At 62.6% G+C, this 53,164-nt stretch carries 63 protein-coding genes, 2 tRNA genes and 2 pseudogenes (1 of these 67 cut by a window edge); 33 read left to right on the top strand and 34 right to left on the bottom strand.

The annotated features are described in order from the left end of the window. Positions 1-310, bottom strand: partial view of a DsbA family protein gene (locus BLU35_RS23595; protein ID WP_093234703.1) — the 5' portion only. It extends 248 nt beyond the left edge of the window; only the first 310 of its 558 coding nucleotides appear in the window; it begins with the start codon at positions 308-310; the stop codon falls past the left edge of the window. Positions 311-692: 382 nt separating this feature from the next. Beyond that, on the bottom strand, positions 693-1,466 hold the full coding sequence (locus tag BLU35_RS23590) for an SDR family oxidoreductase (protein ID WP_057253927.1): 774 nt from the start codon (positions 1,464-1,466) through the stop codon (positions 693-695). A gap of 296 nt (positions 1,467-1,762) precedes the next feature. Between BLU35_RS23590 and BLU35_RS23585 the strand changes: the two genes are divergently transcribed. Beyond that, positions 1,763-2,665 (top strand): LysR family transcriptional regulator, encoded by a 903-nt coding sequence (locus BLU35_RS23585; RefSeq protein ID WP_093234766.1) that lies wholly within the window; start codon positions 1,763-1,765, stop codon positions 2,663-2,665. 103 nt (positions 2,666-2,768) lie between these two features. Here BLU35_RS23585 and BLU35_RS23580 read toward each other — a convergent pair whose 3' ends face one another. The 3 genes from BLU35_RS23580 to BLU35_RS23570 form a co-directional block, all read right to left on the bottom strand. Continuing rightward, positions 2,769-3,116, bottom strand: a complete 348-nt coding sequence (locus BLU35_RS23580; RefSeq protein ID WP_093234765.1) for a hypothetical protein — start codon at positions 3,114-3,116, stop codon at positions 2,769-2,771. 375 nt (positions 3,117-3,491) lie between these two features. Then, positions 3,492-3,635: a hypothetical protein gene (locus BLU35_RS35735; protein WP_093234702.1), complete on the bottom strand. Its 144-nt coding sequence runs from the start codon at positions 3,633-3,635 to the stop codon at positions 3,492-3,494. A 135-nt stretch (positions 3,636-3,770) separates the two neighbouring features. Next, positions 3,771-4,142, bottom strand: coding sequence for a DUF2750 domain-containing protein (locus BLU35_RS23570; RefSeq protein ID WP_093234701.1), 372 nt, complete (start codon positions 4,140-4,142; stop codon positions 3,771-3,773). Positions 4,143-4,430: 288 nt separating this feature from the next. Between BLU35_RS23570 and BLU35_RS23565 the strand changes: the two genes are divergently transcribed. Beyond that, entirely contained in the window at positions 4,431-5,186 is a 756-nt protein-coding gene (locus tag BLU35_RS23565; protein ID WP_093234700.1) for a hypothetical protein, read from the top strand. Positions 5,187-5,261: 75 nt separating this feature from the next. On the opposite strand, the gene BLU35_RS23560 is transcribed toward BLU35_RS23565, so the two are convergent. Beyond that, positions 5,262-5,966 (bottom strand): SDR family oxidoreductase, encoded by a 705-nt coding sequence (locus BLU35_RS23560; protein WP_093234699.1) that lies wholly within the window; start codon positions 5,964-5,966, stop codon positions 5,262-5,264. A 125-nt stretch (positions 5,967-6,091) separates the two neighbouring features. Here BLU35_RS23560 and gcvA point away from each other — a divergent pair, with 125 nt between their 5' ends. After that, positions 6,092-7,000: a transcriptional regulator GcvA gene (gcvA, locus tag BLU35_RS23555; RefSeq protein WP_093234698.1), complete on the top strand. Its 909-nt coding sequence runs from the start codon at positions 6,092-6,094 to the stop codon at positions 6,998-7,000. 23 nt (positions 7,001-7,023) lie between these two features. Here gcvA and BLU35_RS23550 read toward each other — a convergent pair whose 3' ends face one another. Both BLU35_RS23550 and BLU35_RS23545 read right to left on the bottom strand, forming a co-directional pair. After that, entirely contained in the window at positions 7,024-7,557 is a 534-nt protein-coding gene (locus BLU35_RS23550) for a putative immunity protein (RefSeq protein WP_093234764.1), read from the bottom strand. Positions 7,558-7,656: 99 nt separating this feature from the next. Beyond that, a complete protein-coding gene (locus BLU35_RS23545) occupies positions 7,657-8,310 on the bottom strand; it encodes a glutathione S-transferase family protein (protein ID WP_093234697.1) in 654 nt (217 codons plus the stop codon). A 387-nt stretch (positions 8,311-8,697) separates the two neighbouring features. Here BLU35_RS23545 and BLU35_RS35730 point away from each other — a divergent pair, with 387 nt between their 5' ends. The 4 genes and pseudogenes from BLU35_RS35730 (at position 8,698) to BLU35_RS23530 (ending at position 12,158) form a co-directional block, all read left to right on the top strand. Further along, on the top strand, positions 8,698-10,077 hold the full coding sequence (locus BLU35_RS35730) for a phenylacetate--CoA ligase family protein (protein ID WP_286161596.1): 1,380 nt from the start codon (positions 8,698-8,700) through the stop codon (positions 10,075-10,077). A gap of 36 nt (positions 10,078-10,113) precedes the next feature. Beyond that, positions 10,114-10,257 (top strand): annotated as a pseudogene (locus BLU35_RS36865) (DUF7674 family protein); the annotation flags it as partial. Positions 10,258-10,381: 124 nt separating this feature from the next. Continuing rightward, entirely contained in the window at positions 10,382-10,864 is a 483-nt protein-coding gene (greA, locus tag BLU35_RS23535; protein WP_093234696.1) for a transcription elongation factor GreA, read from the top strand. Between the two features lie 268 nt (positions 10,865-11,132). Further along, positions 11,133-12,158: a DUF3095 family protein gene (locus BLU35_RS23530; protein ID WP_093234695.1), complete on the top strand. Its 1,026-nt coding sequence runs from the start codon at positions 11,133-11,135 to the stop codon at positions 12,156-12,158. 325 nt (positions 12,159-12,483) lie between these two features. On the opposite strand, the gene BLU35_RS23520 is transcribed toward BLU35_RS23530, so the two are convergent. Next, the gene (locus tag BLU35_RS23520; protein ID WP_058323861.1) at positions 12,484-12,969 is read right to left on the bottom strand and encodes a MarR family winged helix-turn-helix transcriptional regulator; all 486 of its coding nucleotides are present in this window, start codon (positions 12,967-12,969) and stop codon (positions 12,484-12,486) included. 154 nt (positions 12,970-13,123) lie between these two features. Here BLU35_RS23520 and BLU35_RS23515 point away from each other — a divergent pair, with 154 nt between their 5' ends. Next, the gene (locus BLU35_RS23515; protein ID WP_057253948.1) at positions 13,124-13,519 is read left to right on the top strand and encodes an Ohr family peroxiredoxin; all 396 of its coding nucleotides are present in this window, start codon (positions 13,124-13,126) and stop codon (positions 13,517-13,519) included. 426 nt (positions 13,520-13,945) lie between these two features. Continuing rightward, a complete protein-coding gene (dapA, locus tag BLU35_RS23510) occupies positions 13,946-14,851 on the top strand; it encodes a 4-hydroxy-tetrahydrodipicolinate synthase (protein WP_093234694.1) in 906 nt (301 codons plus the stop codon). Between the two features lie 160 nt (positions 14,852-15,011). Here dapA and BLU35_RS23505 read toward each other — a convergent pair whose 3' ends face one another. Together BLU35_RS23505 and BLU35_RS23500 are read right to left on the bottom strand one after the other, a co-directional pair. After that, positions 15,012-15,224 (bottom strand): hypothetical protein, encoded by a 213-nt coding sequence (locus tag BLU35_RS23505; RefSeq protein ID WP_058323863.1) that lies wholly within the window; start codon positions 15,222-15,224, stop codon positions 15,012-15,014. 158 nt (positions 15,225-15,382) lie between these two features. Beyond that, the gene (locus BLU35_RS23500) at positions 15,383-16,834 is read right to left on the bottom strand and encodes a CYTH and CHAD domain-containing protein (RefSeq protein WP_093234693.1); all 1,452 of its coding nucleotides are present in this window, start codon (positions 16,832-16,834) and stop codon (positions 15,383-15,385) included. A 332-nt stretch (positions 16,835-17,166) separates the two neighbouring features. Here BLU35_RS23500 and BLU35_RS23495 point away from each other — a divergent pair, with 332 nt between their 5' ends. Both BLU35_RS23495 and BLU35_RS23490 read left to right on the top strand, forming a co-directional pair. Then, a complete protein-coding gene (locus tag BLU35_RS23495; RefSeq protein ID WP_093234692.1) occupies positions 17,167-18,273 on the top strand; it encodes an endonuclease/exonuclease/phosphatase family protein in 1,107 nt (368 codons plus the stop codon). 2 nt (positions 18,274-18,275) lie between these two features. After that, positions 18,276-19,001, top strand: coding sequence for an NUDIX hydrolase (locus BLU35_RS23490; RefSeq protein ID WP_093234691.1), 726 nt, complete (start codon positions 18,276-18,278; stop codon positions 18,999-19,001). A gap of 226 nt (positions 19,002-19,227) precedes the next feature. Here BLU35_RS23490 and BLU35_RS23485 read toward each other — a convergent pair whose 3' ends face one another. Next, positions 19,228-20,487 carry a calcium-binding protein gene (locus BLU35_RS23485; protein WP_093234690.1) on the bottom strand — a complete coding sequence of 420 codons (1,260 nt, stop codon included), beginning with the start codon at positions 20,485-20,487 and terminating at the stop codon, positions 19,228-19,230. A gap of 418 nt (positions 20,488-20,905) precedes the next feature. Here BLU35_RS23485 and BLU35_RS23480 point away from each other — a divergent pair, with 418 nt between their 5' ends. Continuing rightward, positions 20,906-21,757, top strand: coding sequence for an MBL fold metallo-hydrolase (locus tag BLU35_RS23480; protein WP_210185156.1), 852 nt, complete (start codon positions 20,906-20,908; stop codon positions 21,755-21,757). A gap of 290 nt (positions 21,758-22,047) precedes the next feature. Then, a complete protein-coding gene (locus BLU35_RS23475; RefSeq protein ID WP_093234689.1) occupies positions 22,048-22,965 on the top strand; it encodes a PhzF family phenazine biosynthesis protein in 918 nt (305 codons plus the stop codon). A gap of 55 nt (positions 22,966-23,020) precedes the next feature. Here the strand turns inward: BLU35_RS23475 and BLU35_RS23470 are convergent. Continuing rightward, positions 23,021-23,096 (bottom strand) — tRNA-Lys (locus tag BLU35_RS23470). A 366-nt stretch (positions 23,097-23,462) separates the two neighbouring features. Here BLU35_RS23470 and BLU35_RS23465 point away from each other — a divergent pair. After that, a tRNA-Lys gene (locus BLU35_RS23465) sits at positions 23,463-23,538 on the top strand. 333 nt (positions 23,539-23,871) lie between these two features. On the opposite strand, the gene BLU35_RS23460 is transcribed toward BLU35_RS23465, so the two are convergent. After that, entirely contained in the window at positions 23,872-24,303 is a 432-nt protein-coding gene (locus tag BLU35_RS23460; protein WP_093234762.1) for a GFA family protein, read from the bottom strand. Between the two features lie 700 nt (positions 24,304-25,003). On the opposite strand from BLU35_RS23460, the gene BLU35_RS23455 reads away from it, so the two are divergent. Continuing rightward, positions 25,004-25,264, top strand: a complete 261-nt coding sequence (locus tag BLU35_RS23455; protein WP_063891524.1) for a DUF1127 domain-containing protein — start codon at positions 25,004-25,006, stop codon at positions 25,262-25,264. Between the two features lie 370 nt (positions 25,265-25,634). Here BLU35_RS23455 and BLU35_RS35120 read toward each other — a convergent pair whose 3' ends face one another. From BLU35_RS35120 to BLU35_RS23440, 3 genes are all read right to left on the bottom strand, one after another. Continuing rightward, positions 25,635-25,856 (bottom strand): hypothetical protein, encoded by a 222-nt coding sequence (locus BLU35_RS35120; protein ID WP_057253966.1) that lies wholly within the window; start codon positions 25,854-25,856, stop codon positions 25,635-25,637. Positions 25,857-26,004: 148 nt separating this feature from the next. Further along, on the bottom strand, positions 26,005-26,274 hold the full coding sequence (locus BLU35_RS23445; RefSeq protein ID WP_093234687.1) for a hypothetical protein: 270 nt from the start codon (positions 26,272-26,274) through the stop codon (positions 26,005-26,007). A 250-nt stretch (positions 26,275-26,524) separates the two neighbouring features. Continuing rightward, positions 26,525-27,541 (bottom strand): glycosyltransferase family 2 protein, encoded by a 1,017-nt coding sequence (locus BLU35_RS23440; RefSeq protein ID WP_286161598.1) that lies wholly within the window; start codon positions 27,539-27,541, stop codon positions 26,525-26,527. Between the two features lie 216 nt (positions 27,542-27,757). Between BLU35_RS23440 and BLU35_RS23435 the strand changes: the two genes are divergently transcribed. From BLU35_RS23435 to BLU35_RS36245, 4 genes are all read left to right on the top strand, one after another. Continuing rightward, the gene (locus tag BLU35_RS23435; protein WP_093234685.1) at positions 27,758-28,465 is read left to right on the top strand and encodes an FkbM family methyltransferase; all 708 of its coding nucleotides are present in this window, start codon (positions 27,758-27,760) and stop codon (positions 28,463-28,465) included. Positions 28,466-28,595: 130 nt separating this feature from the next. After that, positions 28,596-28,961: a hypothetical protein gene (locus BLU35_RS23430; RefSeq protein ID WP_057253970.1), complete on the top strand. Its 366-nt coding sequence runs from the start codon at positions 28,596-28,598 to the stop codon at positions 28,959-28,961. Positions 28,962-29,281: 320 nt separating this feature from the next. Next, positions 29,282-29,698, top strand: coding sequence for a hypothetical protein (locus BLU35_RS23425; RefSeq protein WP_093234684.1), 417 nt, complete (start codon positions 29,282-29,284; stop codon positions 29,696-29,698). Positions 29,699-30,166: 468 nt separating this feature from the next. After that, the gene (locus BLU35_RS36245) at positions 30,167-30,274 is read left to right on the top strand and encodes an entericidin (protein WP_110881679.1); all 108 of its coding nucleotides are present in this window, start codon (positions 30,167-30,169) and stop codon (positions 30,272-30,274) included. A gap of 187 nt (positions 30,275-30,461) precedes the next feature. Here BLU35_RS36245 and BLU35_RS23415 read toward each other — a convergent pair whose 3' ends face one another. The 3 genes from BLU35_RS23415 to BLU35_RS23405 are packed head-to-tail and all read right to left on the bottom strand — an operon-like array spanning position 30,462 to position 31,590. Further along, entirely contained in the window at positions 30,462-30,866 is a 405-nt protein-coding gene (locus BLU35_RS23415) for a heme-copper oxidase family protein (protein ID WP_057253974.1), read from the bottom strand. A gap of 35 nt (positions 30,867-30,901) precedes the next feature. After that, on the bottom strand, positions 30,902-31,165 hold the full coding sequence (locus BLU35_RS23410) for a hypothetical protein (protein WP_110881668.1): 264 nt from the start codon (positions 31,163-31,165) through the stop codon (positions 30,902-30,904). After that, the gene (locus BLU35_RS23405; protein WP_093234682.1) at positions 31,162-31,590 is read right to left on the bottom strand and encodes a hypothetical protein; all 429 of its coding nucleotides are present in this window, start codon (positions 31,588-31,590) and stop codon (positions 31,162-31,164) included. The genes BLU35_RS23410 and BLU35_RS23405 overlap by 4 nt, the downstream gene beginning before the upstream one ends. A 247-nt stretch (positions 31,591-31,837) precedes the next feature. Between BLU35_RS23405 and BLU35_RS23400 the strand changes: the two genes are divergently transcribed. Then, the gene (locus BLU35_RS23400) at positions 31,838-32,086 is read left to right on the top strand and encodes a hypothetical protein (RefSeq protein WP_057253978.1); all 249 of its coding nucleotides are present in this window, start codon (positions 31,838-31,840) and stop codon (positions 32,084-32,086) included. A gap of 374 nt (positions 32,087-32,460) precedes the next feature. Here BLU35_RS23400 and BLU35_RS23395 read toward each other — a convergent pair whose 3' ends face one another. Further along, positions 32,461-33,108: a S24 family peptidase gene (locus BLU35_RS23395; protein WP_093234681.1), complete on the bottom strand. Its 648-nt coding sequence runs from the start codon at positions 33,106-33,108 to the stop codon at positions 32,461-32,463. Between the two features lie 1,116 nt (positions 33,109-34,224). On the opposite strand from BLU35_RS23395, the gene BLU35_RS23390 reads away from it, so the two are divergent. The 4 genes from BLU35_RS23390 (at position 34,225) to BLU35_RS23375 (ending at position 36,832) form a co-directional block, all read left to right on the top strand. Next, positions 34,225-35,001 carry a hypothetical protein gene (locus tag BLU35_RS23390; RefSeq protein ID WP_093234680.1) on the top strand — a complete coding sequence of 259 codons (777 nt, stop codon included), beginning with the start codon at positions 34,225-34,227 and terminating at the stop codon, positions 34,999-35,001. Next, positions 34,922-35,458: a hypothetical protein gene (locus tag BLU35_RS23385; RefSeq protein ID WP_143032972.1), complete on the top strand. Its 537-nt coding sequence runs from the start codon at positions 34,922-34,924 to the stop codon at positions 35,456-35,458. The genes BLU35_RS23390 and BLU35_RS23385 overlap by 80 nt, the downstream gene beginning before the upstream one ends. Beyond that, positions 35,448-36,125: a helix-turn-helix domain-containing protein gene (locus tag BLU35_RS36240; RefSeq protein WP_244495697.1), complete on the top strand. Its 678-nt coding sequence runs from the start codon at positions 35,448-35,450 to the stop codon at positions 36,123-36,125. The genes BLU35_RS23385 and BLU35_RS36240 overlap by 11 nt, the downstream gene beginning before the upstream one ends. Positions 36,126-36,229: 104 nt before the next feature. Further along, entirely contained in the window at positions 36,230-36,832 is a 603-nt protein-coding gene (locus BLU35_RS23375; protein ID WP_093234678.1) for a hypothetical protein, read from the top strand. A 159-nt stretch (positions 36,833-36,991) separates the two neighbouring features. Here BLU35_RS23375 and BLU35_RS23370 read toward each other — a convergent pair whose 3' ends face one another. Together BLU35_RS23370 and BLU35_RS23365 are read right to left on the bottom strand one after the other, a co-directional pair. Further along, positions 36,992-37,462 (bottom strand): nucleoside deaminase, encoded by a 471-nt coding sequence (locus BLU35_RS23370; RefSeq protein ID WP_093234677.1) that lies wholly within the window; start codon positions 37,460-37,462, stop codon positions 36,992-36,994. A gap of 235 nt (positions 37,463-37,697) precedes the next feature. Next, positions 37,698-38,162, bottom strand: a complete 465-nt coding sequence (locus tag BLU35_RS23365) for a cupin domain-containing protein (protein WP_093234760.1) — start codon at positions 38,160-38,162, stop codon at positions 37,698-37,700. A 342-nt stretch (positions 38,163-38,504) separates the two neighbouring features. Here BLU35_RS23365 and BLU35_RS23360 point away from each other — a divergent pair, with 342 nt between their 5' ends. After that, positions 38,505-39,311: a class I SAM-dependent methyltransferase gene (locus BLU35_RS23360; RefSeq protein WP_093234676.1), complete on the top strand. Its 807-nt coding sequence runs from the start codon at positions 38,505-38,507 to the stop codon at positions 39,309-39,311. A 108-nt stretch (positions 39,312-39,419) separates the two neighbouring features. Here BLU35_RS23360 and BLU35_RS23355 read toward each other — a convergent pair whose 3' ends face one another. The 3 genes from BLU35_RS23355 to BLU35_RS23345 form a co-directional block, all read right to left on the bottom strand. Continuing rightward, entirely contained in the window at positions 39,420-40,070 is a 651-nt protein-coding gene (locus BLU35_RS23355; RefSeq protein WP_057253992.1) for a glutathione S-transferase family protein, read from the bottom strand. A 91-nt stretch (positions 40,071-40,161) separates the two neighbouring features. Continuing rightward, positions 40,162-40,545 (bottom strand): nuclear transport factor 2 family protein, encoded by a 384-nt coding sequence (locus BLU35_RS23350; protein WP_093234759.1) that lies wholly within the window; start codon positions 40,543-40,545, stop codon positions 40,162-40,164. 250 nt (positions 40,546-40,795) lie between these two features. Next, positions 40,796-41,248 (bottom strand): Lrp/AsnC family transcriptional regulator, encoded by a 453-nt coding sequence (locus tag BLU35_RS23345; RefSeq protein WP_057253994.1) that lies wholly within the window; start codon positions 41,246-41,248, stop codon positions 40,796-40,798. Positions 41,249-41,369: 121 nt separating this feature from the next. Here BLU35_RS23345 and BLU35_RS23340 point away from each other — a divergent pair, with 121 nt between their 5' ends. Then, positions 41,370-41,987, top strand: a complete 618-nt coding sequence (locus BLU35_RS23340; protein WP_210185155.1) for a LysE family translocator — start codon at positions 41,370-41,372, stop codon at positions 41,985-41,987. 15 nt (positions 41,988-42,002) lie between these two features. On the opposite strand, the gene BLU35_RS23335 is transcribed toward BLU35_RS23340, so the two are convergent. Continuing rightward, positions 42,003-42,953 (bottom strand): alpha/beta hydrolase, encoded by a 951-nt coding sequence (locus tag BLU35_RS23335; RefSeq protein WP_093234758.1) that lies wholly within the window; start codon positions 42,951-42,953, stop codon positions 42,003-42,005. Positions 42,954-43,482: 529 nt separating this feature from the next. Here BLU35_RS23335 and BLU35_RS23330 point away from each other — a divergent pair. Both BLU35_RS23330 and BLU35_RS23325 read left to right on the top strand, forming a co-directional pair. Then, positions 43,483-43,905 carry a MarR family winged helix-turn-helix transcriptional regulator gene (locus BLU35_RS23330; protein WP_093234674.1) on the top strand — a complete coding sequence of 141 codons (423 nt, stop codon included), beginning with the start codon at positions 43,483-43,485 and terminating at the stop codon, positions 43,903-43,905. A 15-nt stretch (positions 43,906-43,920) separates the two neighbouring features. After that, entirely contained in the window at positions 43,921-44,910 is a 990-nt protein-coding gene (locus tag BLU35_RS23325; protein ID WP_353615044.1) for an SDR family NAD(P)-dependent oxidoreductase, read from the top strand. A gap of 584 nt (positions 44,911-45,494) precedes the next feature. On the opposite strand, the pseudogene BLU35_RS23320 reads toward BLU35_RS23325, so the two are convergent. Together BLU35_RS23320 and BLU35_RS35725 are read right to left on the bottom strand one after the other, a co-directional pair. Beyond that, a pseudogene (locus tag BLU35_RS23320) lies at positions 45,495-46,069 on the bottom strand (dienelactone hydrolase family protein). A 19-nt stretch (positions 46,070-46,088) separates the two neighbouring features. Continuing rightward, complete coding sequence (locus BLU35_RS35725; RefSeq protein WP_156414718.1) at positions 46,089-46,232, bottom strand: hypothetical protein; 144 nt, start codon at positions 46,230-46,232, stop codon at positions 46,089-46,091. 27 nt (positions 46,233-46,259) lie between these two features. On the opposite strand from BLU35_RS35725, the gene BLU35_RS23315 reads away from it, so the two are divergent. Together BLU35_RS23315 and BLU35_RS23310 are read left to right on the top strand one after the other, a co-directional pair. Beyond that, entirely contained in the window at positions 46,260-47,342 is a 1,083-nt protein-coding gene (locus tag BLU35_RS23315) for a D-alanine--D-alanine ligase family protein (RefSeq protein WP_093234672.1), read from the top strand. A gap of 117 nt (positions 47,343-47,459) precedes the next feature. Next, complete coding sequence (locus BLU35_RS23310; protein ID WP_093234671.1) at positions 47,460-48,005, top strand: BA14K family protein; 546 nt, start codon at positions 47,460-47,462, stop codon at positions 48,003-48,005. Between the two features lie 160 nt (positions 48,006-48,165). Here BLU35_RS23310 and BLU35_RS36235 read toward each other — a convergent pair whose 3' ends face one another. From BLU35_RS36235 to BLU35_RS35715, 4 genes are all read right to left on the bottom strand, one after another. Next, complete coding sequence (locus tag BLU35_RS36235) at positions 48,166-48,297, bottom strand: hypothetical protein (RefSeq protein WP_268753082.1); 132 nt, start codon at positions 48,295-48,297, stop codon at positions 48,166-48,168. A 352-nt stretch (positions 48,298-48,649) separates the two neighbouring features. Beyond that, positions 48,650-48,817, bottom strand: coding sequence for a hypothetical protein (locus BLU35_RS35720; protein ID WP_176907390.1), 168 nt, complete (start codon positions 48,815-48,817; stop codon positions 48,650-48,652). A gap of 502 nt (positions 48,818-49,319) precedes the next feature. After that, positions 49,320-49,688, bottom strand: a complete 369-nt coding sequence (locus tag BLU35_RS23305) for a tetratricopeptide repeat protein (RefSeq protein ID WP_058323293.1) — start codon at positions 49,686-49,688, stop codon at positions 49,320-49,322. Positions 49,689-49,871: 183 nt separating this feature from the next. Further along, positions 49,872-50,072, bottom strand: a complete 201-nt coding sequence (locus BLU35_RS35715) for a hypothetical protein (RefSeq protein WP_176907388.1) — start codon at positions 50,070-50,072, stop codon at positions 49,872-49,874. On the opposite strand from BLU35_RS35715, the gene BLU35_RS36230 reads away from it, so the two are divergent. Together BLU35_RS36230 and BLU35_RS23295 are read left to right on the top strand one after the other, a co-directional pair. Beyond that, positions 50,062-50,319 carry a hypothetical protein gene (locus BLU35_RS36230; RefSeq protein WP_286161595.1) on the top strand — a complete coding sequence of 86 codons (258 nt, stop codon included), beginning with the start codon at positions 50,062-50,064 and terminating at the stop codon, positions 50,317-50,319. The two genes, BLU35_RS35715 and BLU35_RS36230, sit on opposite strands and share 11 nt — an antisense overlap. Next, complete coding sequence (locus tag BLU35_RS23295; RefSeq protein ID WP_093234669.1) at positions 50,291-50,680, top strand: DUF1515 family protein; 390 nt, start codon at positions 50,291-50,293, stop codon at positions 50,678-50,680. The genes BLU35_RS36230 and BLU35_RS23295 overlap by 29 nt, the downstream gene beginning before the upstream one ends. Before the next feature lie 357 nt (positions 50,681-51,037). Here BLU35_RS23295 and BLU35_RS23290 read toward each other — a convergent pair whose 3' ends face one another. Next, positions 51,038-52,069: a GlxA family transcriptional regulator gene (locus BLU35_RS23290; protein ID WP_286161594.1), complete on the bottom strand. Its 1,032-nt coding sequence runs from the start codon at positions 52,067-52,069 to the stop codon at positions 51,038-51,040. 118 nt (positions 52,070-52,187) lie between these two features. On the opposite strand from BLU35_RS23290, the gene BLU35_RS23285 reads away from it, so the two are divergent. Further along, a partial coding sequence (locus BLU35_RS23285) for an alpha/beta fold hydrolase (protein WP_093234667.1) occupies positions 52,188-53,164 on the top strand: 977 nt, incomplete at its 3' end.

Raw genomic sequence — 53,164 nt, 5'->3', positions numbered from 1 at the left:
GATGGACGAATTCGAACTCTTCCCGATGCGCAGCGACTGCAGCGATGACTTTCTTCGCGGTATTCTTGCCGCCCTCAAGTGTCGAGGCCGCGATGATGCAGCGAACGATGACACCGGAATACATATGCCAGGGCTGCGACTGCAGGCGGATTTTAATAGTGACGTTGTCTTCGCCGGCCTGGTCGAGCAGGGCGTCGAGCTTGCTAAATGCCTTGGTGGAGTAAGGATCGGTCGGCTCCAGAAAGACCTCGAAGAGATGTGGACCGGTGCCCCAGGTGAGTGGATCGGCGTGCCAAGCTGAGTTGGTCATGGGACTTCCTCTCTTTTCAGGGTCGACGGGTTGGGATCGTTGAATTTTCAGAGTTTTCCAGTTTCGATTGTCGCTGAACCGTCCATGGGCAGAGCATGCATCACTCCTCGGGTTTAACCCGAGGACTAGCCCTCTCCCCACAGGCGGGGAGAGGGGACGGCGCCGCGTGTGCTGCACTCTCGTCTTCTTGCCTTGGCCGCGAATACAGCCACACGCGGACGTCCTGGTTCCCGCGGTATGCCGTGGCACGACGCCTCGCGGTGCGCCGAAGTAGAGCGCGGAGAGAGCCACGTGTCCCTTCTCCCCGTGATTACGGGGAGAAGGTGCCGGCAGGCGGATGAGGGGCGTTTCACTCACCGCGCGGATGAGGGGCGCTTCCCACTTACTTCGTCGTGTAACCGCCGTTGACCAGGATCGTCTGGCCGGTCATCCACCAGCCGTCGGAAACGAGGAAGCGGATATAGGGGACGATGTCCTCGATGTCGGTAAGGCCGGTCTTCGAAAAGCCCGAGAGGGCGGAAGCGGTCTTGTGGTAGGCGACGGCGTCGGCTCCCTCGGCCGGGTAGAAGAAGGGCGTATCCATCGGGCCGGGGCCGATGGCGGTAACCGAGATGCCGCGTGCGCCGAACTCCTTGGCGGCTGCGCGGGTGAAATGCTCGACCGGGGCCTTGGTGCCGGCGTAGGCGGCGTAGAAGGGCGTGAAGGCGCCAAGCAGCGAGGTGACGAGCGTGCAGACCTTGCCGTTGTCGTTGACATGTTTGCCCGCTTCGCGCAGGAAGAAGAAGGCGGACTTGGCGTTGACCGCGCTCATCTCGTCATATTCGGCCTCGGTGATCTCGACGAAGGGCTTCTTCAGCACCTTGCCGACGGTGTTGACGGCGATATCGATGCCGCCGAGCGCCGCCTTGGCATCGGCGAAGAGCTTTTCGACATTGGCCGCGCTGGTGAGATCGCCGGCATAGGCGTGGGCTGCAGCACCGGCTGCCTTGATTGCCGCCACGGTTTCTTCGGCTGCCGCCCTGGTGGCGGCGCTGTTGTAGTGGATCGCGACGCCGCGGGCGCCGTGTTCGGCGAGATCGCGCGCCAGCAGGCCGCCGAGGTTCTTTGCGCCGCCGGCGATGAGGACGGATTTTCCGTTGATGCTGTGGTCTGCCATGGGTTTCTCCTTTTATCGGCCGCCTGCTGCAGCCGGTTTGCGGCGAGCGGGAATGCCGGCGCGAGAGCGCGCAGGTCCCCCGGTCTGCTTTGGCGCTGACGGCCTGTCGCAAACACGTCGACCGTCCCGAACGCCGCACGCCGCGTTTCAAATAGCGCGGACCTTGCCGCCGCCAACGCGAGAGGTCAGCGATGCGACAGGCATCGCAGGGTTGAGAATACCGTCCGCGTCGCTGGTATAAAGCGCCAGTTCGTGACATGACTTGTCAGAATTGACGAACAAATGGCGTGGCCGGCATGGACAGGATCGAGCTCTTCCGCATCTTCACCCGCGTCGTCGAAAGCGCGAGTTTTACCCGCGCGGCCGACACATTGGGCCTGCCGCGCTCCTCCGTCTCGGCGGCGGTGCAGACGCTCGAAACCCGGCTCGGCACGCGGCTGCTGCACCGGACGACCCGAAAGGTGGCGCCGACGCAGGATGGTGCCGCCTTCTACGAGCGCTGCCTGCGGCTGATTTCCGATATGGACGAGGCGGAAAATCTTTTCCGCCGCAGCGCTTCCGGCCCGACCGGGCGGCTGAGGGTCGACCTGCCGAGCCGCATCGGCCGGCTGATCGTGGCACCGGCGCTGCCGGAATTCCTGGCGCGCTACCCCGGCATCGACATCGATCTCGGCATGACCGACCGGGCGGTGCACCTGATCGAGGAAAGCGTCGACTGTGCGCTGCGCGTCGGGCCGCTCGAAGATTCAAGCCTTATCGCCCGGCCGTTCGGCACGCTCCGGCTGATCAATGTCGCAAGCCCCGACTATCTCGAGCGGTATGGTATTCCGCTAATGCCCAGCGATCTCGCCGATCATTTCGCCGTCAACTATGCCTCGCCCTCAAGCGGCCGGGTGGAGGACTGGGAGTGGATCGAAGGCGGCGAGGCGCGCACGGTTGCGGTTCCCGGCCGCATCAGCGTCAACAGCGCCGAAGGCAGCATCGCCTGCTGCCTTGCCGGCCTCGGCCTCATCCAGATCCCGGCCTTCGACGTGGTCGACCATCTGAAAGAGGGGCGGCTGGTGGAGGTCATGCCAGGCCATTCAGCCGCCCCCATGCCGATGGCGCTGCTCTACCCGCACCGCCAGCACCTGTCGCGCCGATTGCAGGTGTTTGCCAATTGGCTGGAAGGGCTGATGCGGGAGGTGATTGCGGCGTGAGGGAGCGGATATGGATGCGGCCGTCAAGCGTGCCGCATCCTGTGGCTCAACTTCGCCTGCGCATTCTAGACCGCCATGCGTTCAGGTGAATGCATAAGGGACGCTAGCTGATCGTCTGATAACACCGCCGGCCGTTCCACGGCAGGAAGTCCGATCCGCCGGCGTTCCATTTGCCTTCGAACTCGGAGAAGTCCGGCGTGAAGGTCACGACCAGCTGGCCGTAGCCGTATTTGTCGCGCCACATGAAGGTACGGGTCAGATCGCTGCCGTCGCCGTCGTCACCGGTCTCGGCAAGCTCGCCGTGAACGGGCTGGTCCTGATCGGAGAAAATATATTTCCCAATGATCGTGCCGCTCGCATCGGTCTCGAAGTGCGTTTGCGCATCCGACAGGACGCCGGCGGAAGAGAGCTGGCCGCAATAGGTTCCCGAGGGGGCTCTCTCGCCGGCCATCGCGGCAAATGCGAACGAGGCCGCAAGCAGCAGTGCGGCTGCCCATGAAATGCTTGCTATCAGCGCGGCACCTTTGGTCTGTCGGGCAAGTTGCGATTTCTTCCTGCCGTGAGGCGGCAACGAGTCGCGACGGCTGTTGCCATGGGCGATGATTGCGGACGCAAAATCAAGAGCTCAGCAGTCCATTACCGGCGCGCTCCTCACGCCGTCGCCGAAGGGTGGCCTTTCTTGGCGACGGGGTAACGGGCGAACACGCAAGCGCCGAAGAGGCGGAGGCTCAGCTTGAAGGGTTCCCCGTGATACGCGCTCACTGCTGCGGGCGGGTTCAGCTTAGTGCTGCGGTCATCCCTCATCGTCCAGGCTCTTTGCCTGACCCTAGTTTTCCTGAACCGAAATGCCGTCCTGGCCGATTTTGATCTCGACGCCCGGCTTCGTCTCCTTCTGGTAGATGTAGAGGCCGAGGCCGACAACGGCGACAGCGAGCAAGGCGATGACGAGATAGAGGCCGTTTCGGTTCATGCAGAGCTCCTGGGTTCGATTTCGATGGGAAATAGGAGCTTCTGCAAGAAAGACAACAGGATAGCGGCGGAACTTACGCAGGGACGCCAGTCCAGCCGATCTTTGCGGCTGCGTCGAATTGCATGGCGTGGCACGTCACTGGTGTTGACGAACTATTGGCCTCAAGCTTTGCAACCGCCGGCGGACATCGGCAGGCGCGAAATCGAAACCGATTGCCGTGGCGCTGCTCCAATTTGTGCCGATCACCAAATTGTCCTTCTCAAGGCCCAGCAGCCAGCGATCGACAAAGACGTCCAGTGACAGTTGATGAGGCGTGAAGCTGCGATAGGTGGGCAAGCGGTCGATTATCAGCCGGGCTCTGGAGAGCGACGACCAGAACAGCATCGCTGTTTCATTCGACCGGTTCGTCGCGGTCGGGAAACCTGTTTCGTCACGAATCGTCCAGACGAAGCCGGCCTCCAGGACCTCTTCGAAGAAAGCATGTGTGTGGAGGGGCGCGACGCTCATCGCGCGACGTCAGCAGTGATCTCAGGTGTTGGCAACCCTGTGAGCGTCATGTGACGCTGCGGCAAGGCCGTCCGATGGCGTCCGGTCGTCTCAGCGTCCGGGCGCCGGTTTGCTTTAGAGAAAATGCAAGTTCCCGAATCGGCAGGGGTGACGTAACCTGCGGCCATTCGGTCGAGGTGTGGTCCGGTGCAACTGAGACTGGCGACGCCGCCGCGGACGCTGCAAGGGGGAATTGCGCGTGGGGCAGATAGGAGCCAATATTTGGGTGGCGATGCTTGTCCCGCCGCTATGCAGGGGCAGCAGGCGCTGGCCCAGGATGCGGACGACCTCGCAAAGAAGCTCTCGAACCCGGTCGCCGACCTGATCAGCGTACCGTTCCAGAGCAATTTCGATTTTCGCGCCGGCGCCGAGGAGGATGGCTTCTCCTATACGCTCAACGTCCAGCCGGTCATTCCCATCACGCTGAACGCGGACTGGAACCTGATCTCGCGCACGATCCTGCCGATCGCCTATCGCGACTACCTGCCGCCGCCCGACGGCGATACGTTCGGGCTCGGCGACATCACCCAGAGCCTTTTCCTGTCGCCGGCCAATCCCGGCCCTTCGGGCATCGTCTGGGGTGTCGGTCCGGCCTTTTTGATCCCGACCGCCACCGACGATTTCCTCGGCACCGGCAAGTTCGGCATCGGCCCGACGGCGGTCGTGCTGAAGCAGGAGGGACCGTGGGCCGTCGGGGCGCTGGGAAACCACATCTGGAGCGTTGCCGGCGAGGGTGACCGAGAGGATGTGAGCCAGACCTTCCTGCAACCCTTTCTGTCCTACGGCTTCGGCCATGGTGCGACCCTGACACTCAACACGGAGTCGACCTACGACTGGGAGGCCGATCAATGGACCGTGCCGATCAACCTCAGCGTTTCGCAGGTCTTCAAGGTGGGCGACCAGATGCTGAGCGCCCAGATCGGCGGGAAATATTATGCCGAGGCGCCGCAGGGCGCACCGAGTTGGGGCGTGCGCGCGACGCTGACCTTCCTGTTTCCGAAGTAAGTCGTTCGTGCAGACGCTATGTTTCAGCGGCGCCGCGGCTTTTGCCGCCGCGCCGCTCTCCGGCGTCTTCCGCCCTCACACCGAGCGCGTCAGGCCGCCATCCACTTTCAGGTTCTGGCCAGTGATGTAGCCCGCACCTTCAGAGGCGAGGAAGGCGACGGTTGCGGCAACTTCGGCGCTGGTGCCGTAGCGCTTCATCGGCACGGCGTCGCGGCGCTCTTCGGTCGCCGGCAGGCTGTCGATCCAGCCGGGCAGAACGTTGTTCATGCGCACATTGTCGCCCGCATAGGTGTCGGCGAAGATCTTGGTGTAGGAGGCAAGGCCGGCGCGGAAGACGGCCGAGGTCGGGAACATCGGCGAGGGCTCGAAGGCCCAGGCGGTGGAAATGTTGACGATCGCGCCGGACTTCTGCTTCTGCATGATGGGTGCGACGAGGCGGACCGGGCGGATGACGTTCATCAGGTAGACGTCGAGGCCGGTGTGCCACTCTTCGTCCGTGATCTCGAGGATCTGGGCGCGCGGGCCGTGGCCGGCGCTGTTGACCAGCACGTCGATGCGGCCCCACTTTTCCACGGTCAGATCGACCAGGCGCTTGAGGTCGTCATTCGACTGGTTGGAGCCGGTAACGCCGATGCCGCCGAGTTCAGCGGCCAAGGCCTCGCCCTTGCCGGACGAGGAAAGGATCGCGACCTTGAAGCCATCGGCGGCAAGACGCTTCGCGCTCTCGGCGCCCATGCCGCTGCCGCCGGCGGTGATAACGGCTACTTTTTCTACTGCCATGTGTCCATTCTCCTCGTCGCATTCAGGATGACGCCGGATTTTGCGGCTCTCGCGATTGAAATACCATCTCCGTCATGCGACGACGAGAAAGTTTCGCTTTCAAATGGCAGTAGAAAAACTATCGGATGAGTGACGCACCGGGACGACTCCCTTCGCTGAATGGGCTGAAAGTGTTCGAGGTGGCGGCACGCCATCTGAACTTTCGGCTGGCGGCCGAGGAGCTTGGCGTCACGCAAGGGGCGGTCGCCCAGCAGATCCGCGGGCTGGAAGCCGAGCTCGGGGTGAAACTTTTCGAGCGGCTGCCGCGCATGCTGGCGCTGACCGGCGAGGGGCGGGCCTATATCGCCGATGTCAGGCGCGCCCTCGACATCATCGCCCGGGCGACGGATGAGCTGAAGCCGCAGCCGGTGCGGCTGACGATCAGCACCACGCCATCCTTCGCCTCGAAATGGCTGATCCCGCGGCTGCCGGATTTCACCGCGCGCCATCCGGACCTCGACCTGCATATTCTCGCGACCGATCGCATGTCGAATTTCCAGGCCGATGGCGTGGACCTGGCGGTGCGCTACGGGCGGCCGCCCTTCGGGCCGGGGCTGGCGGTGGAACTGCTGTTCGAGCAGGAGATCGTCGCCGTCTGCAGTCCGATGCTGATGGCCGGCCGCGCGGTGCCTGAGACTGCGGATGAGCTTGCCGGCTATACGCTGCTGCACGACGCGCATAATTTCTGGCCGGAGTTCATCGAACGCCATTTCGGCGGAAGCCGGCAAGCGTCGTTCAAGGGCATCAGCTTCAACCAGACCTCGCACGCGATCGAGGCGGCGATCGCCGGCCAGGGCATCGTGCTCGCCAATGGCGATTTCGTGGCGCAGGATATAGCCGAAGGACGCCTTATCCGAATTTTCGAGGGATCGATGTCCGGGCCTTCGGATTTCTATCTCGTCTGGCCGCGCTATCGCAAATCGCCGGCGCTTCAGACGGTGATCGCCTGGATCAGCGAGGAGGCGGGCAAGGCACGGGAGCGCGCCCTGGCGTGATCTGCGCTTGGCCGCGGGCGCCGTCAGAGGCGCAGAGCGGTATCGAGCCGGTAGAGCAGGGCGTGAAACGCGCCCTTGCTGGGCTTGCGCCCCGGCATCTTGCCGACGATGCGCCGGATCTCTTCCGATGCGGCGGCGATCGCCCAGCGCAGTTCGGTTTCCCTGGTACCGGCTTCATCGTCCGCACCGAGCGAGAGCGCCTGGACGGCATAGGCGGCGGGGCCGAGGATATGATTGATCTGATGCGGCGTTTCGATCGGGTGGGTGTAGGGCGCACCGGCTGCGGCAATGGCTGCGCGGGCGGCAGCCTTGGCGGCGGGATCGTCGACCGCGCGCGCCGCTGCTTGAGCGCCCCACGCGGCCTTGCGCAGATGCGCGGTGCGCGGGCCCCCTTGCGCAAAGGCGCGGGCCGCCGCGATCGCCTCGCGCGGGCGGTCGTCGCCCGGCACGGCCGCCTCGAAGACCGGGAGCGCCCGCTCGGCTGTGAGCACCGCCCATCCGGTAATGTGGCGTAGGTCGTCTTCGGTGAGGAGCGGTGGCGGTGCGTCGTTGGTCATTTGAGGCGACATCGGTGTTTTGAGCGAGCCTGCGGCGGCAGATCCAGCGGAAAGCCGGCGGCTTTGTTGACGGGCTTCAGGGATCCGAAGCGGAGAGGACTAGCGCTCCCAGCCGGGCGTGAACGGGAAGCGTTCGGCCCACAGGGTCGCCAGCCGGGGATCGGTGTCGACGCGGCGGATCGTTTCCGTAAGCCCGGGCGCGACCTCATAGAACCGGCGCCGACCGGGAGACCAGCGCGACGCCGTTGCCACATAGAGGTCGAGTACCGACACGTCTTTGCCGAGAAGGTATCTGCCCGGGCGCAGCTCCGCCCCCATCCGCGCCCAGCAGTGGGCGATGCGCTCGAACAGGCGCGCCTTGACGGCAGCGTGGTTCTCTTCCCGTTCGACGATGCGGGATGGGTCGTCGGCAATCCAGTAGAGGGCGTAGATGGCCGCCGATACGAAGGTCATCCATCGCAGGAAGGCCGGTCGTGCCGGGTCTGTCGGCGCCGGTGCGAGCCGCCCGTCGGAGTGGGCATCGGCCAGCCAGATCAGGATCGCGGCGCTTTCGGTCATCAATTCGCCCGTCGGCAGCGCCAGGGCCGGAACCTGGCGTAGCGGATTGATGCGGGCGAGCCTGTTTGCTTCCTGCTTGCTCTCCCAGGGGGCGTGTTCCTCGACGCGATAGGGCAGGTTGAGAAGGGTCAGCGTTGCCTCGATCGGAACGGATCCCGAGGCTGACGCGCCATAGACGATAAACGGTTCGGCCAACGATCTTTCTCCTCCGTATGACGCAGCAGGGCTTCGGGCTCAAGCCTGCCCAGGTCCGTTCGAGACTCACCTGCACGTTCCCTCAAACGCTATGCGATTCAAGGGAAAACATGCAGTCATACCAAAGCGATGCGGCGGCATTCGCGCCGCTGACACGTCGCGCGGGCGAAGCTCTCCATCGCATCGCTGTCGCATAGATCCCGGCTTTCGCGATACAATCAAGGCCTTGAGGTGCAAAGGCATGATCGCTTGCAAATCCCGGTTGCGAAAGGGCGCGCGCCGGGTCCTGTCCACGGGCTGCCAGCCTGGTCGCCTGTCGAGGCCGCGCCGGGCGAGGCTAGCGCTCGTGCGGCCGCGCCACAGGAGCAAGACACGAGGACCAATTCGATGCCACCAGTGACCGCATCTGCCACCCTCGATCCCGATCTTTTGCTCAGGCAATCGCAGGAGCGTCTTTTGCGCGCGGAATGGTCGAGGGAGCGATTACTGGCCTTTCAACGCAGCGAGTTGCAGTCCGCCTTGCGGCACGCTGTCGGGGCATCGACCTATTACCGCGAGAGCATTGGCGAGCTGGTGGCTAGCGGTGCGCCGTTTCATGCCTTTCCGGTGCTGACGAAGCGGGCGCTGATGGAGAATTTCGACCGGATCGTCACCGATCCGAGGCTGAGTCGCGGCCTGATCGAGCAGCACCTGGATGGAGACGATCCCGGGTCGCTTCTTCTCGGACAATACCGTGTGGTGGCAACCGGCGGCACGACGGGCGAGCGTGGTATCGCGGCCTTCAACGATGCCGCCTGGCTTGCGGCAATCGCCAACATGGTGCGCTTCCAGGCGATCGTCGGCATTGACGATACCACGCGCAGCGTTGCCATCTTTGCCTCGTCGCCGGTGCATATTTCCTACCATATCGGCGTGGAGCTTCGCGCGATCCGGCCGGCTGCGCCACGCTTCAACGTGCTCATGCCGATCGAGGAGATCGTCGAGGGCCTCAACCTGCACCAGCCGGAGGTGATTTCGACCTATCCTTCCTTCGTGCGGGTGCTGGCGACGGAGCAGCAGGCCGGTCGGCTCAGGATCAGACCGAGGCTGTTTCGCACCAGCGCTGAAACGTTGACGCCGGAGGTGCGCGACCTCGCCGCCGAGACGTGGCAGGCGGCTATCGCCAACAGCTATGTGTGCACCGAGGCGGGGCCCATGGGCCACGAGTGCATCTTTGGCGATGGGCTGCATCTGGCCGAGGATTCCTTCGTCTTCGAGGTGGTGGACGAGAATGATCGCCCGGTGCCGGATGGGACCGAGGGCGCAAAGCTTCTGGTGACGACGCTCACCAATCGCGTGCTGCCGCTGGTGCGCTACGAAATCTCCGACATCGTTGCGATGGCGACGGAACCCTGTCCGTGCGGCCTGCCGTTCTGGCGGATCGCATCGATCGCCGGACGCAGGGAAGAGACACTGCATCTGCCCGGGCGAGGCGGCGGCGTCGTGCGCGTGCACGCGCACCGGCTGCGCTCGCCCCTGACCGGCACCGCCGGGGTGCGACAATTCCAGTTCGTGCAATTGCCCGATGGGCTGGAGATCACCATCGCCGTGTTTGAAGACGTGGATGCTGCCGCCGTCAGCGCTAAGGTCGATGAGGCCGCCAAGGCGGCGCTCGATGCGGTGGGCGCCGAGGCGGGCGGCGTGCGGGTGAGGGTGGTGGATGCCATCGAGCGCTCGGGGTCCGGCGCCAAGCAGAAACTGGTTGTCGCCTCGCCAGCCATCGAGTAGCCAGGACCGGTGACGGGAGCGTGAGAGGCGGCGACGGTCGGCCTTCTCGAAGACTTGCAGAATGGACATTTGCACCGCGGGACGCATCCTGAGGCGTTTCGCCCATGGCTGCGGCCGGAGACCCTTCGATGGTGGGGCAAGGTCGATGAATTCTGGGCGAGTGGAAAGCCGATCGTCTGAGATCCTTCGCGAGGCGGCGCCGTTGTTCTTCCACCCCGCGACCGCAAGTGCGTATAGTGTTGATTGGCAGGCAGCCGGCCGATAAGGACGCTGCGTGCCATACTGCCACACGGAGTTCTGAAGATTGAGCGTTGCCTTCACCAAGGAAGAAAGTGCCGAAACCGCCGCCGAGACGCTGCTGCCGGATCGCCCGATCTCGCCGCATCCGAACCTGGTGACGGAAGCCGGGTTGAAGGCGCTGGAGGCGCAGCTTCAGGAGGCGCGTGTGGCCTATGAGGCGGCGGCCACAGTCGACGACGTGAACGAAAAGCGCCGTCAGCAGGCCGGCCCCTTGCGCGACCTGCGCTATCTCGTCGAGCGGTTGCGCACGGCGCAACTGATGCCGGAGCCAGCGTCCAACGATACCGTCGCCTTCGGCAGCACGGTCACTTTCAGCCGCGACGACGGGCGGGTGCAGACCTACCGGATCGTCGGCGAGGACGAGGCCGATCCCAAGGTAGGATCGATCTCCTATGTCTCGCCGGTGGCGCGGATGCTCCTGGGCAAGGCGGTCGGCGACGTCATGAGCGTCGGCGACCAGGAGCTGGAACTCACCGCGATCGCGTGAGCGCGCTCTCGCAACCATCGGGCGGAACCTCAGCCCCGCGGCAATCCCTCAGGATACCCACGCTTTGGCATAGCTATCTTCGCCGTGATTATTATCGTATGCGATTAAATCGCATTGTATTGACATTGGATCGCACTTCGGTATTTATGTCGCATCCGATTTAATGGGGGGGCAGCAAGCCCATGGATGCCGGTGCGCCTCAGAGCGCTCGGGCATTCCCTGGAAAATCCCCGTCCACAGCGATCGGTCCGTCGACTGGAGGAAGCTGATGCAGTTTGAGCCCCAACGCGTGCAGGCCTATAGCGAGTTTTCGCTGGTGCTGGACCCTAGTGCCTATGAGCCATTGCCCGACGACTGGCTGGTGGGGATCACCGATGTCGTCGATTCGACCGGGGCGATCAGGTCCGGGCGCTACGAGGACGTCAACTACACGGGCGCCTCGGCGATCGCCGCGATCGGCAATGCCTGGGGCAATTTCGATTTCCCCTTCGTCTTTCGCGGCGATGGCGCCGCCTTTGCGCTTCCGCCGGAAGGGGAAATGACGGCGACCGCGGCGCTCAGGCAGATCGCGGCCTTCGTGAAGGATCGATTTCGCCTCGACCTGCGCGTCGGCCTGCTGAGCGTCAGGGAAATCCGCGCCAACGGGCAGGACGTGACGATCGCGCGCTACGCCGCTTCGAAAGACGCCACTTACGCAATGTTTGCGGGCGGCGGGCTCAAATGGGCGGAGCAGCAGCTGAAGAGGGGGCGCTACCAGCTTGAGCCGGACAAGGATGGCACCGAACCTGATCTGACGGGGCTTGCCTGCGAGTGGCGACCGTTTCCGAGCCGGCGCGGGCAGATTCTTTCGCTGCTGGTCGAGCCGACGGACGATGTGGCGCCGGCGCGTTTCGCGGCGCTCGCCAGAGACGTGATTGCCGTCTTCGACGAGGCGGCGCGGCAGTCGCATCCGTTGCCCGCGGAAATGGGCGTGCCGAAGGATGAGCGGGTCTATATCGCGCCAGAGCGCTGGCTGGGCGTTGCCGCCAATTCGGACTTTCGCAAATACGACGATGGTCTTCGCCTGACGGTGGACGCCGCAGTCGGGCAGATCGATCGGGTCGAAGCGATCCTCCTTGCGGCAAGGGCAAGGGGTGAGGTCAAATTCGGGCTGCACCGGCAATCACATGCGCTGATGACCTGCCTGGTACCGTCAGCCCGGCCGGATGCGCATCTGCATTTTCTCGACGGCATGGATGGCGGCTACGCGCGAGCGGCCGAAATGATGGAGTCGCGCAGGCGCGTCGAGGCGTAAGTGCGATCGAAACGGGCCGCTTCAAAGCAGCCCCGAGCCGGCGACACGACAAAGGGCGGCCAGCGGCCGCCCTCAGACTGCTGACAAGGACATCTCTGATCATCCCAGGCATGCTGAAAAAGCCCGTCGCCAGCCAGCGGCGCCGCGTCGGTGGCGCGGGAAATCATCCTGATGTCGAGCGTCGGCATTCCGGCTCTGCATCTCCTGCCGTGCCGACGCACGGCTGCTGGATCTCTGTGACAAGCACAGAGATGAGGGTGGAGAGGACGGGCGGTCTCATGCCGCCCGTCGTCGTTGGTTGCCGGCATAGGGATCGAAGCGACGGCTATTCCTTCTGGGATCCGCGTTGTATCGAGTGCAGCAGGTTGTCGCGCAGGCTTGCCACCGATTGCTGCACGACCGGAAAGTCGTCGCCGAGGCCGGTGGCTTCGAGGAGCGCCGAACCCGGCTCCGCGTCCACCAGTTCGCGACCGGCCGGCGTCAAGGTGAGGCGCACCTGCCGCTCGTCCGAAGGGTCGCGACGGCGCTGCAGATAGCCGTCTGCTTCGAGCTTCTTGAGGATCGGCGTTAGCGTGTTCGATTCCAGGAAGAGCTTTTCGCCAAGCATGCTGACGGTCTGGTCGTCTTCCTCCGATAGCGCCACCAGGGTCACGTATTGGGTGTAGGTCAGGCCCAGCTTGTCGAGCAGGGGTTTATAGGCGCGGCCAAAGGCGAGGTTTGCGGAATAGATTGCAAAGCAAAGGAAGTTGGAGAGCTTCTTGCCGCCCTTTGCAGGCGTGGTCTCAGGGCTCGCTGTTTTGGAGGCGGGCATGGGGGTGTCCTTTTTTCTCTTTCCGTATCTGCACTTAATATAAATCGTATCCGATTAAATCGCAATGGTGTTGACGTCGCCTTCAGCTTGATCTATATACATCGCATCCGATTGAAGCGGATACGCTTAATAAATCAAACAGAGAGGAAATGACATGACCACGAAGCTCGTATTCACTGGCAAGACCCACAACACCGGCGGCCGCAACGGCGGCACCCGCAGCCAAGACGGCATGCTGGAACTGAAGCTGTCGCAGCCGCATCCGGCCGCGGAAAACCTGTTCGGTGCCGCCTGGTCGGCCTGTTACATCGGCGCGATCGAGCTTGCTGCGCAACAGCGCAAGGTGAAGCTGCCGGCCGGCCCCGAGGTCGAGACCGACATCAATCTCAACGTCGACGACGGTTCATACTTCCTCAGCGCTCGGCTGAATGTCAGCCTGCCGGGCCTCGATCGCGACCTCGCCCATGAAATTATTCACGCCGCCCACGAGATCTGCCCGTACTCCAAGGCGACCCGTGGCAACATCGAAGTCGAGACCAATCTCGTCTAAGACCGCCTCAGGAAAATCCTTTTGATATCATCGGGATGTGCCGAACCTGGATCTCCAGCCGCGGCGCATCCCGATACCGTTTCAGGGGCTTCGTCCTTGCGCGCCGATCGCGGGCGGAGGCGGTCTTCCGGTCCGACCTCAGGGGAATGTAATTGGGCTGATCGGCAGAACTCCCGTTGTATGGAACGTGTCGCCTCCCGGGCCGATGCCCTCCGTCGCCGCTTGACAAAGATGGAGGACTGTTCGAGTTTCGCCTCATGATCTGCCGTCTCGCCAAACTGACGACCTCGAAAAAAGCCCCGTACCCGGGGCTGTCGGTCGTTGCGCGCAGAGCATAGCAAGCACAAGGATCAGATCGACCCCGCCGGTTCGGACGGGGTTTTCGCTTGCGCTCCGTCTCCGGTTTCTTGAAGGAGATGGAAATTCATGGAAGCCACATATTCAACGCCGAGCGGCCTCTGGCTGCCGCTGATCACGCCGTTTCGCGATGGCGAACTCGATGAGCGCTCGCTGCGCCGGCTGGTGGCGCACTTTGCCGCAGAACCGATCGACGGCTTCATCCTGGGTGCTACCACCGGGGAGGGCATGGCGCTCAGCGAGGCGGAATGCGAGCGGCTGGTTGCGATCACCAACGAGACCCTGGCTGCGGCGGGCAAGTGCATACCTGTCTATTTCGGCCTTTCGGGCAGCGACACGCTGAAGACGGTAAAGGCGCTGGAGCGGACGGCGCCTTGGGATATCACCGGCTATCTGATCGCCTGCCCCTATTACACAAGGCCGTCGCAACGCGGGCTCTTTGCCCATTTCTCGGCGCTTGCCGATGCCACCGGACGGCCGATCCTGATCTACAACATTCCCTACAGAACCGGGGTGAACCTCGGCAACGAGACGATGCTGCAGCTGGCGGAGCGGGAAAACATCGTCGGCGTCAAGGATTGTTCGGCGGATGCGACGCAATCCTTCGATCTGCTGCGCCACAAGCCCCAAGGTTTTTCGGTGCTGACCGGCGAAGACCCGCTGTTCTACACGGCGCTGACTCAAGGGGCGGAAGGCGGGATCACGGCTTCGGCGCATGTTCAAACGGCAGCCTTCGCCGCCATTCGCAACAGGCTGATATCCGGCGATCAACCGGGGGCTTTGGCCGACTGGCAGCGTCTTGCCGATCTGCCGAGGCTGCTGTTTGCCGAGCCGAGCCCGGCTCCGATCAAGCACTGGCTCTGGCGCTCAGGGCTCATCGACAGCCCGGAAATACGCCTGCCGATGGTGCCGGTCAGCCACGAGCTGGCAGCACGGATCGACCGGGCGATCGCCAGCCAGGACCGCGAAGGCTGACGGGCTTGCTGGAGCCCGGCCATTGTCGCTCGGCTAGAGCATCCGCTCTCAAGTGGAATCACTGGAGGCGGAAAGATGCTCTAGAATCAAAGTGCTACAGCGACCTTTGCGCGCCTGATAAGGCGCGCGGCGCTGTAGTGCATCTTTCCGCTTCAAGCGATCACGCTTGAAAGCGGGATGTTCTAGCCAGGGCCTTCAGCGCGCTGCAGTCACGGACGCCGCTTTGGTAGATCGCAACAAGCCGCTTTGCGATCCGCTCTGCGGCTTCGCAGCGTCGCGTCAGCCCGCGATCACGCAGGATGTCGTCGAAGATGCGCTCGATCTCCTGCATGTCATGGGGGTGTATCGCCTGTTGGCGGGTCGTGGAATGCATCGCGCGACCTCCAGAACTGGGGCGAAAGCGCGAATGAACTTTCAGCCGTTGGAGCCCGTATAAACAGTCCAACGATGGGCGTGAGTATGCGCCGTTCCGTGGCGAATACAATGAAGCCTTGGGGTTGTGTGCGATGGCCGGGTCGGAGTGACCGTGGCTCAGCGCCAGAAGCGCTTGGCGTCGATCACGTCGTCAAGTGCGCTCTGCGCGTGGTCGATCAGCTTGTCCTTGTCGGCGTGCACAACGAGCGTTTCGGCGTCCGGATGATCCTCAAGGCCGATCTCGCTGAGCACGAGGGGACCGGACACGAGATCGTTCAGCGTGCCGAGCCGGTCCTGCAGTCCGCTCATAGCATCGATGAACCGCTTATGGCGCCGCGTGCCCCGCTTGTCGTCAAACAGCGCGGCAAAGAATTCGGCGGCATAACGCAGCTTCTTGGCATCCTTGCGGGCCTCGTGCCGCTCATCGTCGCTCACCTTGGCGAGTGCGCGGCCATGTTTCTTGAGCTTGCGGCGCGCGCGGTCGAGAACGGCTTCGGCGAAATCGGCCACCGGCCGGTCGCGAAGCTCGGTGGGCGGCGTCGACAGATAGTCGCCGCAGTGCAGCCATTGCTGGATATCGAGAAGAAGGGCGCGGCCGCGTGCGCCGTCGAGGGCCTCGAAGACTTCGACGTAGCGGGCGGCGCGCGCCGTCTTCAGGCGGTCGCGCAACTCCGGCTCCGGATCACGCGTCAGGAGAACGTCAACATCGCGGGCCTTGCCGAAAACGCCAGCCAGCCATTTCAGCTCGCCGTTGATGCGCGCGCTCTCCTCATCGCCAAGCATATCCTTGTAGAGCGAGATAGCCGAGCGCAGGCGGCGAAGGGCGACGCGGACCTGGTGCAGCGCCTCCGGGTTCTTTCGTTCACGCAGCACGTCCTCGTTCAGGCGGTAGTGCCTGAGACAGGCAAGCGCGATGGTGCGGAAACTCTTCGTCACCCGCATCTCGCGGTCGAGCACGACCGGCTCCGCCTTGAAGACGATCGGCCTGGCGTCGATCAGACGGAAGCCGCGCTCGGCCTTGGAAAGAACGCCCAAGCGGAAGGGAACGATCGCCTCGATGCGGCGAGCGAGGGTGAAAAGCGCCTTCGGGTCGCCATCCTTCAGCTCGAGTTCGATTTCGCCGACGGCGGTCTGGCGATTGCCTGAGGCGATCATTCCACGGTCGAGGGCCACTTCGATCTGCGTGCCGTCCTGGTCAACCTCCCAGGTCCTGCGCTCGACCTTGACGGTAAAGTGCGGCTCCAGATCGTCGGGCTCAAGGTCAAACGCGGCGGCAAGCGGGGTGGTGTGATCGACGACCGGCTCATCGGCGGAAAGCGGCTGCTCCCATTCCGGACGGGCAAAGACCGATGCGCCGGGGCCGGTCGCCTTGATCGTCTGGGTGCGTGCCGCGCCGACCGTGCGGATGCGCAGCGTGAAGCCTGACTGATAGAGATCACGGCCGCGCGTATCGAAATAGACGGACCGTTGCTGCTCCGTGCGCGCCGGCTCACCAAGGAGGCCGGATGCGGCAAAGCGGTCAAGATCTTCTTGAGAGAGCTCGAGCTTGAGTTCGATTTCGGTGTTCAAACCATCCTCCATGAGCGCGAGGTCATACACTAACGCCATTTGAGCACATTGGTTCGCGTTCTGGATGACATGGATCATATTGCGGGCGCAGAGACGGAAAGCCGATCGGCCGGGAAGTCGCGCTCGCCGAGACGTGACTGGCCGACAAGGAAATCAGGCTCGACATTTGCCGCTCGATGCCTGGATCATCTGCGCAATTCCGGACGGAAAACCGCTTCGCACTTTTCCTGGAATTGCTCTTTGTATTGGACGCAAATCCAGGCGGAAAACCGCTTCACACTTTTCCTGGAATTGCTTTAAGCTCCCGGCATTTCATGCCACGGAATTGATAAATGTCGCTTCGCCTTGCCACCTTCAATATCGAGAACCTTTTGAGCCGCTTCGATTTTTCCGGCTTTCGCAACCAACTCAAGCAGGACCGGGTCCTCAGGCTCTTCGACGTGAAGACGGAAGCCGAATACCAGCGGCTGGAGGAGGCGCGCACCATCGCGCACACCGATGATACGCGGCAGATGTCGGCGCTCGCGATCGCCGATTGCGATGCGGATATCCTTTGCCTGCAGGAGGCCGACAACATGGCCTCGCTGCAGGCCTTCGAATACAACTATCTCTTCCGCATGGTGGGTAACGGCTACCGGCAGAAATATCTGATCGAAGGCAACGATTCGCGCGGCATCGACGTGGCCGTGCTGATGCGCGAGGAGACACGCGACGGCCAGCCGATCGAGTGCCTGGATGTGAAGAGCCATGCGGGGCTGACCTATGAAGATCTCGACCTCTTCAACGACAGAATAGCGCTCACCAACCGGCCGGCCGACCGGATCTTCAAGCGCGATTGCCTGGAGCTCGACCTGCGCATCGGCGGGCGGCCGCTGACGCTTTATGTCGTGCACTTCAAGTCGATGGGGCCGGCGCGCGAAGGGCTCGACGGCCGGCAGGCGACGATGCCGCTGCGCGTGGCGGAGGCGAGCGCCGTGCGCCATATCATCGAGAGCCGCTTCGGCCGCGGGAAGACCGCCGACAAGATGTTTGCGATCTGCGGCGACATGAACGACTACCAGGAGAAGGTGAACATCCTCGGCGACCGGCGCAACGGCTACCAGTTCGTGCCGCACGAGGAGGAAACGAGCTCGCTCGACGTGTTCAGCCATGACGGCTTCGTGGAAAACCCGATGCTGCGCCGGCCGGTGATGGACCGCTGGACGCTGTTTCACAGCCGCGGACCGCAGGAGCGGCACCTCTGCCAGCTCGACTATATCTGGCTGTCGCCGGCGCTTGCCAAGCGCAACCAATCCCAGGTGCCCGAGGTCATCCGCGGCGGCCAGCCGTTCCGCACGATTTTTCCGCCGGGGCTCGACGTGGAGCGCTACCCGCGCACCGGCTGGGACCGGCCGAAGGCGTCGGACCATTGCCCCGTGGCCATAACGCTGGATGTGTGACGATGGGCGTTCTTGAAAGCAATACGGCGCTGTGGCCGGCCGAGGGCGTCATTATCCCGATCGACGACGTCGATATCCGCGTCAACGGCGCGGCGCATCCGTTTCACCTCGATGAGGTCGAGCGGGCGCAGGAGAATTGGCAACGCGAAATCGCGGCCAATCCACATCTCTTTGACGGCCGGATGGTGCTGCAGCGGGCGCTTCGCATCGAGGACGGGCGGATCCGGGGCGAGGGGCATGTTGTGCCCTATTCGACCTTTCTCTGGTGGCGGAAGACGCGGGCCGAAGGCGCCTTCCATCTCTTCGCCATGCCGGCGATCCTGTCTTCCGACGGCGCGTTGATCCTGGTGCGCATGGGGTCGCACACCGCCAATCCGGCCCGCGTCTACAGCCCCTCCGGCTCGCTGGAGCCAGAGGATATCGTCGACGGCCGCTGCGACATCGCCGGCAACATTCGCCGCGAGGCGCTGGAAGAAACCGGCATCGATCTCGCGCTTGCGACGGCCGAGCCCGGCTATCACCTCCTGCATATGGACCGCGCCGTGACCGTGCTTCGCGTCTACCGCTATCCGGAAACGGCGGCGGCGCTGGTTGCCCGCGTGGCGGCGCATGTCGCTGGTGATCTCGAGCCGGAGATCGACGAGGCGATTGCCGTTTTCGGGCCGGATCCGGACGCGAACAACTATCCGCCCTTCATCCTGCCTATCCTGAAGTGGCTGTTTCGGTAACATCCGCTCGCCACGGCCTTGAATCAATAAATCGCGCTATCTTTTTGTATTTGTAGTGCTTATGCCGCGCGCGTCTGCTTGCGCCTTAGGCCCTGTTGATGCGCAGGAAGAACTGCCACGCCTTCACACATGCCCGCGCCCCTCGGTCCTCACATCCCAACAATCAGGAAGGACCGCGCAGGGTGGAAAGCGGACTTCCGCCGGACCAGCCACCGACACTGCAGTCTCACAACGTGAAAGCAATATCGTCGGCAGATAAGTCCGCAAGCGAAACGCCTTCGATGAGGATACCTTCGGTTTCACCATGAAAGGCTACATAGAGACCCTCCTCTGTGTCATGCGAGGCAGCCACAAAGGAATCGAAATTATAGATGTTGGTGTCGCCAGGATAGAAGCCCCCCAACTCGATCACGTCGCCACTTTGGGTGTCAAAATCGACGATATGGTCGATGCTGCTATGGCGAACCTCAAATCCACTCCAGTGGAATGTGTCAGCGCCCTCACCGCCGATCAGACGATCCGCACCGTCGCCTCCAGAGAGGTGGTCATCGCCTTCACCCCCACTAAGTGAGTCGACTCCGGCACCGCCTTCAAGGCGGTCATCATCGCCTTCGCCATAGAGATAGTCATTATTTTCGCCGCCAATCAGGCGGTCGGCCCCATTGCCGCCGAAGAGGTTGTCGCGACTGAGGCCACCGAGCAAAGTATCATTGCCGCTGCCGGTATGTGCGTAAACCCGCTCAAAATTGTGAAAGGCCGTACCGGTCGATGTAACGCCATTGACCACATCGACCGTGACATCATCGGTCCGATCCGCATCCTCGAACCGTAACGTGTCGTCACCGTCGCCGCCGTCGAGTTCGGCAGATGAAAGTGTCGTTGTGATGCTGTCGTCGCCACTGCCGCCAGAAAGATGATTGGCCCCGAACCGATCGATTATCGTGTCGTTGCCCGCACCGGCGTCGATAACATCAGCACCCAGGGAACTCATTTGATTATGGGTGTTCGGCAATGACTGGCCGCCGATGATGTCCGCGCCGTCTCCGGTCGAGATCACGTCGTCACCCGTGCCACCCTCAACAATGTCCTTGCCGCTACCGGTCGTCAGCTCCAGCCGCTCAATGCCGCGGTAGAAGATGTGATTGTCGGTCTCAGCCGGGTCACCGAAGGTTACGTGGCGGTTCATGCCGTTAAACGTGACTCGGTTGCCCGTCCCTGAAAGATTGATGACCAGCGTATCGATGCCGGCACCTCCCCGCGCCACGCCGCCCGTTCCGTTGAGTTCCAGCCGGTCATCGCCATCGCCGCCATCGAGCTCGTCATAGCCGCTGAAGCTCACCAAGCCGTCGTTACCGGCCCCGCCATAGAGAAAATCGTTCCCAAGCCCGCCGTCCAGCGTGTCATTGGCGCCGAGACCCCAGATATTGTCGTTTTCGTTTGTCCCGAACAGGGTGTCGTTTGCATCAGTGCCGACTATCTTTGCCATTGTTTTCATCCTCCTGAAAGCAATCTATAAGCAAACAACAATTGCAAACAAGTATTATATTTATTAAGTGCAGTCATTTATTGTACTTCAATTATAATTCAAAACTTAAATTAATATCCATCACTGTCATTCAAATAACTGAAAGCCGGCGCGATCCTGGAACAACTGGCGTTGAGATCGATTACGCTAGCCCGAAGCGCCCGAGCCAGGCGCGGGACGGCTGGCAAGACTCGGATCTACGATTGTTAGTAGTTGCTGATGTTTCCTTCAACTTTTGCTACTGATCTCGAGATGATGGAAGGTAGCGCGGTAACTGTGTGCCGCAGGCTGTTGAGCAAGATGGGAGAGCGCTCATGGCAACGGGGACAGGTTTCACGCCCGGGGAATGGGGGCAGGTACACTGCGTCCAAAACGTGGGTTGGTACCGTTTCCGACTGGGGGTATTCGAGGGGATGGTTATATCCATCACAGCTACGAGGGCTTCTACCCAGATGCTGATCCGGCCGAAATCGCCCGCCTGAAATCCGTCCATCGGTTGCCCATCGACCACATTCCAATGGATATCAACCCAGTCGTGATGAACACGGGCGACAGATTGTTTCTCATCGATGCGGGCGCGGGGCGGACACTTACATGGCGTGGCGACATGGGTCGTCTGATAGACAATCTCGGCGCGGCCGGTACTGATCCGAAAGACATCGACGCGGTCCTGATGACCCACCTGCATCCGGATCACGCCTTTGGCCTCATCCATCCCGACGGTAGCGCGACCTTCCCCAACGCGAAGCTTTTCTGCACCGATCGGGAATGGGCTGAATGGACCGATCCGGAAAACTTGAATCGGAATGACTTCCGATCGGAGTGGACGGGAGGAGCACTTGAAGCAGTGGCTCCTTATCGCGACAGGCTGAGGCTTTTCTCAGTCGGCGAGACCCTGTTCCCGGGAGTGTCCACGTTTTCCGTCGCGGGTCATACCGCCGGGATGTGCGCCTACATCTTCGAGAGCGAAGGGCAAAAAATTGTCTTCACCGGTGACGTCTGCCACCATCAGGTATACGACCCGGCTCATCCGGAATGGTATTTCCATATGGACTACGATACCAACCCGCAGCAGGCCGCGGATGCGAAGACCGCGATTTTCGCCAAGGTCGTGACCGAGGGTATTCGCTATCATGGCTACCATTTCCCTTTCCCGGGAATTGGGGACGTCGTGCCATTGGGCGACGGCACGTATCACTTTCATCCGGAGGCTGTTGCACCGCGCCATTAAGAGCCAAGTTCAGCCGTCGGTGGCTCGCAACCGGCGAACGATTGGTATTGGATTTTCTCGAGGAAGTCCGACGAGGGCTTACGCGGAAGACAGCAAATAAGCTCGGTCAATGTCTGCAGGTATTGCGACATAATCCCGGAAGTTTGGACGGCTCTCGTGAGCCTTTAATAGAGGTGCGTAGCGCTACGAACCCATGACACCTGCTCCGAGTTGTGCACGGGTGCTTTTTAACACTTGCCGCCCGCGCCCCGACGCTGCAAAGTTCGGGGCATCTTCGCAAGGGGACATGAATGGCGCTGAGTTACGCGATCTACGACGTCTTTACCGACAGGCAACTCGAAGGCAATCCACTGGCTGTGGTCTTCGGCGCCGACCGGCTGGACGACGAGGCGATGCAGGCGATCGCGCAGGAATTCAACCTGTCGGAGACGGTGTTCATCCGCAGGCCCGGGGGCGCCGCGCATACGGCGAAGCTCCGGATCTTCACCCCCAGCCAGGAACTGCCCTTTGCCGGACATCCGACCGTTGGCGCGGCGATCGCTATCGCCGAGGCGCAGCATGGCGCGATCGAGGAGGGGATCGACCTTGTGCAGGTGCTGGAGGAGAAGGTGGGTCCGGTGCGCTGCGCCGTCCGCCTCAAGTCGAGGGCTGCGAGCTTTGCCGAGTTCGACCTGCCGCGCAAATCGGTACGGCTCGATGCGCGCTTCGACCGGCAGGCGATTGCCGATGCGTTGAGCCTGAAACAATCACAGATCGGCTTCGAGAACCACGTGCCTTCGTTCTGGAGTGCCGGCGCGCCCTTCGTCATGGTGCCGGTGCACGATGTTGCGGCGGTTTCTTCGATCGAGTTCGATTCGCAACGCTGGGAGCAACTGACGCCGATGGCCGAGGGGCGGCTGGCCCCGGCCTATGTCTATTGTCGCGGCGGCGTGAATCACTCGGCGCGCTTCCACGCGCGCAAGTTCGGCCCCGGTGCCGGCAACCTCGAGGACCCGGCGACCGGCTCGGCCGTGGCCGCTCTCTCCGGTGCCATCCATTTTTTCGACCAGTTCGTCGACGGTCATCACCCGGTGCTGGTCGAGCAGGGGGTGGAAATGGGACGGCCGTCCTTCATCCACCTGCATCTGGATATCGCCGGCGGCGAGATCAGCAATGCCCGCATCGGCGGCCACGCAGTGAAGATCGGCGCAGGCGAACTTTTCGTCTGAAGCGGGAGCTAAGCGTTTTGGAAAAGAGAAATTCAATCAGCGTTTTAGGAGAATTTGGTGGGTGATCACGGGCTCGAACCGTGGACCCGCTGATTAAGAGTCAGCTGCTCTACCAACTGAGCTAATCACCCATCCGCGACCGCGTCGGTCAAGTCCCGTCGCTGTCGTGAGGGGGCGTATAAAGGCGTTCGATTGGCTTGTCCAGCGCCTTTGTGAAAATCTTTTGAAAAACTTCATAGGGCCAAGGCGCGCCCTGTGGAGAACGCCCCGCACACCGCCGTGGTTGTAGGGAACACGGGAGTCACGACGAAAGACGCGTTTGACAACTGCCGCTTTGACCTGGGCGGCCGCTTCATCGGCGTGCGCTGATGGCGCGGCCAGGCGAGAGCAAACGCAATCAACTCGGAGCCGGATGGAAACGCTGTGGGTTTATCGTCGCGTGACGCAAATACCCTCTTGAGTGTCATCGGCCCGTGCGCTAAAGCGACGCCACGGATGGGTGATTAGCTCAGTTGGTAGAGCAGCTGACTCTTAATCAGCGGGTCCACGGTTCGAGCCCGTGATCACCCACCAAAACTTCTCCTAAGACGCTGATTAAATTCCAATTTTTCCGGCAGGCATATTGGTGCGCTTTCCAGGCTCTGGGAGGTATCCACGGCCCGTTCCTAAGCATCCGGCGTGACCGCGTGCCGTCCTGTCCGCCGACACTTGTTGCGATGGCCTACGAGGCGCATCAGCGGCGCCATAATCCCGACCGGCGATATGTGCAGTGCTCGACCAGCGCGATTGGTCGCCTGGTCGAGCCGGTCGGGGGCGCTGCCAACGGCACCGGCCACGCCCTCATCAAACGGTGCGCCGAACATTCATGACGGCGTGACCAATATCGTCGTCCGACGCTGCTGCCGTTCATTTGGCGGGAAAGTATCGGAGCGTTCCGGCGAGCCGCGGGCCGGTCGATCCCTGGGTATCCATCGGGTGATTGATGCCGTCGTTCACGGGCAATTCTTCAAAATCAAAGGGGCTCACGCCTTCGAGACACGCTGCATTGACGCCGTAGAAATCGGGGTTCGCGCGCGGCTTGTGGAAGGTGTAGATGCCGCATTTTGAGCAAAAGAAATGCTCGGCCGCCTTTGTGTTGAACTGATACCTGGTCAGCGCCTCACCGCCTGAAAGCACAGTGACGCCGTCCTTTGCGGCGGAGACGGCAACCGCGCCCTTCAACTGGCAGTAAGAGCAGGTGCAGCGGCGGGCCGTATGAAGACCGTTCTTCAATCGAACATTGAAACGAACTGTTTTGCAGTGACAGGCGTCGTTGAGGTCCTGAACGTCGAGATTCATGGAAGCATCCATCTGATTTTGAAGCGCAATTGACGTCCTTTTCTTAGGGGCTGGATTGCGGATGCTCAAGTGCGGGCAAAGCGAATGGCATGCCGGGCGGAAGGTGAGGACAGCCGTGACGACCCTTGGAGGCCTCTCCGCCTCATCGCGGCAGCGCCTCGACGTCGTGGCGTGAGGGGCGTGGCTCTGTGGTCGCGATGTCAACGATGCTGCCGATGCAGATCAGTGCGAAGAAGACGGAGAACGAGACAATGACAATCAATCGCTCCGTTTTGAACTCTTCGCCGCGGTGGAAAAGCCGCGTCTGTTGGCGATAAAGGCCGGATCGACCCCTGCGGCACGCTCGCACCCGTCACCTGTTGCTCCCGTGCAACAGGCGCTTCGTCATTCCGACAGTTTGCGATTGTGCTCTTGCCGCAGAAGTAAACTCGTGTAATTTTCACCAAATCGGAGCTCAAACTAGAGGAGGCATACGATGATTCATAATTTTGTTCAGATGCTCGCCTCTGGTGGAATGGCTTGCTCGTCACGACGAGTGTGCCACAATTCTGTGAATTACTTCGGCGCATAAACGCGACCCGAGTTCCGCCTTTTCGTATTTTCCATTTTGACTTGATGTGACCGGTTCCCGGAACGCGTTTCCGTGTCCGCGCGCATCCATAATCTAAAGGACCGGCCGCTCGCGGCGGCGGGAATAATCATGCGCGAATTGCAACTTACCTCCGCCGGCACCCTGCCGGCGATCATGGACGATCTGTTTCGAACGTTCGGCTTCCGGCGAACCGTCGGTGCCTTCCTTGTTGCTGCCTGGAGGCGTCGCCGGACGCTCAACCAGCTCAGCCATCTCTCGGATCACTTGCTCCGCGATATCGGCGCGGAGGAAGGCGTGAAGAAGCCCGAGATGGCCGACATATCCCTCTGGCAAATGCCGGTCGGCTATCCGGTTGTGAGACACAACTGAGGCCCGCGTCAGCGGGCCTCAGGCTGCTGGCAAACCCTAAGATGGCTTCCTGCCGCGAAGGGCGTCCCATTCTCCGTCATCCTCGCCCTTGTGGCGGGGATGTGAGCGACCCGACGTCCGTCGGGTCGAAAGACCTTTCGGCCCAAGGACTTGGGCTGGTTTCGCAGTTCCAGCGCGCAATTGGGTGGCAGCGCCGGTTGTGTGTGAACGCGGCTGATCCTGCAACGCCGCGCATCTGCTCAGGCGCGCAAAGGTCGCCGTAGCACTTTGAATTGCTGCATGTTTTTGCCCTTTAACGGGCTACGAACAAAGGAAACATGCCGTCGGCAAGTCATCTCTCGTCACCAGCGTGTTGCAGTCGGATCGGAGATCAGGGTGCCAGCGCGGTCGCCGCTGATTGTTGTTCGGCGGCGAGCTTGGCGGCGCAGTCGTGTTTTATCATCGCCGCTGCGAGGTTCGCTCGCCCGGTACCGGTGGCCTTCGCCTTTGCTGCCGCCATGTCCCTGCACCAGTTTGCGTCGAGAACCTCTTCGGGGATGTGCGGCATGCAGGACGAGAGAAGCAACAGCAAACATAGCAACGCGACGCGCATTCAAGGCTCCTTTGCGGGTGCCGGATTCTTATCATCAGCGAACCGAAAGGAAACACGTGCTTGTGCTTGGGGGCTGCCTGATAGCCCTTGTTTCATGCGACCACCCGCTGGCCGGCGGTGCGGCAGGGGTGGTCGCGTTTCGTGGCCGTTACGGTGTCGTTGCCGGCTGAGTCGTCGACGGTTGCGTCGTTGACGGTTCGGTCGTGGACGGCTGAGTGGTCGAGGGCTGCGTCGTCGACTGGTCAGTCGTTGCCGGCTGCTGCGTCGTTGCTGGCTTCTGCTCGGTCGTCGCGGGCTCCGTCGTCGTTGTCGCCGGTGCCGTCTCGGTGGCCTGCTTGGCCCCCGGTTGCAGGTACACGACGCCAAGAATGATGAGCACGATCACAACCACGATGCCGATGACTGTGTTTCGATTCATGCAGGCTTCTCCTCAGGTTAAGTGCCTCAGAGGTGTAAATGGAGCGGTCGGTCGAATAATCAACGGCCAAACTCGCGGATCGGTTGAAAAACGATCCATCCGGTCGCGCAGCGACCGGCCGTGCCGTTGATCTTCGGCTTGGAGACATGGCCGGGAGCGGCACGGTGATGGGTTCTCGAGCGTGGCTGTGCCGGGAGAGCCGGCGCTTTTCCGGGTGAAGGCTCACTGGTAAGGGCCGCGGACCGCGAGCCTAGCGCTCGCCGCCGGCGGTGGATTTGGGCACGGGGGTGATGAAGCCGAGCCGCAGCAATTGCTTCGAACCGCCGAATTTCACCGACGAATGGGAAAAGAGCTGCAGCGCGCCGGTGCCGGCGAGGGCTTCCGTCATCTTCGCGTAGGCCGCCGAACCGTCGAAGTATTGGCCGTCGGCGACGGCATCCTCGATGACCTTTTCGTAGTCGGCGAAGAACTTGAAATGCAGGAGGGCGCCGAGCACCGAGGAGAAGTTGCGCTGATAGGGCAGCGGCTGATGGATGCTGGCGCCGAAGCGACAGTCCTCGTCCCAGAAGATCAGCGGATACTTGATCAGTTCCAGGTCGGATTCGAACTCGCGGTGGCGGGCGCCGCCCTTGACCGTGATCGCGCGCGTGGTCGTTGCCAGCGAATAGCCACGGCTATCGAAATGATCGGCGACTTCCCACGGGGCTCGGGTTTTCAGCTGATTGACGTCTGCCGTGCCCAGATTGACCGGATACATATCCAGCGTCGGTGCGGGCAGCCGTGAAATCTTCAGATCCTCGAGCGTATGGATCACCGACCACAGCGTGCGGTTCTCGCAATCGTCGTAGATCAGGAACTCATCGGAATCGACGTTGAGGTACCAGCGGTCGCCGCCATAGCGCGCAAACAGCGCCTCCCTCCAGAGGCGGCCGCGCCGGGCTTCCGCGTAGCGAAGCGCAGACGCCCACAGGTCGACATCGGGCTCGCCCAGTAGATATTCGCGCGTCCCATCGGTCGAGGCATCATCGACGCAGATGAAACGGGTAACGCCCAGCGACCGGTAATGCGTCAGAAAGCCGGGCATCAGCTTGGCATCGTTGCGGCTGAGGAAAACCAGCGGGAGATCATCAGGGTAGAGCGACGTTTGCCCCTGCGGGCTGACGCAGCGCAGATCGACTTCGCGGCTCTCCGTCCGTTCGCGACGCTCGACCTTGGCGGATTCGTACCAGGTGATGAGGCGATCGAAGAGGTTTCGGTCCGAGATCATCTCGGCGTCGGATTGATCCCTGAAGGGATAGGTAATGTCTTTCATTCCCATTCCGATATGTATTCTTCATACATAATATGGGGCGACTTAGATCAAAAACACCGGTGAGGCAATTGCCTGATGGCATCGACCCGGCGATGCCGCGAGTGGCGCATTGCCTGTCTCTGGAGCGCGAAATCGTACTAACTGGCGGTGAAAAGATCCTTGGGGCAGAGCATGAAGCGTCTCCTTCGTTCGATCCGAAAGAGAATTCGTTACTTCACCAATGCGCGCACGGTGACGATCGATGGCATCCGGCTGGTGTCCGACGCGGCGCGCGTTCCGGCCGTCGTGCGCGACCTGATGTATCGCGAAGTCTACGAGGATACGGAACGCAACATCCTGCTTCGGCTGCTAAAGCCCGGCTCGAAGGTGCTGGAAGTCGGCACCGGCGTCGGCTTCATCGCGCTGCTTGCGGCAAAGATCTGCGGCGCTTCGAACGTGCTGACCTATGAGGCCAATGCGTCGCTGGAGCCGCTGATCCGCGAGAACTTCCAGCTGAACGGCATCGAGCCCGCCTTGCGGCTCAGAGCCATGACGGCTGACGGGCGCAGGATCTCCTTCTACCGGAGCGACAACATCATTTTGTCGAGCGCCTACGACCGTCAGCTGCCGGGCGCGAAAGTGGAGATCGAAAGCGACGTCTTCTCCGAGGTACTCCAGACCTATCGCCCCGATGTGCTGATCATGGATGTGGAAGGCAGCGAGGATGAATTGCTGCGCGTTGCCGATTTCGGCTCGGTCAGGGATATCCTGGTGGAACTGCACCCGCATGTCATCGGCGAGGCGAAGGTCGAGGAATTGAAGGCGATCCTGGCGGACAAGGGGTTCCGGCAAGGCGAGACCGACCGCAAGACCTTCCATTTCCACCGGAACCGCGCTTGAACGCAGCCGATTTCGCTCGCCATGACGCGACCATCGCAACTTTTTGGCGGGTCGTTGGTTACTCCTGCATTCACGTTCACTGGGCTAGCCTTGAGGTCCTCTCAATGGGTAGCGGGTGGAGGAGACTGATATGACACACAAGATGAGCAAACTTCTGGCCGTGCTCCTGGTCGCCGCAGGCGCCGTAGGCGCCGTCACGGCGCTGCCTTCGGTATCTCCGGCGCAGTCCCTTGATCTCTACATCGGACCTCGCGGCGACGATGGCGACTGGGATCGGGACTATCGGCGCGAACGCCGCTATGACGACGATTACTACAGCCCGCGGCGCGGCTGCAGCGCCCGCCAGGCCATTCGCCGCGCCTATGGCTATGGCATGCGTGATCCCGAGATCGCCGGAATGAGCCGCAACCGAATCGTCGTCGAGGGCATCGGACGGCGTGGACAATACGCCAGGATCTATCTCGCCAACCGCAGCGGTTGCCCGCGCATCCGCTAGATCACTTCATTGTTTCATCGAAACACTGAAGTGATCTTTGAAATTACGCAATTCTGGACGGAAAACCGTTTCGCACTTTTCCTGGAATTGCTCTAACGTGTCTCCCTGTCTCGACCGCGCGCTTGGTGCGGTCAGGGGGCGCGGTCGAGGGCGCAGTCGGGAATTGCCTGCGCCGCGCAAAGGACACGCGGCAAATGCTCCTCGTTCCGTATTCCGCAGTGCGAGGCGGCGGCGTGATGCTCGTGCCTGGCTCGCCGCAATGGGGTGAACGCCGCTGGTCCGTTCCCTTGAGGAAGGGCAATGTGATATAGCGTCCGCCGATGATCATTCCGACCTCTTCGACATCCACACCGCTCGGCGAGCGTGCTTGCGGCACCTGCACCCTTTGCTGCCGGCTGCCGGATATCGACGCGTTGGAAAAACCGGCAAACGACTGGTGCCGGCATTGCATCGACGGTGAGGGGTGCCGGATCTATGAGCAGCGGCCGCAGCTCTGTCGCGACTTCCTCTGTCTTTGGCGCACGGATGAGGGCCTGGACGACACCTGGGATCCGGCGCGCTCGCGCATGATGATCTATCGGCAGGGGCCGCAGGTCACCGTTCTCGTCGATCCCGATTATCCGGAAATCTGGAAGCAGACGCCCTATGCCGAGACGCTGCAGCGCTGGGCGCGCGCGGGCGAAGCCGGGCAATATGTGATCGTCTTTATCGGCGACGCCGTGTTCAAGGTCGACTGACACGCGCGACAAAGCGCGAAAAAGAAAGAGCCCCGCACGAGGGCGGGGCAAGCAGGCACCCAAAATGGCTCGGGGTGCGGGGAAGCGCAGTCAGAAAGAACGTACTGCGCGGTACGGAAGCTAGCGCGCATCCGCCAGCCGGGGGAAGGCCTGATTCGGCGATTCCGGTACGCTCGCCAAAATAAATCCTGAGAAGAGCCGAGCGGCGGGGCATCGCCGCCGCGCCCGTCTTTTGCAGCTTCCGGTCTTGAGCGGGGCCGATTGACTTTGTCGGGCTCCGCCTCATTTCCGAAAGGAGAAACTGACGGAGACGATGATGTCAAAGACGATGCTCATGGTCCTCTGCCTACTGCATGTTCTTGTCCTTTAATCGTACCCGATTAAAGGACAAGAACATGCAGCAATTCAAAGTGCTACAGCGACCTTTGCGCGTCTGATAAGACGCGCGGCGCTGTAGCGCTTCTTGCCCTGTCGGCCTGCGGCAACACCGCGCGCGGCTTTCGGCAGGATGGTGCCGAGACCGGCCATGCACTCGACGACGCGACGCACCGGGTGCTGAAGTCGACTTCGAAATAGAGCAATTCCAGGAAAAGTGCGAAACGGCTTTCCGTTCGGAATTGCGTAATTTCAAAGACTTAGTTCACTTCAGTGTTTCGATGAAACAATGAAATGATGTAGGGCGCAAGAACCCGACACAGGAAAGGCACTTCGGCCTTTCCTGTGTTCGCGCTCGATGGTGGTGCGGTCGGTGCCCGGACGAGCGTTATCGCGGCCGCAAGGCGTTCGGCTGAGCGACCGTTTCGCTGCTCGAAAAGATGACGACTGCAAACAGCAGCACGCCGACGAAGGCGACGATCGAGGCCGCGGCGACGATGGGCTCGATCTCGGGCCTGCCGGTGACCATCAGATAGAGCGACGGCACCAGCACGGCGACGCCTGAGGTGTAGACGTAATATTGGATCATGGCGAGCCGGCGCTCGGCCTTGGCGGGATTGAGCGCATAATAGATGCCGAAGATTGCCATCGTGACCCAGCCGAGCAGGTTTGTATGGGCATGCGCCGGCGTGGCGGCATGATCCTGACTAATAGCCATGTGCAGGCCGATACAGAGGCCGATGATCAGGAATATGATTGCGGTCTTGAAATACAATTGAGCAAGGCGCGGCATCGATTCTCTCCTCTTGATGCTCCCCGCTTACTTTATTAGCATTTTTGCAAATTAATAATGATTGCCAATATTGGGCACTTTGCGCCGTCGTCATGCCCGCGAGCGGATCCATGCGACCGGGCGGTTGCCGCGGCCAATGCGGCGCGCTTGCGCGTGGCCATGTCGTTGAAAGCGGTGAGGTTCTGGCGCTGCAGATAGGCGGATATCGCGGCTTCCACGCCGCGCTCATTGCCGCCTTCGGCTTCCCAGAAGGCTTCCATGGCGGCGAAGAGGGCGGACTTGTCGAGCGTCATGGTCATCTGAGATCGGCACCGAACTGCTGGCGGTGGTTGAGGGTGCCGTGGACGGCCTGGCTGTAGGGGGAGCGTTCCGCGTCGAAATCCGCGCACCAGCGCTCCCAGGCGTCGGAGGTGCGGACAAAGGCCGGCAGCTTGTGCTCCTCTTGCGGGCTCTGGTCGTAGCCTTCGAGCCAGGCGTCGGCGACCGTCTCGGTCACGTCTTCGCCGCCGTGGAGGACGTCGAGATCGAAGCGGATCAGCTTTGCGACATGCTCGCCATCGTGGACCCGAAGCCAATCGGCAGCGGTGCGGTAGGTGGTGCCGACCGTGTCTGTCTCCTCGCAAAAATAGCCGGTGCCGAGCGTCATGACGGCGAGAATGACCTCGCGCCCGTGAAGGAACGGGGCGGGGCCTGTCACAGCATCCGCGATCAACACGTCGGGCATCGTTCACCTCGGCCTGTTCGAGGTGCGCGCTGGCGCGCCCTTGCGGGTGCCATCGGTCCCTCCGGTTTCGTTCTGTGGCAATATAGGAAAACTCCTATTTATACATCAATAGGAAAGGCACTTCCGGCAGGAATTTTCTTCGCGCGGCCGCTTTGAGTTGTCGATAGGCGATTATTTGTTCTTGTTTTGTTCGATTGATTGCGCCACCTTGGAGCCGCCATTCCAGGTGGCGGAAAAGGAGCATGGGATGATCACCTATTTCGTGGTTCAGAGCTTCACGCTGGGGAGCCGCGGGGCGCTGCTTGCCGACAATCCGGTGCAGGCGACCGGGGCCGAACATGCGGTGCGGCTGGCCGAAAGGCTGGCAGCGACCAAGGTGGGCGTCGTGGCCTTCAGCCGCTCAGGCGATCTCGCGACCGGGGAGTTCGAGGACGCCACGCTGCTCTTCATGTCGGGCGACCTGCCGATGGAGATCGAGGAGGGGATGGCGGCCTGAGTGTCAAGTGGCAGGAGGCAGCGGACCGAACGCTTTGTGACGGCAGGCGGAACGGCGGCGATTGCATGGCGAAGTGTTGAGGACTGCCCCGAGGCGATGCCTTGCCCGCGGCATCCTCGCCTGGCGGTGAGGGGCGAACCAGCCAGTGCCTGTGGCGTGCGGGATTTGTCCCTGGATCGGCTGGCACTTGGTGCAGAATTGACGTGCCTGTGGTCGGGACTCGCTACCCCACTGCCAGTCGTCGAGACAAGCTGGCGCCCATCGCGGCCCTGTTCAGGGGGTGAGCAGCTATGTGGTCGGCATGCTGCTTTGAATCAGGTAAGCGATATAGCACGTTGAATATGCAAGGATATCGTCGCTTGGCCCTGCAGGCTCTAGCGGGCGCTGTATTTGCCGACCACCCGGTGGCAGAAGGACCACTCGACCCGGCTCTCGGTGAATTCCAGGAAAGGGTTGTACTGCCGGAGCGTCCATTCGCGGTCGTTGAAGGAGACCAGCCGCTTGATGATCGCTTCGGCGTCGTTGGCGGGCGGCACGTGATAGAGCACCACGTCCTTGTCGCGCGCCGGCGGCAGATGCGGGTGGACGAGCGCCATGTCGCCGGGCTCGTATGCCGGGATCATCGAGCTGCCGGTGAGGTAGATGCCGTAGGCGCCCTTGACGCCCTCAAGCACCGAGGGGCGCTTGACATATTCGACCGCATCGAAGGTGACGATCACGTGGCCGTCGCCGCCTTGCGCGGCGGCGAAGATCGGTAGGTCGCGATGGCCGACGAGCTGTTCGCCGGGCACGATCTGCGGTGCGAAGCCGGGCGCACGTCTCGGTGCCGCTTCGGCGGCGGGGGCGCCCTGAATCAGATCGACGATCGTGCGCGCGTCGCGCTCGCGCAGTGCCCGCGGTGTCTCGCGCTCGACGAATTGCTGGATGTAGGCGTGGTTCTTCGCGATCGCGATCGACAGATCCTTGTAGGTCGTCTTCTTCGCGTCGACTGCTTCCCGGATAAGGCGGCGCAATTCGTCCATGGCACTGGCATCCCAGATTCCGTTTCTTACGTCAAATAGGAAATTTCCTCTTGATGAGTGTAGGAAATCCTACTATGAATAGGATGTCAACGGAAATGAGCGGTGCAAATCGCCTGAGTTTCCGGCGGCGGCCGGCATCGCCAGCGTTTTTAAAAGACGCGCGGCGCTGTCAATGGCCCCACAGATCGCTCTCCGCAGCAATTGCGGTGTGCATTTTGAGAAAAGCTGCTGTCTTCCCGATCGGCAACGATTTCGGGGTGCGCAGCGGGCGAGAGGTTCCGCTTCCTCCCCGGAGCCTCTCGCTCTTCGATTACGATGATCTTGGGTCGGCTCGGCCCGGCATCATGAGCGCGATCGAAATTGGCGCGAGCGGAACGCGGGCGGGAAACCGTCAGCACTTTTCCTCCTCTCGCTGCAATTCGTCGCCGGCAAGCCGTCACCGGCGCATGCCTCCGGAACCGGCAATGGTTGCGGCTGGCGGCGTGCGCGGTCCGGGCGCCGGGAGCAGGCGGCTGCGCTCCTTGGGGGTGCGGTGCCGGCTCACGAGCCCGAAGTGGCGCCCGCCGTCCCGCGTGCATTCCTTTGGGATGCGCGGTGCGGACCGAAGGGCCTGACCGGTCCGCCCATCAGGGGCGGATGCTGGAAGCGGCTTGTCGGCGGGGTGGGGAGACAAGCGGATTTGGCGCGCGATGAGCGCGATGGAATGGCCGTGCCAGACGGGGCGGCCAAAGGCGAAGGCATGGGAAAAGGCATGGCGCAGGACAGTCTGACAGGAAGGCCTGGAGCCTCCCGCTTTCAAGTGGAAACGCTGGAGGCGGAAAGATGCTCTGGAATCAAAGTGCTGGAGCCTCCTTTGTGCGTTCAGTTGAACGCACGGCGCTCTAGAGCATCCCGCTCTCAAGTGGAAACACTGGAGGCGGAAAGATGCTCTGGAATCAAAGTGCTGGAGCGTCCTTTGTGCGTTCGGTCGAACGCACGGCGCTCTAGAGGACAGGCGGAAAGCAAGGGCGCGGGCGTCCTGCCGCCTTTGGTACGCGTCTGCGGCAGCGCTGTTGCCGCGGTGACCGGCAAGGCCAGGGCCGGGGCCGCATCCCGGCCGAGCGGGGAGTAGCGGCCATGCGCATCACCGCGATCGTCGAGGCGCTGGTTCAATCCGGTGCGTCGCCGGAGATGATCCTTTGCGCCATGCGCGCCGCCGAAGCCGGGCAGCAGTCGGAGATCGAGCGGCGCCGGGCAGGCGATCGCGAACGGCATCAGCGTCACAGGGCGCGCGTGACGTCACGCGATGTCACGGCGACAGCGGCGGGTGTCCTCTCTGATAAAGAAAGCTCCCCCGCACCCCCTAAAGAAACTAACTCTCCCGACACGACTCCGGCCGGGAGCGGCCCTCAGCTCGATCTCCACCTGGGGGCGGAAAATGCAGCGCGGTCGGGGCGCGGCCGCAGGGCCAGCCGGCTGCCCGCGACCTTCGAGCCCGACTGGGCGTTTGCCGCCGGGCTCGGCTTCGGGCCGGCCGAGGCAACAATCGAATTCGACAAGTTTCGCGACTACTGGACCGCCAAATCCGGCCGCAATGCCACCAAGCTCGACTGGGCGGCCACCTGGCGGAACTGGATGCGCAATGCCGGCCGACCAGCCAGGGCTGGCGGCCCCCAAGTCGCGAGCCGATCAACCGCGACGGGCCGGGCCGGAGACGCCGGACCACCGCGACGCGGACATCGCCAGCAGGCGCCGCCGCACGAGACCGCCTTTGCCCGCCACCAGCGGGAATGCAGGCAAGCGATTGAAAGCGAAATCAAAGGAAACCGAAACAATGACCCTCTTGGAAATGATGAGTTTGCCGGCGCAGGCCCGGCTTTCGACCTTGAGCCGGGAGATTACCGCGCTCACTGAACGGCTGGCGCCGGCCAGCGAGGCGGCGGTGCTGCGCAGCCTCGACGCGATGCAGACGGCCGGCATGACGATGCCGCAGGGGATCGAGCCGAAAAAGATCCTCGCCGTCTACCACTATGCGCTCTCCGGCGTGCCGGGCTGTGGGCTAACGGCGGCGACGCAGAAGCTGATCCGCGGCGACTATGCGGCCAACGCCAATGTGCTGCTGGGCACGATCCCGAAGCCGCCGGTGCTGGCGGCACTGGCAAAGGCAGAGGCGCTGAGCATGCGGGCGGAGCTTGCCCGCAAGCGTGAGACGATCGCCGCCCTCAAGCCCCGGGATACCGGCCGTTCCGAAGCCAGTCGTGCCCGCGTTCGCGCCAGGCTCGAAGCGTTTCGGCGGACACACGCAGCGGCCAAGGCGGCCGCCCAGAACGTAAGCGCGCTTGCAACCCGGGAGATCCACCATGCAGCCTGAGGCAACGGAATTCATGACAGGGCAGACAGCTGCAGGCGGCAGGACAAGCGCCGTTGCGGCGCGGGCGAGGGCCGTGCCCGGGGCTGGCGGTGACGACGATACGGGAAAGCGCCACCGTGGACAGGCGCGCGCGGAAAGCGGCGCAGAGGCTATGGCAATGCGGATGACGGCAGGCGACGAGGTGAGGCAGAAGGCGGCCGCGCGTGGTCACGCGCAAGCCGAAGGTTCCGTGGGGATGGCCGCGGCTGACCGCGAGGCGGCGCCCGCCGCGACGCTGGAGGATCTGGCGGGCATGGTCGCGGTTCAGGTGCGCACGCAAACGCGGCGGATCGCGGAGCTGGAACTGGCGCTCGCCGATGCGGAGGCGCGGCTTCTGTCGCAGGCGCGGATGATTTGCGGCGCGGCGGATGCGGCAGGCGGCGATCTCTTCAGCCGGCGGCCGGTGCGCGAGATCATCGACGACGTGCTTGGCGCCTATCCCGGCATCACCTGGGAGGAGATCATCGGCGTTGGCCGCGAGCGCCGCCTGGTCGAGCCGCGCCATCGCTGCATGGCGGCAGTCTACGAGGAGCGCAAGGATCTGTCGCTGCCGGCGCTCGGCCGCATCTTCCACCGCGACCATACGTCGGTGCTGCATGCGGTGAACAGGCGCGGCGCCAGCCGATGACGGCAGCCTTTTGATTTTTGGATTGATTTTGCGTCAGCGCGAAGCCGGGGCCGGCGGTACGGCCAAGCAGCGATGACGAATGAATGAAACGAGGAAACGATACGATGACATCCAAGGCAGAACGCATCCGCATCAAGCGCGCCAGCCGGGCCGGCCGGCCGCGCAAGGCCGACGTGGCACGCTATCCCGGTGGGCAGATCAACCACGGCGAGACCGAACGGGAGGTGCGCTCCGTGGCGCTCGATGCGCGCAAGCGCATGCATTTTTCCGGCAAGCGCGACGTCGATGTTGCGAGCCCCTTTGCCGGCTACACACTCGGCCGCATGTTCCTCGACGGCAAGCTGACGGCGCATGAGCGCGAGGCGGGCGACGAGTACGCCCGGCAAATGGCACGCTATTACAGCCTCACCGGCATTCCCTTTCCAAGTGTCAGGGCGCAGTCGCTCTTCAGCGTCAAGGGCTTTGTCGGCGAGACCAGCGCCGAGCGTGCCAAGAGCGCCCGCCAGGCGGCGAACCGGATGATGGAACTGGAAGGCGTGCTCCTGAAACTGCAGGACGGACCGCAGGTGAAGACGACGGTCTTCAACGTCTGCATCATGGATTACGAGATGCTGCGCACCATGCCGGAACCGCAGCTCGCCTGGCTGAAACGCGGGCTGACCGAGCTGCACTGGCACTTGGGGCTGTCGCGGGAGAAGGAGGGGTGAGGTAGATGGCGCCCATCTTCTGGACCGCTCGTCCGGCCTGCCGGCCACCGTCTCGCCGCAGGCGGGGAGAAGGGACATATGGCGACGCCCCACCTAAATCGCTTCGTCACACCCGGCCGCGGGATACTTTTGCAGTCTAACTCCATCGGGCGCGCCGCATCAGCGGCGCCAGAAGGTCCGGTGGGGGCTGAGTAGTTCGTCCTCGATCTCGGGGAAGGGGCCAAAAACCTCGATCGGCTTCTGGCCGGAGGCAAGCACCGTGCGCGAGGCGAGGTTCATGGTCGGGTTTTCGGGGTGGTCGCTGGTTTCGGCAAGGAGCTTTTCCTCCTCGAAGCCGTAGACCAGGCGACCGATATTCGCCCAATAGAGCGTGCCGGTGCACATGGCGCAGGGCTCGCCGGTTGAAACCAGCGTGCAGGACCATAGGAATTTCGCCGGATAGGCGGTCGCGGCACGCCGGCTAAGCTCGGTCTCGGCGTGGCGTACGGTGTCGATATTGCCCTGGCGCATCAGGATGATGTCGTCGGGGCCGACCAGGACCGCGCCGAAAGGATGATGGCCGTGCGCGGCGGCCTCGCGCGCGACTTCGTCGGCGGCGCGAAGGTGGGCGAGCATCTGATCGCGGGTCATGGTCTGTCGCTCCCCAACGTCGTGGACGCCACCGATTGGACGGTGCCGTTCGGACGATCGTAGCTCGAAAATCGAATGTCCGATATCGCCGCTGCCCGCAATTTCGCAAGACATCCGCCATGCCAGTGGGTGCTGCACTTGCAAAGGGGAGTGTGTCTCCGCTCTCCTTGCGACAGGTGAGGCGGTCGCATTGCCCGGTCTTTCCCCAACCGCCGCAGCCTGCGCTGGCGGCGGGTCAATCTTGATCCGACCAGTCGGCAAGCAGGGTGATGCCGAACTTCGGCGCGGCCCTCCGAAGCCGATCAAGCTCTTCCGATGTCGGTGGCTTGACCGCTTCGTCCGGCCCAAGTTCACGGCCGGCTTCTTCCAGAAAGCGGTCAAAGATGGCTGGCGTGCCGATCAGGATGTAGCGCGCCGGCCGGCGGCTGACGTTGAGGAGTTGGTGGGGTACGCGGCGCGGGAGAAAGATGCTCTGGCCCACGGTCAACCGGTGCGCAGTCCCGCCGATTACCGCAGTCAGTTCGCCCTCGAGGATGTAGACGGTTTCGTCGTCGCTGGCGTGGACGTGAATTGGCGTCCTGGTGTCGCCGCCGCTGACGTTTTCGAAGAGGCAGAACTGGCCGTCGGTCTGGCTGCCCGACAACAGACGCTTCATGACGACGCCGGCGAGGGTGAATGCTTTCGGTTCTGTGCTGCTCATCGCAAATACCCCATCGAATTTCGCAGGAGCGGTCCTGTCCGCTGCGCTCCCGAGGAAGCGCGGCGGCATGGTTGCATGCGTCGGCGGCGACATCAGGACAAAGGGTGAGGTGCGGCACGGTTCGATCCGGCGCCGATGGAGCCGGGGCGGCGCCCTGCCTGGCTGGCCTGCCGAGAGGATGGCGAAATATCCACCGCGCGCGAAAGGCGATCGGTTCCGAATGCCGTGGATCGGTCTCGAACCCGATAAACCGTTCGACACGGCAGTTTGCCAGCACCGATGTTTTGGGTTGCCCAGCCTGTGGTAGAGTTGCGCCCGTTCGGCTGGCTGGAGTGTGCTGTGATGGCTGCATCGACGTTCAATGCCAACACTGGCGACGGATATGAGTTGCAGATGGGGCGCTGGAGCCGAAGGCTGGCCGTGCCTTTCCTGGCATTTGCCGGAGCCGCGGCGGGTGAACGGGTGCTGGATGTCGGCTGCGGCACCGGCAGCCTGACATTCCTGTTGGCCGCGCGGCCCGACCTTTCCGCCGTCTGCGGGGTGGATTGCGCGGCGCCCTACATCGAACACGCCAGCCGCAGCAATCCAGATCCGCGCGTCTCCTTCCAGATTGGCGACGCATGCGCTCTCTCCTTTGAGGATGCGGCGTTCGATCGGGTTCTGTCGCTGCTGATGCTGCATTTCGTTTCTGAGCCGGAACGGGCCGTGGCGGAGATGCGCCGCGTTGCGCGGCCTGGCGCAACGGTCGCTGCCACCGTGTGGGACGGTCGCGGCGGTTTCGTTGCCAGCCGCCTGTTCCTCGATACGGCGGCAGCCCTTGATCCCGCCGCCTGCCGGCTTCGCGAGCGCGCCTTCACCCGCCCGATGACCCGGCCTGGCGAACTGGAGGCGGCCTGGCATAGGGCCGGCCTTGTCGAGGTCGAGACGGCTGAGCTTGCGATCCGCATGGAGTACGCTTCCTTCGACGACTACTGGACGCCCTATCTCGGCAAGGATGGCCCAGGGGCCGAATATATCGCGACACTCAATGAGCCGGCGCGCACGCGGCTTCGCGATGCGGTCCGTTCTGCCTATCTCGATGGCGAGCTCGATGGTCCACGGTCCTATGTCGCGGTCGCCTGGGCCGTCAAAGGTGTGGTGCCAGGTTGAATTCAGGGCGGCGGCTCATACCCCTGGGATCGCTGGAGACTTGAAGAAAGAGGTCAACCGGGTGATGCGGCTCTGTCAGAGTGACGCAACTCGGTTGCCGCTTCCGGGTTAGCCTGCCGATGCGGAGGTGAAAACCGCCAACTGGGCCTCGAAGGCGCGCTTGTAGGCCGGCCGTGCTTCGCCGCGAGCGACATAGGCAGCAAGGTTCGGGTATTCCTCAAGAATCCCTGATCCATGCAGCCGGCGCAGCACCGTCACCATCAGGAGGTCGCCGGCGCTGAAGGCGCCATCGAGCCAGTCGGCATCGCCAAGGTGATTGGAAAGGCCGCCAAGCCGTCTGCGGATGGTTTCGTCGAGCGCACGCAGGCGGTGCTCGTACCAGGGCTCGTTGCGTTCGAGGATCTGGACGAGATTGCGGTCGAAGACCGGCGGCTCGATGGTGTTGAGCGCGGCAAACATCCAGGCGATCGCGCGCGCCCGGGCATTGGCTTCGTCTGGCAACAGGCCGGCATGGCGCTCGGCGATATGGAGCACGATCGCTCCGGACTCGAAGAGGGCGAGATCGCCTTCCTCATAGGTCGGGATCTGGCCGAAGGGCTGAAGGGAGAGATGCGGCGGCTGCTTCATCGCCTTGAACGACAGAAGGCGAACCTCGTAGGGCAGGCCTACTTCCTCGAGCGCCCAACGGACACGCATGTCACGCGCGAGCCCCTTGCCGCGATCCGGTGACCGTTCGAAAGCGGTAATGGTGATCGTCATCGTTGTCCTCCATCGCTTGTCTGTCCTTGAAGACGAATGGCGGCACGCGATCCCGACATGTCATCGCGAAAGTCGCGCTCGGACGGCCCGCTCAGGCCGCTCCCGTCACCGTTCCCTGGTGGAACAGCATCTGCCACCTGGTTCCGTTTCGCTTCCAGACAGAGCTTCTGAGCGCGTGCCGCTCCGATCCATCGCTTTCCCTGCGACGGGTTCTGTAGGTCAAGAGCAACGCTTCCGGCGAAATGGCGGTCAGGCGGTAATCGCTCGCGCGCAGTTCGCCATCGTCTTGCTCTGGCTCCTGCACAAGCAGATCGATGATTTCCGCACGATGATAGATCGTACCGGAAGCCCCGAACTCGACGAAGCCTTCGGCGAGCAGCGCCTCGACGGCTGAACGCGACCGGCGAACCTCCGGGCGGTGCAGTGCTTCTTCAAGCGCACGGATTTCATCGAGAGGGGGCAGAGCGTGCATCATGATTGTTCCGCTGTGGGCGAGGGCTGCCGGTACACTACTGCATGTCTCCTTAATCGACCTCGATTTAAGGACAAAGGCATGCAGAAAATCAAAGTGCTACAGCGACCTTTGCGCGTCTGATAAGACGCGCGGCGCTGTAATCTGCTGAGACCTCGGACGGCAACTGCCAGAGCGCCGTGCGTTCAGATGAACGCAAAGGACGCTTTAGCCGTGGCGCACCAGTTCATCCGGGGCGGCGCGAGCCAGCCGTTCAAAGAGGAAGCGGCCGGTTCTGGAAGATGCTCTTCATCACAAGGGTAGAGGTCAGGCGCAGCACGCTCGGCAGCGCAAGCAGGCTCTCGTCATAGAGCGCCTGGAAAGCCTTCAGGTCCTCAGTCACCACGTGCAGCATGTAGTCGGGATCGCCAAACAGACGCTCGGCTTGCGTGATTTCCGGTATCGCCCAAAGAGCCTTTTCGAAGGCATGCACGTTCTCGCGGCTGCCTTCCCTGAGCGTCGCAAAGACGATCGCCGAGAAATTGAGGCCGACCTTGGCGGCATCGATATTGGCGCGATAGTCGCTGATCACGCCGGATTGCTCGAGCGCCCTGACCCGGCGATGGCAGGGGGAAAGGCTGAGCCCGATGCGGTCGCCGAGCTCGGTAACCGACAGTCTCCCGTCCTTCTGAAGCTCAGCAAGAATCTTGCGGTCCGTATCATCCATGAGGGAGATATTGCCTCAAGATGCCACATCTCGGCAAGAGATAGGGAGCTAATCCCCGTGATGCAACGCTATTCTTCCTTTGATGGCGCGGGTATCCGAAGGAAGGTGGCGCGAGATGGAAATGGGTCTGTTGACGGCGTTTTGGGCGATATCGTTTTCGCTGGTGCTGACACCCGGCGCAGACTGGGCCTATGCGATCTCGGCGGGATTGCGAGACAGGGCGATCATGCCGGCCGTTTCCGGCATGCTGCTTGGCTATCTTGCGATCACTCTGGTGGTCGCGGCCGGTGTGGGCGCGCTCGTTGCCGGCGTTCCGGCGGTTCTGACGGTGCTTACCGTGCTGGGAGCGGGCTATCTCCTTTGGCTCGGCGTCGGGGTTCTGGCCCATCCGCCTGTTCCGGTGGCCGATGAAGATCAGGCGGCCAGGAGCTGGACCGGGTGGATCGTCCGCGGTTTCGCGGTGAGCGGCATCAACCCGAAGGCGCTACTTCTTTTCCTGGCGCTGCTGCCGCAGTTTACCAGCCGCGACGGGAGCTGGACGATCCCGAGCCAGATCGCGGCGCTCGGGGCCGTGCATATGCTCAACTGTGCGCTGATCTACTCGCTTGTCGGCACGGGTTCGAGCATGGTCCTCAGGACGCGCCCGCGCGTGGCCCGTCTGGTGAGCCAGTTCTCAGGCGCAGCGATGATTGCGATCGCGCTGTTCCTGCTCGCCGAGCAGCTTGTCATGGTCCGATGAGGCGTGGCCGCCGCCTCAGGACGCTTTAGCCAGCTTTTCTTCGCGACCGATGCGGGCGTCGAGGTCGCGCAGGCGAAGCGTGACGGCGGGGTGGCCGGGCAGGAGCGACAGGGCATTCGTCAGCATGTCGCGCGCCGTGACGAGGTTGCCGTCGCGGATATGGCGATTGGCGCGGTGGAAGAGGAAGTTGACCTGCTCTGTAGGGGCAAAGCGATCGCCGAAGCGGGCGTGCAGGCGATCGGCCCAGGCCGGGTGGCGGGCCATGGCGGCGACGGCGTTCTGGTAAGGCCGCATCGGCGCGTCGATCCGCGCGGAGCGGGCAAGGGCGCGCAGGGCAGCAAGGTCATTGGCGCGGCAGGCGTCGATCAGCGAAAGCGCGCGCTGCGTTCCGGTGAAGACCCTGACCGTGCCATGACCGGTCATGTGTACGGGCACGAGATGCGTTTCCGCCTGCAGTTCCGCTATGCGCTCGGCATGCCTGCGATCGATCGCGTGGAACGGGTCGTAGAAGAGATAGGCGCGGCCGGCGGCATGGTCGGGGACGATACTCATATTGGCGTGCAGGTCGGGCGAGAAATGCCTGAGAAAGCGATTGTCGTAGGGAACGGCTTTGGGATTGATCGAGATTTGCGGGCAGAAGGCGATGGCTGTCGTGGCGTTGAAACGCCGGCGGTAGCGAAGCGCTGCATAACCGCCCTGAGAATGGCCGTAGAGGATGCGCTCGGGTGCTGCCTTCAGGATCGGCGCCGCAGCCTCGACCGCCTTGACCACGCTTTCGGCCGGAAACCAGTTGGGACGCTTGCTGATGAAGCCGAGGGCGGCGATATCCGCCTTCTCGCAAAAGCGCTGGCCCCAGTAGCGGCTCCCGTTTGCCTGGATTTCCATCTCGTTGAAAGTGATGAGGAGGTAAGCCGAGGCGCCCGGGCGATGGATGACCTCAAGGTTTTCGTCCGAGTAGATAAGCACGGTTGCTCCGAAGTATTTCAAGATTTGCAGTAGTATATTTCCAATTTCCGAAGCATGTTCGGCGACGTTATATTAGTGTGAATTCGCCTGGGATTTCCAGTGCCTAGGACTTTCTGCAAGAGGATTTCAATATTCATTTCGGCTGACGGCTTCAGCGGTCGTTCGTTTCGGCAGCTTTCGGCTCAAACCGGACATAGAGGTTCGCATCGCGGACGGCTGCTTTGCGCCCCCATTTGAGCCGTTCAGCGCGCCGATCGCCGAGCCCAGAAGCTGCCATTCATTCACGTGGAGCGGCGCTGAGCGGCAACGGCCTCAATGGGACTCTGCTGCCGTCCTCGGATGATACGGCGAACGGCAGCTTCCAGCGAGAGCGAACGTTCCGGCGTTTATGCAGATCATCGCCCGTGGCATGCGCTGAGACATCAGGGTTTCGTATCCTCCTTGAAACGCGATACTGGTTGACTACATGTTGTAGATGCATCATCGAGAGACTATGAACCTGCGTTCCCTACCCGACGATAGACGAGCAATGCTGCGGGAACTGGAAGATGCCTGCGTAATTTCGCGGGCGCGCCTTATCTCACGCGTCATGACCAACATCTTCGACGAGGAACTGCGGCCGTTCGGCCTAGTGTCCTCGCAACACACCTTACTCGGTTCAATCATGCGGATGGGCGTCGCGACGCGTGCCGAAGTCGGCCGAGCCAACTGCCTCGATCGCTCCACCTTGACGAGAAACCTCAAGCTGATGCTGGACGCGGGATGGATCGAAGAGGTCCCCGACAAGGTTCAAGGTCGTCAGCGCCCCCTTCGGCTGAGCAAAGCTGGCGAAGACCTGCTGTTTTCATCCATGCCGGCCTGGCGGGCGGGGCAGGAACGAGCGTCCAAGCTGCTTGGGCAAGCAGGCTTGAGCGCAATCAAGACCGTCGCGGACGACATTCCGCGCGATTAGCCGGAATCTGAAATTATGGTATTGCATATACAACACTGCTTCCTATGTGTTGTATATGCAGCATTAGGACGCCGCGGAGCGCCTGATGCCATTATCGAAAGGACAAATGCGATGACAACGATTCTGGTGACCGGTGCAACCGGAGATACGGGGCGTCCGACCGTGAAGGAACTGCTGAAGAAAGGCCTAAAGGTCCGCGCCCTCGCTCGTCGGGAGGACGCTCGCTCGCAGGAGCTGGCCAGTCTGGGTGCCGAGATCGTTTATGGGGACATCACCAGCCTGCGCGATATGCGGCTGGCTTTCGACGGCGTCGACCGCGCTTACTTCTGCTATCCCATTGCCGACGGTCTCGTGGAGGCGGCAGTCATCTTCGCACAGGTGGCGAGAGAGCAGGGCGTCGAGCACATCGTCAACCTGTCCCACAAGCAATCCAGGCCCGACGCGCGCAGCAAGGTGACCCAGAACCATTGGCTTTCGGAGCAGGTGTTCAAGTGGTCAGGCATCCCGACGACGAACTTGCGCATCACCTTCTTCGCCGAGTGGCTCCTCTACATCTCGACATTCATCCAGCGCGGCCGCTACGTCATGCCATTCAACAAGGATGGCCGCTTTGCTCCGCTGGCCGCGGCCGATACGGCGAAGATCATCGCCAACATCCTGGAGAAGCCGGAAGGCCACGGCGGCCAAGCCTACCAGCTGCACGGCCCGAAGGAGTATAGTCACGAGGAGCTCGCAGCAGAGGTTGGTCGGGTCCTCGGAGTCGATCTGCCCTTCGAGCAGCTTACCGTATCGGCCTTTCTGGAGCTCGCGGGGCTCGAGGATGACACCGTCTTGCGGCGGCACTTCGAAGCTGCGGAGCTGGACCAGCAAGAGGGTCTCCTCGCCGGTCTCGATGACATCGGCACGAAGATTATTGGTGGCCCGCTGATGACCGTAGAAGCTTTCGTCAACGCGAACCGGGCGCGCTTCGTCCGTGAAGCGCAAACGTCAGTCGACCGAAATTAGAATCCTGTGCGTTTTGGGGCGGATATATCTGGGTGACTAATCCAGGTCGCTAACCGGGGCTATCCGGAACGCATGTTTCGGAGCTGCATCGTCCACCTCGAAAATGCCATGGCTTTGCGATTAATTCACCGGCCACTGAGCTGAATCCTCGAGTGCGTAGCGACTGGCAGCTGCGCACTCGATGGACGATAGCTTTTGGCCGAAGCAGATGCTCACATCCAGGTCAAGGTACGACCTGGAGGGGTCGACAGCAGTCAATGGCCGACCTGCTGATTTAAGCCGATAGCGAATGTCCGCTTCATCAATGCTGCTGCCCGGAACCTGCCGTCCCGCTCTCGGCCCCATATCGGCCACGGCGCCGCGGTCGGCGAATGTCTACTGTTGTGATGGGTTTCGGATGCCGGCATCCACGTGATGGCCTGGCACCGGGCCATCACGTGGATGCCGGCATCCGAAACCCATCAACACTGAACGAACCCGCTCGCGCGGGAGGGTTCGTTCAATGGCGCAAAGCGGCCAAGGCCACCATGACCGATTGGTGGGATTGCTGAGCAACTCCGAGCTTTTCCTACAATAAGGCAGCTTCAGACCCGCTTGAGAAAAGCAAGCACCCGATCCGTCAGCAGCGCCGTTGCCGCCGCGTCGTAGGACGGCAGCGAGCTGTCGGCGAAATAGTGCTGGTCGCCGGGATAGAGGAAGAGCTCGGCATCGTCGGCCTTCTCGACGAGTTCGCGGGCGGCGTCGATGTCGCCTTCGCCGACGAAGATCGGGTCGTTGTCCATGCCGTGGATCTGGACCGGCACGCCATCCGGCCAGGGTCCGAAGGACCACTGACCGCTGATCGGGATGCAGGAGTAAAAGAGCAGGGCGCCGCGGGCGCCGGGCCGGGTCTGGGCGAGTCCTGCAGGACGCCGAAGGAGAAGCCGGCATAGACGAGGCCCTGGGGAAGAGCGTCGGCGAGGCGAACGCCGCGCTCGCGCATCTCATCGAAGCCGACCTCGCCGATATAGGCAAGGCCTTCTTCGATGCTGTTGAAGGTGCGCCCCTCGAAGAGATCGGGCAGGTGCACGGTGTGTCCGGCGGCCCGGAGGTCCTCGGCGAAAGCGTGCATTCCCGGGGTCAGCCCCTGGGCGTGATGGAAGAGCAGGACCTCGGCCATGGACGACTTCTCCTTCAAATTATCCTTCGCGTTCCAATTGTGTCTCGCCGCCTGAAGGGTCAAGCGGTGTCGCGGTCGATTGAGAAAATTTTCCTGTCGCAGCGATAGCACGTTTCCTTGACGTCTTGTTGCCATCTTCGACCGCTTCCTTGCGGATCAGCATTGGCCACGATTCTGAAGGAAAGACGTCATGACAGGGAAGTTGCGCATTGCCGTGTTGTTTGGTGGGCGTTCGGCGGAGCATGAGGTTTCACTGATGTCGGCGCGCAACGTCGTCGCGGCGCTTGACAGAGCACGCTACGAGATCGTGCCGATCGGCATTGCCAAGGATGGGCGCTGGCTGTTGCTCGAGCTTGAAAACGGCGAGCTGCCGCGGGCCATTCCGGCGGCAGGAACGCAAGTTGCGCTGATTCCGGGCGGCAAGGGGCGGGCGGTCACCATTGCCGCCGACGGAACGCAACGGCTGCTGCCGGCCGTCGACCTGATCTTTCCGGTGCTGCATGGGCCGTTCGGCGAGGACGGGACGGTGCAGGGTTATGCCGAGACGGCCGATGTCGCCTATGTCGGCTGCGGCGTTGCGGCTTCGGCAGCCGCCATGGACAAGGTGCTCGCCAAGCGCCTGCTTGCGGCCGAGGGGCTGCCGGTCGCGCGTGCCATCGCGCTGCATCAGGAGGACGCCTATTCCGGCGAAACCATCCTGGAAACACTGGGGTTGCCGGTTTTCGTCAAGCCGGCACGGCAGGGTTCGTCCGTCGGCGTCAGCCGTGTCAACAGCCTCGACGGGCTTGCGGCTGCGCTGGAAGAGGCGTTTCGCCACGACGACAAGGTGCTGATCGAAGAGTTCGTGCAGGCCCGCGAGATCGAGTGCTCGGTGCTGGAAGACGCCAAGGGCAGGCTCACCGTGTCGCGGCCGGGCGAGATCATCCCCGCCGGAAGCCACGGTTTCTACAGCTACGACGCCAAATATGTCGACGCCGGCGGCGCGATCGTGAAGGCGCCGGCGGACCTTGCCGAGGAGGTTGGCGCGCGGGCGCAGGAGATGGCCGAGCGGGCCTTCCGGGCGCTGGCCTGCGCCGGCATGGCGCGCGTCGATTTCTTCCTGCGGCCGGATGGAAGCCTGGTCATCAACGAGATCAACACCATTCCCGGCTTCACCAATATCAGCATGTATGCCAAGGCGCTTGCGGCAGACGGAATCTCCTATGGCGCGGCGGTGGAAACGCTGATTGCGCATGCGCTCGCGTTGCGTGGGGATGGGGCCGCGCGCGCATGAAACACTGGCCGCGGATGCCGCCTTTGGGTTGTATTACATATTAGATGTATCGCATTCATTGTGGGTTCACGTCATTCCGCGAAACTGCCGCCTGTTTCCAAACGGACAGGTGATGAGATGAAGAAGATTGCCATCGTCATAATGGCGGCGGTTGCGGCTCTTTCGGGCATCACGCCGGCGAATGCCGTGCCGGCGGTTGCCATCGAGCGGGCGCAGAAGAGCGACGTCGAGCTGGTGCAGCACCGGGAATGGAACGGCGGACACTATCGCCGGCGTCCGCCGGGTTGGCATGGCGGCTATCGCCCGCGCCCCGGTTGGGACGGCGGCTACCGTCCGCGGCCAGGCTGGCATGGCGGCTATCGTCCGCGTCCGGGCTGGGATGGCGGCTACCGCTATGGACACTATAACGGCTACCGCGGCTATCGCTACGAGCGCTATGGCTATCGCCGCCATAATGACGGTTGGTGGTATCCGCTGGCGGCCTTTGGCACCGGCGTCATCATCGGCGGCGCCATTGCCGCGCCGCCGCGCCGGGCGGATGCCGGCGTGAACCCGCGGCACGTGGACTGGTGCTATGCCCGCTACCGCTCGTACCGCGCTTGGGACAATTCGTTCCAGCCCTATGGCGGCCCGCGCCAGCAGTGCTATTCGCCCTATTTCTGAGCAAGGTGCGTTCCAAAAAAGGCCCGTCGGTTGTGGTGACCGGCGGGCTTTTCTGTTCGTGAAACCGCTGTTGGCGGTGCGGATCGTGAAGCGGGCAGCCGCGAACGACCGGCCGAGAGGAGGCGCAAGTGGATGGGCCGACGTCTGGAAAACCGATGATCTAGAATTTCAACCGGGCGTCGTCATGTTCGGGACGCCGGTGCGCATCCTTGCGGCGGAAGCCGTAGGCGAGCGCGAGCCCCAAAATGGCGGAGCCGACGACGATGGCGGCGAGTGCGAAGAAATTCTCCATGGTATTTTCCTCCCGAGGGGAAGCTTAACACAGAATGCGCGCAAACAAATGGCGTGGCACCGAGATTGCGCGTCATGGTTACTCAACGCGTTTCGGCGCCGGAGGTTCAATCAACAAGCGCCGATGCGATGCGTACGGCACCGGCAGGCTCCGCGCATGGCGGGTCGTTTGCTTTGTCATCCGCAGCCCGGGTATACGCGACCTGCGGTCGGGAGCCGCTCGTCGCAGGGCAGTAGTTTCGGGCGTCGCTAAAGCGGGTCGCAATCCTTCAGATTCGCGCCTTGCGTTTCAGCTTCTTGATTTGTCGCGTATCGTGCTCGCAAAACCGCTACGTACTTTTGCGCGACATGCTTTAGTAGCCGGAGCTTCCGCCGCCCTGGCTCATGCCTTGGCCGCCTTGCGTGCCCTGGTTTCCCTGGCTTGGGGCAGGGGCGGTGCTGCGGCTGGCCTGGTCGGTGGTGCAGCCGGCAAGCGCGACAAGCGCCGCGATAACAGCGGCAAGCAGATATCGTGGGGTCATGGGATCCTCCCGTCGTCGTGGGAACGGCCTTCGACCGCCTCGCCATCGAACCAGACATGGCGCGCTTGGTCCTGGCCGGCGGCCCATCGCCGCGGGGCAAAGGCAGTGTCGCGTGCCGGGCGTAACTATATCACCAAACGATGGGAGCGGGCGGGCGAGACGGCAGGTGGGCGTGAGGCGAGCGACGCAGGCGGCTCGCGAAAAAAAAGAACAAAACAGAAACAAATTTAGGCGGCGGGGCTTGCCAAGCGCCCGGAAGCGGGCTAAGGATATTACAGGCTGGCCGTTTCGTCATTGAAGCGGCCTTTTTGATTCCGGGTCAGCTAAGGCGAGCGGCCTACAGCGCCGCGCGTCTTATCGGACGCGCAAAGGTCGTTGCAGCACTTTGATTTTCTGTATGTCTCCTTAAATCGAGGTCGACTTAAGGAGACATGAAGGTGCGCAATGGCCGCCTGACCGTTGCGGATCGTTACGGTGCTTCGCCAAGGCCGGTTGGCGCTTGCTATGCTTCCTGTTTGGCGATCTTGCCGGAAACGGCGCGGGTGGGCTCAATTCGCGCGCGCGGTTGCCCAATGTTGCGAAGCCAGCGCGAGGCCTCTTTCGGATCGCGCTCGACGCCGAGCCCCCTTTGATAGATGGTGACGAGACGGGCCTGCGCGGCGGGATGACCCTGGCGGGCGGCCTGCCGGTTCCAGTGAAGCGAGGCGGCGTAGTGTTCCTCGCCGCCGTCGTTGAAATAGATTTCGGCCAGTTTTGCCTGGGCGTCGACGTTCCCCGAGGTGGCCAGTTCAAGCAACCTGGGCGAGATATTCGTTGCGGAGGGCCGCGGGGTGAAAATGGTCTTCAACTTACTGAACGCGTTGCGGATCATCTGACACCTGTTGCATCCATCGCACGGTTCCCGCAGCGGGCCTGCTAGGCTGATAAATTACTCAAAATCTTGAACTACTTTGGCTTTTCCCTGGCTAGCAGGGCGCTTGCGATGCATTCCGCCAAGAGGACCCGAAACGGGGCAACCCGGTGGGCCGCATTGATGACCGGATACAACCTGAAGTCAAGGTTGCAAGCGTGACATCCGGCGTGACACCCGCAATTTTCTGTGATCGGCTGTCACGCTCGGCGCGCGTTGCGCTGGCCGAAGTTGTTGGTCGGCGGCTTGTTGCTCGCCGGCATCGTTTGGCCCGTTCACGAAATCCGGGCCGACGGTGCCCGTTCCATCGCCAATGCTATCGAAAGGCAGAACAATGACGCTCATAGCCGCGCTCGCGAAAAGCGCCTTGATTACGATTCCTGCCTTGATGCAGGCGGGTTGTGGAACTTCGCAACCGGCCAGTGTTCCGGGTCTGCGGGGCGTCGTCGGAACTGATCTCGTCGGCGCGCGCGGCGCGACTGCGGCCGATCAACGCCGGATTGATCGCACGGCCGTTGGCCTCTGCACGGCGGAAATCTGGACACGGGCGGAATGCGCCAGACATGGGGAGCGCGCCGATGTCGGCAGTTGAAATCGATGTTGCCGTTCACCGCCAGCTCGGCGAATTGGTTGCGGGCATGCGCGGCTTGCAGGAATCTATCCGCCGAATCGAGCAGGGCAGCCGCCGCGCCGAGGACAAGTACGCCGCCATTCATGGCAGCGTGCATCTACGCATGGAACAGCTGGTCGATCGCGTGGGTGAGATCGAGGCGTCTGTCTCGGCGATCGGTGCGGACGTCGCGGAGATGAAGCCGGTGACCGACGACGTCAGGCGCTGGAAGCTGATGGGGATCGGCGCATTGGGCGTCACCGGCATCGCGGCGATGGCGCTGGGCGTCAGCTTCGCCGAGGCGATCCGCCGCGTCGTCTTTGTCATCATGGGCAAGGGCTGACGGGGCCGTCTGAGATCGGAGGCGCCGCGAAGGCCTAAGCTGGGTCGACGAGATTTGCCGGCCGAGTTCCGAGACAAGTCAGATCTGGATTGACCGCTCGTCCAAGGAAGATCGTTCCAAACCACTATATTCAATGCACGCCGCGCGCCCCAACGGGCGCGCGGCGGTTTTTGCGTTTTCTATCCCTTCGGGGTCACCAAGACGGCGTTGCCGTCGCCCATGATCGGCTTGTTGTCCTTTATCGGGGGAGCGCCAGGTGGCGAGAACCTACCAGGAGATGCGCTGTGGGCTGTCACTTTGGTCGGGTCTTGAGCGGATGCAGCTTGCTGGCGCGCTCAATCGATGGAGCGCCCTAGGTCACAAAGCCGGCACCGCATTCGGCGCTCCTGCGGCCATTCGCCGGGCACCATCCGAGACCGAGAAGCGGAGGCGATATTCCTTTGGCGAGAGACCGAGGATCTTGCGGAAGATCTTGCGGTAGGCGTTGGTGTCGTCATAGCCGCTCTGCCAGGCAACCTGCTCGATCGAGAGATGCGAACGCTCCAGCAGATCGCGTGACTTGGCGATCCGCAGCCGCTGGCAATACTCCGTCGGATTGAAGCCGGTCGCCCTCTGGAAGCGACGCAGGAACGTGCGGTCGCCGAGCCCGGCGCGCTCCGCCATCATCTGCAGCGTCACGCCCTTGGTGCTGGTGCCATGCAGCCAGTGCTGGATCTTGAGGATGACGTTGTCGCCGTGATCGAGCTTCGGCGCGAAGACGCTGTAGTAGCTCTGCTCGCGCGCGCCGGGATCGATAATCATGTACCGCGCCGTTGCCAGCATGACGTCGGTTCCGAGGAACCGGTCGACGAGTTTCAGCCCGAGATCGATCCAGGCCATCATGCCGCCGGCGGTGATGATGTCGCCCTCGTCGATCAGCAGCCTGTCGGTGTCGACGCGGATGTTGCCGTAGCGGTTGGCGATCAGGTCCTGGTGCGACCAGTGCGTGGTGATGGTACGGCCAGCAGCGAGGCCCGATTCGGCGAGCAGATAGGCGCCGCCGCAGACCGAACAGATGGTCGTGCCGCGTTGATGCTGCTCGCGCACGAAGGCGGGCAGGGTGCCGATGCGCTCCCCGACCGGCAGATCGGCGAGCGTCGGCGGCAGGATCAGCGCCACCAGGCTCGAAGAGGGATCCTGGTGGGTGTCGCGTGATTTCGCCACCGAGCCGTCTTCCTGCAGCTTCCAATGGCTGATGCGGATCTGGGGAGCGTCTACCCCGCTCTGTTCGACCGATTGCATGCTCGCCACCTGGAACATGTCGGTCAGCCCGTGGATCGCCGACATCAGGGCGCGCGGGTAGACGACGATGCCGATCTCCGCCGGTTCGCTTTCCGCTCGTTTTGTCACTTCTGCCCCCATCGTTGTCAGCTTTGCCGGTCGAGAGGTTAGGCCCCCCGATTTATCAATTCAACCATCGCTTCCACGGGATGGAAGCCGGGCAACAGAGATCAAAGAGGTGAGGACAATGACACAGGCAAAAGCAGTTTCCGCAACCGTTTCCAATGGCCTTTCGCGCCGCAACGTTCTTTCGGCAGCCTTCGGTGCCGCCGCCACCGCCGCCGCGGTCAACGCAATGAACATTCCGGCCAAGGCCGCATCCGCCACCGCATCAACCGCCGGCGCGTCCGGCACCGAGGGAGCAAAGACCATGGGCAGCCGCATCACCACCCGCGATGGCGTCGAAATCTACTACAAGGACTGGGGTCCAAAGGATGGCCCGGTCGTCGTGCTCAGCCACGGCTGGCCGCTGTCGTCGGACAGCTGGGAAGCGCAGGCCTTCCACCTCGCCGCCAATGGCTTCCGCGTCATCACCCATGACCGCCGCGGCCATGGGCGCTCGTCGCAGCCCTGGGACGGCAACGACATGGATCACTACGCCGACGACCTTGCCGATCTGATCAACGCGCTCGATCTGAAGGGCATCTTTCTTGCCGGCTTTTCCACCGGCGGCGGCGAGATCAGCCGCTATATCGGTCGGCACGGCACGGGCCGTGTCGCCAAGGCCGGTTTGATCTCGGCGGTGCCGCCGCTGATGGTCAAGACCGACAAGAACCCCGGCGGCCTGCCGAAGGCGGTGTTCGACGGGCTGCAGGCGGCAAGTCTGAAGGATCGCTCGAAGCTCTACCGCGATATCGCCTCGGGTCCGTTTTTCGGTTTCAACCGCCCGGGTGCGGTCGCCTCTCAGGGCATGATCGACAGCTTCTGGTTGCAGGGCATGATGGGCGGGCACAAGAACACCTATGACTCGATCGTCGCCTTCTCGCAGACAGACTTTAGCGAGGACCTGAAGAAGTTCGACGTGCCGACGCTGATCATCCATGGCGACGACGACCAGATCGTGCCGATCGATGCGGCCGCCAGAGCTTCGAAGACGCTGGTGCCGCATGCCGAGCTCAAGGTCTATGCCGGCGCGCCGCACGGCATCACCGACACACACAAGGA

It is taken from the genome of Sinorhizobium sp. NFACC03 (assembly GCF_900103435.1).
GTDB lineage: Bacteria > Pseudomonadota > Alphaproteobacteria > Rhizobiales > Rhizobiaceae > Ensifer.
This window is presented reverse-complemented; position numbering and strand designations above follow the sequence as displayed.

Coding starts and splice junctions, on each gene's coding strand:
- BLU35_RS23350 (WP_093234759.1), bottom strand. CDS start 40,545: ATGATGCACGCTCTGCCCCCTCTCGATGAAATCCGTGCGCTTGAAGAA.
- BLU35_RS23340 (WP_210185155.1), top strand. CDS start 41,370: ATGGGTCTGTTGACGGCGTTTTGGGCGATATCGTTTTCGCTGGTGCTG.
- BLU35_RS23520 (WP_058323861.1), bottom strand. CDS start 12,969: ATGCCCGCCTCCAAAACAGCGAGCCCTGAGACCACGCCTGCAAAGGGC.
- BLU35_RS23365 (WP_093234760.1), bottom strand. CDS start 38,162: ATGAGCAGCACAGAACCGAAAGCATTCACCCTCGCCGGCGTCGTCATG.
- BLU35_RS35735 (WP_093234702.1), bottom strand. CDS start 3,635: ATGAACCGAAACGGCCTCTATCTCGTCATCGCCTTGCTCGCTGTCGCC.
- BLU35_RS23440 (WP_286161598.1), bottom strand. CDS start 27,541: ATGATCTCGGACCGAAACCTCTTCGATCGCCTCATCACCTGGTACGAA.
- BLU35_RS23495 (WP_093234692.1), top strand. CDS start 17,167: ATGTCGCTTCGCCTTGCCACCTTCAATATCGAGAACCTTTTGAGCCGC.
- BLU35_RS23305 (WP_058323293.1), bottom strand. CDS start 49,688: ATGATCCGCAACGCGTTCAGTAAGTTGAAGACCATTTTCACCCCGCGG.
- BLU35_RS23375 (WP_093234678.1), top strand. CDS start 36,230: ATGACATCCAAGGCAGAACGCATCCGCATCAAGCGCGCCAGCCGGGCC.
- BLU35_RS23475 (WP_093234689.1), top strand. CDS start 22,048: ATGGCGCTGAGTTACGCGATCTACGACGTCTTTACCGACAGGCAACTC.
- BLU35_RS23385 (WP_143032972.1), top strand. CDS start 34,922: ATGACCCTCTTGGAAATGATGAGTTTGCCGGCGCAGGCCCGGCTTTCG.
- BLU35_RS23410 (WP_110881668.1), bottom strand. CDS start 31,165: ATGACCATGACGCTCGACAAGTCCGCCCTCTTCGCCGCCATGGAAGCC.
- BLU35_RS23325 (WP_353615044.1), top strand. CDS start 43,921: ATGGTATTGCATATACAACACTGCTTCCTATGTGTTGTATATGCAGCA.
- BLU35_RS35725 (WP_156414718.1), bottom strand. CDS start 46,232: ATGCTGATCCGCAAGGAAGCGGTCGAAGATGGCAACAAGACGTCAAGG.
- BLU35_RS35120 (WP_057253966.1), bottom strand. CDS start 25,856: ATGCGCGTCGCGTTGCTATGTTTGCTGTTGCTTCTCTCGTCCTGCATG.
- BLU35_RS23405 (WP_093234682.1), bottom strand. CDS start 31,590: ATGCCCGACGTGTTGATCGCGGATGCTGTGACAGGCCCCGCCCCGTTC.
- BLU35_RS23430 (WP_057253970.1), top strand. CDS start 28,596: ATGACACACAAGATGAGCAAACTTCTGGCCGTGCTCCTGGTCGCCGCA.
- BLU35_RS23485 (WP_093234690.1), bottom strand. CDS start 20,487: ATGGCAAAGATAGTCGGCACTGATGCAAACGACACCCTGTTCGGGACA.
- BLU35_RS23560 (WP_093234699.1), bottom strand. CDS start 5,966: ATGGCAGTAGAAAAAGTAGCCGTTATCACCGCCGGCGGCAGCGGCATG.
- BLU35_RS23390 (WP_093234680.1), top strand. CDS start 34,225: ATGCGCATCACCGCGATCGTCGAGGCGCTGGTTCAATCCGGTGCGTCG.
- BLU35_RS23330 (WP_093234674.1), top strand. CDS start 43,483: ATGCTGCGGGAACTGGAAGATGCCTGCGTAATTTCGCGGGCGCGCCTT.
- BLU35_RS35730 (WP_286161596.1), top strand. CDS start 8,698: ATGCCACCAGTGACCGCATCTGCCACCCTCGATCCCGATCTTTTGCTC.
- BLU35_RS23570 (WP_093234701.1), bottom strand. CDS start 4,142: ATGAGCGTCGCGCCCCTCCACACACATGCTTTCTTCGAAGAGGTCCTG.
- BLU35_RS23395 (WP_093234681.1), bottom strand. CDS start 33,108: ATGGACGAATTGCGCCGCCTTATCCGGGAAGCAGTCGACGCGAAGAAG.
- BLU35_RS23315 (WP_093234672.1), top strand. CDS start 46,260: ATGACAGGGAAGTTGCGCATTGCCGTGTTGTTTGGTGGGCGTTCGGCG.
- BLU35_RS36235 (WP_268753082.1), bottom strand. CDS start 48,297: ATGGAGAATTTCTTCGCACTCGCCGCCATCGTCGTCGGCTCCGCCATT.
- gcvA (WP_093234698.1), top strand. CDS start 6,092: ATGAGTGACGCACCGGGACGACTCCCTTCGCTGAATGGGCTGAAAGTG.
- BLU35_RS23370 (WP_093234677.1), bottom strand. CDS start 37,462: ATGACCCGCGATCAGATGCTCGCCCACCTTCGCGCCGCCGACGAAGTC.
- BLU35_RS35720 (WP_176907390.1), bottom strand. CDS start 48,817: ATGACCCCACGATATCTGCTTGCCGCTGTTATCGCGGCGCTTGTCGCG.
- BLU35_RS23360 (WP_093234676.1), top strand. CDS start 38,505: ATGGCTGCATCGACGTTCAATGCCAACACTGGCGACGGATATGAGTTG.
- BLU35_RS23415 (WP_057253974.1), bottom strand. CDS start 30,866: ATGCCGCGCCTTGCTCAATTGTATTTCAAGACCGCAATCATATTCCTG.
- BLU35_RS23460 (WP_093234762.1), bottom strand. CDS start 24,303: ATGAATCTCGACGTTCAGGACCTCAACGACGCCTGTCACTGCAAAACA.
- BLU35_RS23585 (WP_093234766.1), top strand. CDS start 1,763: ATGGACAGGATCGAGCTCTTCCGCATCTTCACCCGCGTCGTCGAAAGC.
- BLU35_RS23295 (WP_093234669.1), top strand. CDS start 50,291: ATGGGGAGCGCGCCGATGTCGGCAGTTGAAATCGATGTTGCCGTTCAC.
- BLU35_RS36240 (WP_244495697.1), top strand. CDS start 35,448: ATGCAGCCTGAGGCAACGGAATTCATGACAGGGCAGACAGCTGCAGGC.
- BLU35_RS23355 (WP_057253992.1), bottom strand. CDS start 40,070: ATGACGATCACCATTACCGCTTTCGAACGGTCACCGGATCGCGGCAAG.
- dapA (WP_093234694.1), top strand. CDS start 13,946: ATGGAAGCCACATATTCAACGCCGAGCGGCCTCTGGCTGCCGCTGATC.
- BLU35_RS35715 (WP_176907388.1), bottom strand. CDS start 50,072: ATGAGCGTCATTGTTCTGCCTTTCGATAGCATTGGCGATGGAACGGGC.
- BLU35_RS23580 (WP_093234765.1), bottom strand. CDS start 3,116: ATGGCCGGCGAGAGAGCCCCCTCGGGAACCTATTGCGGCCAGCTCTCT.
- BLU35_RS23400 (WP_057253978.1), top strand. CDS start 31,838: ATGATCACCTATTTCGTGGTTCAGAGCTTCACGCTGGGGAGCCGCGGG.
- BLU35_RS23590 (WP_057253927.1), bottom strand. CDS start 1,466: ATGGCAGACCACAGCATCAACGGAAAATCCGTCCTCATCGCCGGCGGC.
- BLU35_RS23435 (WP_093234685.1), top strand. CDS start 27,758: ATGAAGCGTCTCCTTCGTTCGATCCGAAAGAGAATTCGTTACTTCACC.
- BLU35_RS23550 (WP_093234764.1), bottom strand. CDS start 7,557: ATGACCAACGACGCACCGCCACCGCTCCTCACCGAAGACGACCTACGC.
- BLU35_RS23345 (WP_057253994.1), bottom strand. CDS start 41,248: ATGGATGATACGGACCGCAAGATTCTTGCTGAGCTTCAGAAGGACGGG.
- BLU35_RS23455 (WP_063891524.1), top strand. CDS start 25,004: ATGCGCGAATTGCAACTTACCTCCGCCGGCACCCTGCCGGCGATCATG.
- BLU35_RS36230 (WP_286161595.1), top strand. CDS start 50,062: ATGACGCTCATAGCCGCGCTCGCGAAAAGCGCCTTGATTACGATTCCT.
- BLU35_RS23490 (WP_093234691.1), top strand. CDS start 18,276: ATGGGCGTTCTTGAAAGCAATACGGCGCTGTGGCCGGCCGAGGGCGTC.
- BLU35_RS23310 (WP_093234671.1), top strand. CDS start 47,460: ATGAAGAAGATTGCCATCGTCATAATGGCGGCGGTTGCGGCTCTTTCG.
- BLU35_RS23565 (WP_093234700.1), top strand. CDS start 4,431: ATGCAGGGGCAGCAGGCGCTGGCCCAGGATGCGGACGACCTCGCAAAG.
- BLU35_RS23425 (WP_093234684.1), top strand. CDS start 29,282: ATGATCATTCCGACCTCTTCGACATCCACACCGCTCGGCGAGCGTGCT.
- BLU35_RS23515 (WP_057253948.1), top strand. CDS start 13,124: ATGACCACGAAGCTCGTATTCACTGGCAAGACCCACAACACCGGCGGC.
- BLU35_RS23445 (WP_093234687.1), bottom strand. CDS start 26,274: ATGAATCGAAACACAGTCATCGGCATCGTGGTTGTGATCGTGCTCATC.
- BLU35_RS23505 (WP_058323863.1), bottom strand. CDS start 15,224: ATGCATTCCACGACCCGCCAACAGGCGATACACCCCCATGACATGCAG.
- BLU35_RS23530 (WP_093234695.1), top strand. CDS start 11,133: ATGCAGTTTGAGCCCCAACGCGTGCAGGCCTATAGCGAGTTTTCGCTG.